The 44,025-nt window shown below is 42.4% G+C and carries 29 protein-coding genes and 1 tRNA gene; 9 read left to right on the top strand and 21 right to left on the bottom strand.

The genetic code is table 11. From position 1 onward, the window contains the following. Positions 1–250: 250 nt before the first annotated feature. From ACM0OY_RS28175 to ACM0OY_RS28155, 5 genes are all read right to left on the bottom strand, one after another. Positions 251–1,765: a trehalase family glycosidase gene (locus ACM0OY_RS28175; protein WP_414572086.1), complete on the bottom strand. Its 1,515-nt coding sequence runs from the start codon at positions 1,763–1,765 to the stop codon at positions 251–253. A gap of 111 nt (positions 1,766–1,876) precedes the next feature. Continuing rightward, complete coding sequence (gene treY / locus ACM0OY_RS28170) at positions 1,877–4,675, bottom strand: malto-oligosyltrehalose synthase (protein ID WP_414572088.1); 2,799 nt, start codon at positions 4,673–4,675, stop codon at positions 1,877–1,879. Positions 4,676–4,803: 128 nt separating this feature from the next. After that, positions 4,804–6,651, bottom strand: a complete 1,848-nt coding sequence (treZ, locus tag ACM0OY_RS28165; RefSeq protein ID WP_414572085.1) for a malto-oligosyltrehalose trehalohydrolase — start codon at positions 6,649–6,651, stop codon at positions 4,804–4,806. Positions 6,652–6,934: 283 nt separating this feature from the next. Continuing rightward, a complete protein-coding gene (locus ACM0OY_RS28160) occupies positions 6,935–7,339 on the bottom strand; it encodes a thiol-disulfide oxidoreductase DCC family protein (RefSeq protein ID WP_414572084.1) in 405 nt (134 codons plus the stop codon). A 207-nt stretch (positions 7,340–7,546) separates the two neighbouring features. After that, positions 7,547–9,478 (bottom strand): protein kinase domain-containing protein, encoded by a 1,932-nt coding sequence (locus ACM0OY_RS28155; protein ID WP_414572083.1) that lies wholly within the window; start codon positions 9,476–9,478, stop codon positions 7,547–7,549. 164 nt (positions 9,479–9,642) lie between these two features. Between ACM0OY_RS28155 and ACM0OY_RS28150 the strand changes: the two genes are divergently transcribed. Beyond that, positions 9,643–10,131: a hypothetical protein gene (locus tag ACM0OY_RS28150; protein WP_414572082.1), complete on the top strand. Its 489-nt coding sequence runs from the start codon at positions 9,643–9,645 to the stop codon at positions 10,129–10,131. Between the two features lie 200 nt (positions 10,132–10,331). Continuing rightward, complete coding sequence (locus ACM0OY_RS28145) at positions 10,332–10,616, top strand: type II toxin-antitoxin system Phd/YefM family antitoxin (protein WP_414572081.1); 285 nt, start codon at positions 10,332–10,334, stop codon at positions 10,614–10,616. A 207-nt stretch (positions 10,617–10,823) separates the two neighbouring features. Here the strand turns inward: ACM0OY_RS28145 and ACM0OY_RS28140 are convergent, their stop codons facing one another. Next, a complete protein-coding gene (locus tag ACM0OY_RS28140) occupies positions 10,824–11,048 on the bottom strand; it encodes a type II toxin-antitoxin system HicB family antitoxin (RefSeq protein ID WP_414572080.1) in 225 nt (74 codons plus the stop codon). Positions 11,049–11,181: 133 nt separating this feature from the next. Here ACM0OY_RS28140 and ACM0OY_RS28135 point away from each other — a divergent pair, with 133 nt between their 5' ends. Further along, a complete protein-coding gene (locus ACM0OY_RS28135) occupies positions 11,182–12,186 on the top strand; it encodes a YgfZ/GcvT domain-containing protein (protein WP_414572079.1) in 1,005 nt (334 codons plus the stop codon). Here the strand turns inward: ACM0OY_RS28135 and ACM0OY_RS28130 are convergent. From ACM0OY_RS28130 to ACM0OY_RS28115, 4 genes are all read right to left on the bottom strand, one after another. Continuing rightward, positions 12,179–13,090, bottom strand: a complete 912-nt coding sequence (locus ACM0OY_RS28130) for a DUF5331 domain-containing protein (protein ID WP_414572078.1) — start codon at positions 13,088–13,090, stop codon at positions 12,179–12,181. The genes ACM0OY_RS28135 and ACM0OY_RS28130 overlap by 8 nt on opposite strands. A gap of 279 nt (positions 13,091–13,369) precedes the next feature. After that, on the bottom strand, positions 13,370–13,696 hold the full coding sequence (locus ACM0OY_RS28125) for a (2Fe-2S) ferredoxin domain-containing protein (protein ID WP_414572077.1): 327 nt from the start codon (positions 13,694–13,696) through the stop codon (positions 13,370–13,372). Between the two features lie 137 nt (positions 13,697–13,833). Then, a complete protein-coding gene (locus ACM0OY_RS28120; protein ID WP_414572076.1) occupies positions 13,834–14,808 on the bottom strand; it encodes a cysteine synthase A in 975 nt (324 codons plus the stop codon). A gap of 457 nt (positions 14,809–15,265) precedes the next feature. After that, entirely contained in the window at positions 15,266–16,018 is a 753-nt protein-coding gene (locus ACM0OY_RS28115) for a glucose 1-dehydrogenase (RefSeq protein WP_414572075.1), read from the bottom strand. A gap of 445 nt (positions 16,019–16,463) precedes the next feature. Here ACM0OY_RS28115 and ACM0OY_RS28110 point away from each other — a divergent pair, with 445 nt between their 5' ends. The 4 genes from ACM0OY_RS28110 (at position 16,464) to ACM0OY_RS28095 (ending at position 22,233) form a co-directional block, all read left to right on the top strand. Further along, positions 16,464–16,790, top strand: coding sequence for a DUF3040 domain-containing protein (locus ACM0OY_RS28110; protein WP_414572074.1), 327 nt, complete (start codon positions 16,464–16,466; stop codon positions 16,788–16,790). A 16-nt stretch (positions 16,791–16,806) separates the two neighbouring features. Continuing rightward, positions 16,807–18,888, top strand: coding sequence for a dynamin family protein (locus ACM0OY_RS28105; RefSeq protein WP_414572073.1), 2,082 nt, complete (start codon positions 16,807–16,809; stop codon positions 18,886–18,888). Positions 18,889–19,142: 254 nt separating this feature from the next. Continuing rightward, the gene (locus tag ACM0OY_RS28100) at positions 19,143–21,431 is read left to right on the top strand and encodes a dynamin family protein (protein WP_414572072.1); all 2,289 of its coding nucleotides are present in this window, start codon (positions 19,143–19,145) and stop codon (positions 21,429–21,431) included. Between the two features lie 133 nt (positions 21,432–21,564). After that, on the top strand, positions 21,565–22,233 hold the full coding sequence (locus ACM0OY_RS28095; protein WP_414572071.1) for a DUF305 domain-containing protein: 669 nt from the start codon (positions 21,565–21,567) through the stop codon (positions 22,231–22,233). Positions 22,234–22,412: 179 nt separating this feature from the next. Here the strand turns inward: ACM0OY_RS28095 and ACM0OY_RS28090 are convergent, their stop codons facing one another. From ACM0OY_RS28090 to ACM0OY_RS28080, 3 genes are all read right to left on the bottom strand, one after another. Further along, positions 22,413–25,418 carry a UPF0182 family protein gene (locus ACM0OY_RS28090; RefSeq protein WP_414572087.1) on the bottom strand — a complete coding sequence of 1,002 codons (3,006 nt, stop codon included), beginning with the start codon at positions 25,416–25,418 and terminating at the stop codon, positions 22,413–22,415. Positions 25,419–25,586: 168 nt separating this feature from the next. Further along, positions 25,587–26,219 carry a pentapeptide repeat-containing protein gene (locus ACM0OY_RS28085; RefSeq protein WP_414572070.1) on the bottom strand — a complete coding sequence of 211 codons (633 nt, stop codon included), beginning with the start codon at positions 26,217–26,219 and terminating at the stop codon, positions 25,587–25,589. A gap of 478 nt (positions 26,220–26,697) precedes the next feature. Then, a complete protein-coding gene (locus ACM0OY_RS28080) occupies positions 26,698–27,372 on the bottom strand; it encodes a cadmium resistance transporter (protein WP_414572069.1) in 675 nt (224 codons plus the stop codon). Between the two features lie 633 nt (positions 27,373–28,005). Between ACM0OY_RS28080 and ACM0OY_RS28075 the strand changes: the two genes are divergently transcribed. Then, on the top strand, positions 28,006–28,446 hold the full coding sequence (locus ACM0OY_RS28075; RefSeq protein ID WP_073641006.1) for a Crp/Fnr family transcriptional regulator: 441 nt from the start codon (positions 28,006–28,008) through the stop codon (positions 28,444–28,446). Positions 28,447–28,736: 290 nt separating this feature from the next. Here the strand turns inward: ACM0OY_RS28075 and ACM0OY_RS28070 are convergent, their stop codons facing one another. From ACM0OY_RS28070 to fbp, 6 genes are all read right to left on the bottom strand, one after another. Next, positions 28,737–30,074: an NAD(P)/FAD-dependent oxidoreductase gene (locus ACM0OY_RS28070; RefSeq protein WP_414572068.1), complete on the bottom strand. Its 1,338-nt coding sequence runs from the start codon at positions 30,072–30,074 to the stop codon at positions 28,737–28,739. Between the two features lie 385 nt (positions 30,075–30,459). Continuing rightward, positions 30,460–31,851, bottom strand: a complete 1,392-nt coding sequence (locus ACM0OY_RS28065) for a cobyrinate a,c-diamide synthase (protein WP_414572067.1) — start codon at positions 31,849–31,851, stop codon at positions 30,460–30,462. Between the two features lie 80 nt (positions 31,852–31,931). Next, entirely contained in the window at positions 31,932–33,299 is a 1,368-nt protein-coding gene (gene opcA, locus ACM0OY_RS28060; RefSeq protein WP_414572066.1) for a glucose-6-phosphate dehydrogenase assembly protein OpcA, read from the bottom strand. 192 nt (positions 33,300–33,491) lie between these two features. Then, positions 33,492–35,021 (bottom strand): glucose-6-phosphate dehydrogenase, encoded by a 1,530-nt coding sequence (gene zwf / locus ACM0OY_RS28055; RefSeq protein ID WP_414572065.1) that lies wholly within the window; start codon positions 35,019–35,021, stop codon positions 33,492–33,494. 196 nt (positions 35,022–35,217) lie between these two features. Continuing rightward, positions 35,218–36,363, bottom strand: coding sequence for a transaldolase (tal, locus tag ACM0OY_RS28050; protein ID WP_414572064.1), 1,146 nt, complete (start codon positions 36,361–36,363; stop codon positions 35,218–35,220). A gap of 279 nt (positions 36,364–36,642) precedes the next feature. Further along, entirely contained in the window at positions 36,643–37,692 is a 1,050-nt protein-coding gene (gene fbp / locus ACM0OY_RS28045) for a class 1 fructose-bisphosphatase (RefSeq protein ID WP_414572063.1), read from the bottom strand. A 279-nt stretch (positions 37,693–37,971) separates the two neighbouring features. Here fbp and ACM0OY_RS28040 point away from each other — a divergent pair. After that, a tRNA-Val gene (locus ACM0OY_RS28040) sits at positions 37,972–38,043 on the top strand. 225 nt (positions 38,044–38,268) lie between these two features. Here the strand turns inward: ACM0OY_RS28040 and ACM0OY_RS28035 are convergent. Both ACM0OY_RS28035 and ACM0OY_RS28030 read right to left on the bottom strand, forming a co-directional pair. Continuing rightward, the gene (locus tag ACM0OY_RS28035) at positions 38,269–41,244 is read right to left on the bottom strand and encodes an RNaseH domain-containing protein (protein ID WP_414572062.1); all 2,976 of its coding nucleotides are present in this window, start codon (positions 41,242–41,244) and stop codon (positions 38,269–38,271) included. Between the two features lie 24 nt (positions 41,245–41,268). Continuing rightward, positions 41,269–43,965: a hypothetical protein gene (locus ACM0OY_RS28030; protein WP_414572061.1), complete on the bottom strand. Its 2,697-nt coding sequence runs from the start codon at positions 43,963–43,965 to the stop codon at positions 41,269–41,271. Positions 43,966–44,025 lie beyond the last annotated feature (60 nt).

The raw sequence follows: 44,025 nt of genomic DNA, 5'->3' as shown, positions 1-44,025 counted from the left end.
AAAGCAGCTTTTGTGACTTGAAAAGCAGCTTTTGTGACTTGAAAAGCAGCTTTTGCGACTCCAAAAGTAGATGTAGCGACTGTCTTAACTTAACGTGAGTTCGATGAACCTCTCCCCAACCCCTCTCCGAGACGGAGAGGGGCTTTAATATCCAGAGTTGGGCACGAAAAATTAGGGTTTTTAAGCCTCTCTTTGCTTCTGTTAGAGGTTTGGAGAGGGGTTATTCGGAATCTGTCGAACTTGCGTTGATTTAAACTTTTCTCCCAGACGCTGCTAAAAGTTCCAGAATGACTCCATTTGTCCAGCCGAAACCAACTTCGTTAGAACTATATCCAAAGCAGATTTCATTGGAAACGTTGGCAGAACAGCGTTGAACATCATATTTCTCAACTAAAGTGTTGTGACGCCCGAATTCCTTAACCACCATAGCGAGGAATTTGTTGGCAATGCGATCGCCTTCCGTATGATATCCATAACGGTGAAGTCCTTGGACAGCTATTAACGTCAGCGGCGCCCAGCCAAAGGGGGCGTCCCACTGGTTCCCGGTAACACGAGTACTGGTAAAAATTCCACCTGGGGCTTCAAACAAAGAAAGATTTTCTACCAGGCGTTCGGCTTGGGATGGGGAAGCAATTCCCAGCCAGAGGGGATAAAATGTCGTGGCAAATTCATAACGGCGGCGTTCGCCACTCTGGAAGTGATAGTCCAGATAAAGCCCCTGTTCTTCATCCCAAAGACACTGGTCGATGCGTTGGCGGCGGATCTCTGCACGTTCGTGCCATTGTTGCACCAGTTCTTCGTTACCGAAAATATCGTTAATTTTCGCTAAATCTTGTTCCATCTGATACAGCAAACTGTTCAGACACACAGGAGCGTAATGGAGGATATCAGCACTGAAGGGGCCAAATCGGTTAGTGATATCAAAACCCGACTCGCGCATGGTACGATCGCCCTTATAAAATAGCCTGGTCAGTTCGTCATTTTCGCGATCGTAGTAAAGACTGACATCATAATCTTCAACCTCAAAGGTTTGGTAGTACTCCTTAACGCGATCGTAGTGGCTTTTTCCCTGTTCATCTCGCTCCGAAAACAAAACTTCTGGTGCAGGGCCTTCGCCAAAAGCATAAAATCTGGATAAACCGGTGGCAGCATTCAAGTGGGGCGGAACTACCCAGTAATAGTAAAACTGTTCTAGTAGGGGTACAGTTGACTTGAGCCACTCTTCATCCTGGGTGTGCTGGAATAGCGCCAAAACCATCATACTAAGAACCGGCGGCTGCGATCGCGACAGCATGTAAGTCCGATTGGAATTGAGGATAGTACCGTAATGCTGCACTTGGTAGAGTAACTGGTCTACCTGACTTTGGGCTAGTTCTAATTCGCCATCGTGCAAAAGTCCCAATACTATAAAGTAGCTGTCCCAACCATACATTTCATTAAAGCGACCACCAGGGACGACATAAGGCCCTGGCAGGTATAATAATCCATGCTCTCGAATTGCTTCGACTTCGCTCGGCAAAGTGCGAATTTGAATTCTTTGCATATCCTGACGAGATAGCGATCGCTCTAACACAGTCTGAACGTTAGGACAATCTTCCGAAGGTGAAATGTAAACAATCCAGGGAGTATCTGATGTGTGGTCTAGCTTACTATCCTTGGCAGATTGCAATAAATGTTCGTGCGATCGCGTTAAGGTTTTCCACGTTTTTTTGATATGGGATTGCACAGCGTCAATCTGTGCGGTGGTGAGTGATGGAGTATTCATAATGTGGACTCGGAATTATTTTTAAACGCAAAGGAACGCCAAGGAAATCGCGGAGTAACGCAGAGTTTTATTTCTCTACGCCTCGGCGATTCTGCGTGAGATTCTATTTTTTTACTCAGCACTACTAACTAATAAAGCAACTGGGAAATGGGCAAGAGCAGAGGCGATGGATAATGTTTGTTTGGTTTGTAAGGGTTGTTCAGTTAAGACATTTTTCCAAGACAAGGAAGTTCCAGAGGGTAATTGTAGGTGGGTATCTTTCCAGACAGACTCGCCCAAGGGATCTTCTCCAGGCTGAATGAGGCGAGTGAAAAAGCGAGGCGCGATGGCGATCGCTGTTTGATTCCCTAATTGTCGGGCAAAGGCAATAATATGATTGGCGTGAGTTCCGTGAATTTCTAACGGCAGATAATCTCCGTCTTGGAATAATGAGAGATAATCTTTTCTGGCTTTGAGTAATTGCGCCGTTAAAAACAATTTAATTCTACCGTCGGTTTTGTGTTTGAGCAACTCCTGAATTAATCCCAGAATATCGGTTTTGATTTGCTCTTTAATGGTGCTTAAATAACTCCGTCGCTGATCAAAATCCACAGGACGGCGATTATCTGGATCGACTAAACTTAATTCCCAAAGTTCCGTTCCCTGATAAAAATCAGGTACGCCAGGTGCGATAGTTTTGAGTAGAGTTTGCGAAAGGGAATTAAACATTCCATAGTAGGCAATTCGCTGTTGAAGAGGATGAAAGGCTTCAAGAAATTGCTCTGAAATTGCAGGATTCAACACTTTTTCCACAAAGGAAGTGCAAGCTTGTTCGTATTCGCTATCAGGTCGCAACCATGCAGTATGCACTTTCGCTTCTCGAATGGCTTTAATCATGTATTCCTTCACTCGTTCTACGAAAGATTCGTGTTCTTCTTCCGCAAAAGGAAATGCACCGATTAGGGTTTGATAGAGAAAATACTCATCATTGCGATCGGGCATGGCAAATCCGTGGCGAACGCTGCGATGTCCTTGATTATGATGACTCCAAATGTTAATTTGTTCTTCCCATTCTTCCGGCAATTCCGACAATACATTTAACCTTGCTCGCACATCTTCGCCGCGTTTGGTGTCGTGGGTAGCTGTGGTGTTCATGGTGTGAGGCCATGTTGCTTGGTGCTTTTGGTTAAAACTGTGGAAGTCACCTACAGAAATGCCAAAATGGCTGGGATTTCCTCCTACTTCATTGAGTGAGATCAGGCGATTGTAAACATATAATGTTGTGTCTTCCACACCCTTGGCCATCAGGGGGCCGCTATACTGCTGCATTCGTAAAACAAAATATATCCACTGTTCCCGTTCTGTTTGGGATAGAGAATTATCAAATTCCAGCAGCATCAATTTTTCAATAAAATTTAACTCATGCTGCAACAAAGGTGTTTGTTCTTTTGCTTGACTAATTACGTCTTGAATGGTGAGTTTATCGCTTTCCCCAATGCCATCGGGAGTAATATAAGTGCGGTAAATTGGGAACACTGTTAAAATTTCCGCGATCGCTCTTTTGAGTCCATTGATGGTAAAGTCATTGCCATAGCGATATTTGCTGGAAATATTCTTTAACAGGATGGCTAAATTATCTATGTCACCTGCTAAATTCTTTTCTAGAATCAGCTGCTTTTTCTCTTTTACCAACGAGGCATAATCTACTTTTGTACTAATAAAAGCATGGTAAATTTTATCAAACCAAAATTCTGTCTCATTGTCACAAAATACACCATTGACATAATTCAAAAAATCGTAGCCAGATGTACCTTGAATTTCCCAATTTTCTGGTAAATCTTCCACTAATTCCAAAATTTTCTCAACGGTGATATAAACATCCCCGGTTTTTTCTTGCAACCTTTCAAGATACTGAATTGGGTTATAAAGTCCATCAATATGGTCAATACGTAAACCGGTAAATTTACCTTCTTCAACTAGCTTTTGAATAAGACTATGAGTGTTATTAAAAACCCGCAGTTCTTCAATTTTGACAGAAATCAGTTCATTGACAGTAAAGAACCGACGATAGTTCATTTCTTCTGCGCCAACTTTCCAGAAAGCGAGACGATAAAACTGGTCATTAAGTAGATCGTCTAGCAGATTAAAACTTTCAGAATTCCCTGGTTCTCCGTTAAAAGTTTTCAGGTTTTCATTAATGAATTCGCGGATTAAATCGTTTGTGTTGTAGAGTTCCCAAACTAATCCTTTGATAAATGCAATTTGGTCTTGTCGCTGTTTACCCGCAACTTCTGAAGGTACATTTTTGAGAATGTAAAGAATCCCCAATAATTTAATAAAATCGGGATGATTTCGCCCTAGCGTGCGCGTCAGTTTGCCAAGATTATAGGTGAGAAATTTTGTGTAAGATTCTAAGCGCAGGGGTAGTTTTAAACTGTAATAATTGACAGTTAAACCGTTTTGTTCGTATTGCAGTTGAATGTGTCCGTTTTCTAAGGATACACCATAGAAATCTCCCAGTAGAGGAGCGAGAATTCGTTGTTGGCGATCGCCAAATGGTACATTCCAAGAAAGGTCGAAGTAATCAGTATAGCTGGAATCTGGTCCGTGTTCCAAGATATCCATTAAATACTCATTTTCGCTGCTATAGGCCATGTGGTTGGGCACAATATCTTGTAACCAACCCATCTCCAGAGATTGTATTTCACTAATTAATGCATCAAAGGACTCATTAGTTCCCAGTTCCGGATTGAGTTGAGTGGGATCTACTATATCGTAGCCGTGCGTGCTACCAGACCGTGCCTTGAAAATCGGCGAAGCATATAAATCAGAAATGCCTAAATCACAGAGATAAGCAGCGATCGCTTTTGCATTTTCAAAGCCAAATTGAGGTGTAAACTGAATTCGATAAGTTGCTCTTGGAATTCGCATACTTGTTTTTCGTGGGTAGTAGGTATTGGGCATTGGGCATCGGGCATTGGGGAAAAATCTCCTCTAGTTTCCCGATTTCCAATGCCCAGAATTATTGAATTTTGAATTTTGAATTGATTTATTTCACCCTACTCTTTTTCATAAAGTACTAAACTAATGGGTTGTAATTTCACTTCTTGTCCCGCAGGCAGATATTCAGGAGCTTGGGAACCAGACCCAGACCATGAGGTGTCTGCTGAATCTAATAGTTTGTGAGCATTATTTTGAATTGGCAGAGTGATTGTTACTGGAGACGAGTTGAAATTCAATACAAATATTAGTTCACTCGTTTCACACCAACGACGGACGATAACTAATTGCTTGTCTTCATCACTAGTCGCTTCGATAAAATTGCGGTCTTGATTGAGAAGTGCTGGGTGGGTTTTGCGTAAATTAATTAATTGACGATACCAATTCCACAAAACTTTGTGGTTACCTTCATGGCGTAATTCCCAGTTGAGTTTAGACTTTAAGAATGTTTCTGCGGATTCAGGATCTGGGGGATCGTCTTCATAGTGAAATGGTTCAAATTCTTCTTTGCGTCCGGCTCGAACTGCTTGAATTAAATCTGTGTCAGAGTGACTAACAAAATATATGAAGGGTGCGGTTTCGCCGTATTCTTCTCCCATGAATAATAACGGCAAATTAGGTGATAGTAAAACAGCGCCAGCTGCTAATTTTAATCCTTCAAAAGAGATCCGCGCTGTGAGGCGTTCTCCTTTCATTTGGTTGCCGATTTGGTCGTGATTTTGGCTACACACTAAAAACTGTGATAAAGGGCGATCGCGGCAAGAAACACCATGATATCGTTTGCGATCGACTGAGTATTTCCAATCATAAACAAAAGTGTCTTGATAAGCTTTTGCTAGATCGGCAAATGTGCCAAAATCCTGATAATATCCTTGGCGATCGCCTGTTAAAAGTGTATGCAATGCATGGTGAAAATCATCGCTCCATTGAGCATCGAGTCCATATCCACCCAATTCTGCCGGACGAATGATTCGCGGATTATTTAAATCGCTTTCCGCAATTAAATGCCGTTTCCATCTTTGCCCTTGTTGTGAAAAATGATGAACTGCTTCCGCTAATTCCCACAAAAAATGCTTCGCACCCAAGTCATAAATTGCTTGAATTGCATCTAACCGCAATGCATCAATATGAAATTCGCCCAACCAATAAATCGCATTTTGGATAAAATAATTTCGCACACCCATGCTCAGGGCATCATCGAAATTCATCGCATTGCCCCATGGGGTTTTATAGGTTCTGGTAAAGTAGGGCGCGAACTGACCCATATAATTACCCTCTGGCCCAAAGTGGTTGTACACCACATCCAGCACAACAGCAATACCGTTTTCGTGGCAAGCATTCACTAGTTGTTTGAGATCCGCTGGACTACCGTAGGAATTTTGTACAGCATAGGGATAAACGCCATCATAGCCCCAGTTACGGTATGCCAAAGCAGGCTCAATATGGGTATCTCCGGGAAACTGGGAAATGGGCATAATTTCAATTGCATTAATTCCCAGTTCTCGTAATTCCGGTAGGCGGGGAATAATGGCGGCAAAAGTGCCTTCAGGGGTGAATGTCCCGACATGAAGTTCATAGAAAATCATCGACTCCACAGGAATTCCAGCCCATCCTTCATCAGTCCACTCAAAGTCCCGATCTATAATTTGAGATGGCCCATGCACGCCTTCGGGTTGATACTGCGACGCCGGGTCAGGAAAGGCGTTTTCCTCATTCAGCACATACTTATAAAGCGTACCCGGATACACGTCATTCACCTTCGTTTGCCAGTATCCCTCTGCTTGAGGTTTGAGCGCAATTACCTGCGCTTGGGGCGTCAAAATTTGCACAGCAACGCTATCTAATGTTGGAGACCAAACTGTAAATTCACACTCTCCGTTACCCAAATAATTAGCACCAATTCTCACGCAGATCCCCCCCTTGAATAATGCTTCCTGCTGGATTTTGGCGTGAAAGTAATTTCATGTTGTTACACGATCTTTACAAACACGCCAAATAGGATCATGGTGGTTATAGCAGACTTTTTACTAGTATCAAAGGGCTGAATTTATGACTACAAAACTCTGTCTAATGATTAATTTTAATGACAATTAGAGGCACAGAGCCAGGGCGAATGGAATTGGCGACTACACAAGCAAAGTCTACATCCGCCTTTTTGCGTGCCCTTTAAGCTAGTAAAACTATCCACTCTTACGGTTTGCAGCTGCCATCAACACAGTATGCGGATTCATAAGTACTAGAACGCTTGCCAAAGATAGTGTAGCGGTTATCGCGGATTTGTTCGTAAAAGCGATCGCCTGCCCACTTCATACCCGGTAACGCCCGATAAGCGTCTACAAATACACTTCCCAACGGCAATAACCGCCCAATTTCTTCTGCTGCATTACTACCTTGCCAACGTCTTTGAGGCTGATTACCATCAATTAAAATCATTCCCTGTTCGCAGTCTAGCGCTGTAATTCCCCACTCTAAAAGTTTCTGCTCATCTTGCATGGGAGTGTATTGAAACAGCTTTCCCTGGTCTAAGGTTTCTAGAAATTGTACTAAGGTAACGCAGAGATTACAATTTCCGTCGTAGATTACGTAGTAAGTCATGGAAATAAAGGTCTGTTTGCAATGATATTTTTAAGCTAACATTTTTTACTATGTTCATTTTATTGTAGGGGCATAACATTGTTGTGCCCCTACTTGGTTTGCCAACCTTAAGGGACTTCCAGTTTAAAAAACATCCCATCGTAGGGGCGCAGCCCCTACAAATGTACAAATAATTTGGGATAATTTACTTTTTGGAAGTCCCTAATATTACAAACTGCCATTAGGAGTTTCTGTAACATTGGGACTCTCTTGAGTAGCAGGTTCCTTAGTATCGGTAACTTCTTTTTGGGGATTCTTCTGATTAACTTGATTGTCTATTTTTTCTAGTGCTTGTTTTGCTAGATTTTCAGCTGCTTGTTTAAATAAAGGTTCTATCTTATTTCGCCAGTATTGAGTGTTAGGCAATTTTTCTGGATGGTTTTTATAATCTAAAACTTTATCCCATTGGCCAGATTCTAGTGCTTGATTAATATCATTAAATAATGCGTCTGCTTTAGCCCAATCATCTTGCCATTGAGCGATGACTTTACCTGTTTCTTGGATATCAGAAGCAGCACTTGTCGGAAGTGATTTTAAAAGTGCGATCGCTCCAACTAAATCTCCCGAATCATACTTATTTTTTGCCTGTTCTAAAATCTTGGCACTGTTGTCGCTAGGTTGCGATCGCTCTGATTTCAGAGTACCAGCAGTTGACGCTTTTGATTTTTCTGCTGATGAAGTTACTACATCTTTAGACTTTGATTTGGGCTGGGGAATCGGTCGAGTAGTAATTAAAGTACTATCATCTATCGTCTTAGTTGCAATGCGTTTTTCCCGCAGGCAAGAAGTCCATTCTCCTTTATTAGCTATCACAGCCGGGTGTGCCCAAGCCAAACTTCCAGATTTGAGTTTAATTTCTATCCAACCTCGTTTTGTCTGCTTGCCAGTCACCTCGAAGCTGGTATTATTACCAACAGTTTGCACTATATTACCAGAATTGATCGAACTAGGTTCAGAACGGATATTAGAATTTCCCACAACCACAGCCGAGCATTTGTTTGCTAAAGCGGTATCATTACCTGTAAAGTTAGCAGCTAAATTTTTTACATTGGGATATACATTTGCTACCAAGGCAGCAGCACCACCCGCTAACAATATGCCAATTAATATTGGCCATGGGTCGGATTTGCTAGAGTTCTGACGCACGGGTCTGGGGGGGACATGATTTGCTGGTGCAACTGCCAGAGTTTGCTGGCGAGATACTGCTTCGGGTCGGGGTTTAGTTGCTTGGTAACTGGAATTTTTGACAGATTCTTGAGGTGCGGAAAGTGCAGCTACAGGATTAATTGCGTTTTTACATGCTTGCAGTGCTTCTGTGGCGCTTTGGTAGCGGTCTTTGAAGTGATAGCGCACCATCTTTGTCAACACTGCCGCCAGTCGATGGTTCACGGTTACCGAATGCCGCCAGATGATTTCCCCTGTTTCCGGGTCTTCTTGTAATTCTGTTGCCTGCAATCCTGTTAATGCTTGAATAGCAATGATCCCAAGGGAATAAATATCACTGTTGGGGCGGGGTTTACCTTGCCCTTGTTCTGTGGGCATATAGCCAGGAGTGCCGATAACCACTGTGGCAGAAGCTTGCCCGCCAACTGTTACCATTTGGGTACGCAGTTGCTTTACTGCCCCAAAGTCTACTAAAACTAACTTATTATCTGAGGCGCGACGGATAATATTATCTGGTTTGATGTCACGGTGAATCACGCCTTGCTTGTGGACAAATTCTAGAATGCCCAGAATCTCCTGCAACAGTTGAACTACTTGGCTTTCAGTCCAACGCTTACCAGGTAGAAGTTCCTCGACTAGGGTGTGTCCTTCAATATATTCTTGTACTAAATAGAATTCTTGGTTTTCGTCAAAGTAAGCCAGTAGTCTGGGTATCCGGTCATGGTTGCCCAGCTTTTCTAAGGTTTCGGCTTCGCTGTTGAACAGACGCTTAGCAGTAGCAAAAACTCTGGGGTCAGTTCCGGGTTTGAGGTGCTTGACAACGCAAATAGGGTTACCTGGCCGCCTAGTATCTTCGGCAATGTAGGTTTGACCAAATCCTCCCGTAGCGAGGACTCGAATTATTTGGTAACGATGGTCTAGTAACTTGCCTATCATATTCTCTCCCCAGAGTTATCACCTAATTTTTGGGCTAGTAATAAATATCTCCAAATTTTCTTCAATGAAATCCGCTATCTTGAAAAAAGATTTAGATTAAAAACGCAGCTTTTTAATAAACGCAGACTGTTTATTTCTCTGTTTAGTGCCCCTGTTTATTACCAATGCCACCTAAAATAACAAACTCAGTTGCATGGCAGCAGGCTGAAATCCTCATGCAACCTGCTTTCATTCGCGTTATCGACAATATCCGCAAACAGCTTGATGAGTCTTCTTGGACGGGAACTTACCATGATGTCCTGATTTGGCCGCCTAACACCACTGATGAAATCAAAGCATTGGTGACTCAACTGTTGCAAGCAATGGAAACTGCAACGCCCGAAGAAGCGGATGATATCAGACGGACTCTGGCTCGTCTGCCGATGCCCCATCCAGGATATCATTTACTTTTGCAGCGTCAACAGCAACAAGCAAGTATCGATTTGTGGGAGTTGTGTTATCAAGTGTGTTTTATTGAATACAACCCACAAGAGGAAGCGGCTAATATTGATACTAGTTTAATTGATGAACTTGGCGAAGTGGATTGGCTGCGTTTGGATGCTAAGGCAAAGGAGTTAGTTGAAGAGGCGTTTGCTAGTTTACCCGAAGTGTAACAAATAAAATTGCCCTCAGAATAAACTTCTGGGGCTACACAAAGAAATATACTTCCCCTTCAGAAACACCAAGGGCAAACGTGGGTTAAACAAGTAAGGGGATCGCGTTTTCTTCAAGCAGCACGATCTTCAATCATTAGGACGTAAAAGCTTTATAGTTAACTTAAATTAAAGCTCAATAAATGACTTAAGAACTAAAAATGCCTAACCAAATAAACTACACCGAAGCGTGCAATAATTTTGACAAAATTTATGAAGAGGCAATTAACAGCCGTGAACCTGTAGTTGTGAATCGTGAAGGTGCTGAAAGTGTATCTATAATTCCGACTGCGGAACTTAATAGCATTATAGAAACAGCATATTTGTTTCAATCACCTGAAAATGTAGCACGACTTCTAGATGCTTTACAACGTGTTAAGGCTAAGACTAATCAACCGCAGTCTATAGACGAACTCCGAAAGAATTTTGGGCTTGATAAAGAATAGTCAATAAATTTAATCCCTTCGGATAATTTAGAACCAGAAGCCTTTTCTCAAGCTGAAGTTTCTCAAGATGATAATTCAGAACGCGACCTCGTTTTTGACCGGAGATTTCTGGAAGACCTTACCTACTGGATAGAAACAAATAGAAAAACTGCACTCCGCGTTTTATTAACTTCCTCAAAGCCATTTGCCTCCAATTTTCGCTTCACCTCACGATAAGGTAATGGCTTCAGCGGCATTTATGTTTACCTCAAGTGTCTTAATTTGGGGAATAATTGTAGCTACTGGTGGTTCAAAATGCAGCGCCAAAGCTTCGCCAAGATTTGCTAATGCCTCAGCTTCGCTCTCTCCTTGGCTAGCAATATCAACCTCCAAGGACTGTGCCACAAACCAGTTACCCTCTTGCCATACACTTGCAGTAAAAGTTCGTTTCATTAGTTTTTATTGTTGGGCACTTTATTTGGATTTGATTATAGGCTAAAAGAAAACCTCAGGTGCATTGAAGCCGCAAGCCCTTATTTGCTAAGATTTCCAGTGCGATAACATTCAAACAGGGCAACTCGTCATCATGCCAACATCTACAATTGACAATCGAGACGCAGCTGCTATCCAAGCTGCTAGAGTTGGGGTTGCAATATATGATCGCACCTCCTGGGGACGCATCAAAGTGGCTGGCGATGACCGACTCCGCTTTTTACATAACCAAAGTACTAATGATTTCCTCGCACTCAAGCCAGGACAAGGTTGTGATACGGTTTTCGTCACTTCCACAGCCAGAACAATTGATTTAGTAACCGCCTACGTCAGAGAAGATGCGGTGATTCTGCTCGTTTCGCCTAACCGCCGCCAGTTTCTCATGGAATGGCTGGATAAATATATTTTCTTTGCCGATAAGGTGGAATTAGCTGATATCACACAATATACCAATACCCTCAGCCTCATCGGCCCGGAAAGCGACGCTGTAATCGAAAAGTTGGGTATTGGCGAACTCATCGGACAACCTTACGGTAGTCACCAAGTATATACTATTGCTGCTGCCCAGGGAGTGCGAATTGCTGTAGGTAGTGGATTAGGCATTACCGGATACACTTTAACTTTTCCCTATACTGACAAAGCAACAGTCTGGGACAAACTCTTAGAAGCTGGGGCGGTAGAGATGAGCGATCGCGCTTGGGATGTGTTGCGAATCTTACAAGGACGCCCCGCCCCAGATGCAGAACTCACCGATGATTACAATCCACTGGAAGCTGGTTTATGGCAAACAATTTCTTTTGACAAAGGTTGCTATATTGGGCAAGAAACCATTGCTCGGCTAAACACTTATAAAGGTGTAAAACAGCACTTATTTGGTGTCAAACTCAGTGGTAATGCGGGAGTAGGCAGTGTGATCGCCCTCGGAGATGAAAAGGTCGGCAAACTTACCAGTTATACAGAAACTCCTGATGGTTATTTTGGATTAGGTTATATCCGCACCAAAGCTGGTGGTGTGGGCTTGAAAGTTAAAGTTTCAGAAACTGAGGGTGAAATAGTAGACATCCCATTTGTTTCTCACGAATACCCGGAGTTCAAATAAAAATATTTTCTTCTCGCTCGCATCTGGTACCTTGGCAGAATTCATCTACCCAAGAAGCTACACTACGGGCATTGGTGCTTTGTATTACATCAATTTTGGTTTTAACGTCTTGCGATGGTGTATTAAGATACTGAGTATATTGAGTAACTTCGGTACTAATTGCTAGCGATCGCACTGGTTTATCCATAGTAATTGCTAGCGATCGCACTGGTTTGCTGTGACTAGAAACTTCAGCAGTCAATGGCACAGATGGCATAGTTTTGGCTTTGCTGTTTACCTGGGAAGCAATTGTCAGCGTTCCTCCTGAAGGTAAGCGATCGACAAGCAATTTTACTGGTTTATCTTCCTTGAGTAAATCGGAGTCTGGCTTGACTGAATGTAACGCTTTGACAGAACGATTGGGAGGAATTTTAGTCAGAACTGCAACTAATGTCCCAGGTTTGTGTATAGGATCTAGTTCGGTGCTATCTGTAAATGATGTTACAGTTTGCTGTAAGTGTGGCAAATCTGAATGTATCGTCTTGACAGGAGAATCAGGCACAACCTTGGTGGCAGTTAACACCAATGGAACAGCTTTGTTTTCGTGAGAAAGTTTATCTTGTAATGGCTGACTTTCAACTTGGTTTTCTGATTTTATTAAACGTAACTCTTCATCAGGATTGAAGTTGAGGCCTAAAGCAGCAATTATTTTGTCCGGATTGTTATTTAAATCCAAGATAAAAGCAAGTATCTCATCAAACTGCGGTTCCAAAACAGACAGCGTTGCCAAAATAAAACCAGACGAAGGACGCCGCAGACCATCGTAAGTAGACCAAACTCGCATTTTAACCAGCCAAGAACTATTTTGCTCGTAGTAACTCAGCCACTTCTGTTTTAAGGATTGACGCAGTTGCTGGATATTCATCGAATGCCTCACTTAGGTCAAACAATTTTGGATTTTGGACTTTCCTGCGGAACGCTACGCGTAGCTTGCTTCTCCGTAGGAGTACGGCTATGCTCAGTCGAACGATTACGATTTTAGATTTTGGATTTTCGATTCGCTCTACCGATAACATAGATAGGGCTTGAGTCCTAAAAGATACTCGATAGCGTTAACGACGCAAGAGCATATGACTTGCTAACATTGTGCTCTCGGCAATCTAAAATCTAAAATTGGCACTTAACAAGAGTGCAGACTTGATTTTTAGGAATGAAATCGATGATAGAGCATCTGTTTGACTCTTTGACCACCTAACAAATGCTGTTCTACCAGTAGAGATACTTCATCAGGTCGAATGCCGCTATACCAGACTACATCGGGTAATATTAGCACCATCGGCCCATTGCCACATTGTCCCAAACAGCTGCTAGCTGTTACTGTTACGCCCGGAATTGGCAAAGTCGTAAAAGCCGCTAAGACTTTAGCAGCGCCTTGCTTTTTACAAGTGCGATTTTGACAAACTCGCACACATTTAGAAAAAGAGGGTTGGTCGATTGTGGGAAAGTTTGATGGTTGAGTAATGTTTGTCATTAGTCATTTGTCCTTGGTCATTTGTCATTAAGTCAAAAAATCAACGCCCAATGCCCAATACTTCTCTACGAGACGCTACGCGAACTTGGACTGAGTGGAGTCGAATTACCTCAGTACAAGTGCCCAATGTCCCATGACTAATCTATTGAGAGTCCTTTTGAGGCTAACCATTCGGGGTTGAATATCCGCGATTGATACCGAGAACCGCTGTCACATAAAATGGTGACGATGGTATGTCCCGGGCCTAACTGTTTCGCTATGGCAACAGCCGCCCCAACATTAATACCCGTTGAACCGCCCATTAATAAGCCATCTTTTCTGAGAAGTTGGTAAACTACTCTCAAAGCTTCTTTGTCATCGATTTGGATGGCGTCATCAGCAGGTGCGCCTTCCATGTTAGCTGTGACACGACCATTACCGATACCTTCGGTGATGGAATTTCCTTCCATTTTGATTTCGCCAGTTTTGACATAGCTATAAAGTCCACTACCCAGCGGGTCGGCAACAACGCATTTAATGGCTGGATTTTGTTCTTTCAAGTACAATGCCACACCAGCATAAGTACCAGCAGTACCAGTTGCAGCTGTCCATGCATCTATTTTACCATCTGTCTGCGTCCAAATTTCTGGTCCTGTGGTTTCGTAGTGGGCGCGGCGGTTGGCTAAATTATCAAACTGATTTGCCCAAATGGCGTTTTCTAATTCAGCGGCTACTCTACCAGATAATTTGACATAGTTGTTGGGGTCTTTGTAGGGTACAGCCGGGACGCGACGGACTTCTGCTCCCAAGGCTGTCAGTGCGTCTATCTTTTCTTGTGATTGAGTATCAGGGATAATAATTAGGCATTTGTAGCCTTTGGCGTTGCAAATATGCGCTAGTCCAATGCCAGTATTACCAGCGGTTCCTTCGACAACGGTACCACCGGGTTTGAGTAAACCTTTCTCTTCTGCGTCTTGGATGATGTAAAGTGCGGCGCGGTCTTTGACGGAACCGCCAGGATTGAGGAATTCTGCTTTACCAAGGATTTCGCACCCTGTTTCTTCACTGAAGCTGTTCAAGCGAATCAGAGGTGTGTTGCCAATAGCGCCGACGAAGCCATTTTTAATGTCCATTTTGACTGTACCCGTGTTTTCTTCTATAAAAATTTTGGCTTATAGCGGTGGCATGATTGACATCTGATTTGCCTAAAATCCAATGATGCATACACCGGAGGGGTTGCCAAAGGCATCGCCTATTTCTATTTTTAAAACAAGTGAATAGAAATGTAACGGTTTATTGTCAAAAATTTTTACCACACCTAACTCTGATTCAAAATAAACTCTGGTACTGAGCGATCGCTACTTACTGCAAATTGGCTATAAATTTATCACGCTACTGATTATTATTTGATATTTAAGCTTTCCATTCTAGAATTTACACATTGACAAATTACACACAAAATGCATTTAGGGTATCAATAAAAAACAGGCGATGGCTACGCTTCCTACATGGATGCTAAGCAAGGAAGTCTATTGAGCTAAGGGAAACGCGCCGAATGAATCGCACGCTTGTCGTAGACATCGCGCTGATTCAAATTTGTGCTAAGCCGCCATCCACGAACAGTTCGATGCCGGTGATATAGCTGCTGTCATCTGATGCGAGAAACAACACGGCTTTGGCAATCTCATCAGGAGTGCCCATTCTGCCCAACGGCACATTAGCTAGCAAGTCAGTTTTTGGGTCTCCATCTGGTTCTGCTGCGGATGCCAACAAATCTTTGAGACCTGGTGTATCGGTGACACCAGGACTGACGACATTGACGCGAATCTTGCGATCCTTAAGATCTACCGTCCAAGTGCGTGCGAATGACCGTACCGCAGCCTTGGTGGCGCTGTAGACGCTGTTAGCCTCGAAGCCTTTGGAGGCAACAATCGAAGCATTAAGAATGATCGAACCCCCATCTTGAAATAGCGGTAACGCCTTCTGCACTGTGAACAACAGCCCCTTGACGTTGATGTTAAATATCTTATCGAAGTGTTCCTCGGTGATTGCTCCTAAAGGAGCATATTCAGCAGCACCAGCATTGGCGAAGAGGACATCGATGCGACCATACTGCTGTTTGATGGTAGCGTACAAGCGATCAAGATCGGCGAGATTGGAGACATCTCCCTGAACAGGGGTGATGTTTTCTCCGATCTCTTTGACTGCAACATCAAGTTCGGTTTGACGACGACCCGTAATAATCACATGGGCGCCTTCAGCGGCGAACCGCTTTGCTGTCGCAAGTCCAATACCACTGTTACCACCTGTAACAACTGCGATTTTTCCTTCTAGTTTTTTCATAACTGTGCCGCCTGCGATTTGTGAGTTTGGAAGCTTTAATTAATCTGCTTTGATATTTCTTGAAATTGATTCTGCTCAATGCGTAAGTCACGATTCACCTGACAAAACTCAAGTCTGTGATTTGCATTGAGGGGGAAAATTGCCCAACTAAAGGGGATAAAAGTACAATGGTTTCCTCCAGGTTTTGCTGTCTACCCAACTGACTTGTATTTCTTATTTTCACGCAAGTCATTGTTTTAGTAAGATGGGAATTTTCGTTTTCACTAAAAATTTCCGGAAAGCGAGTACGTTTTATGGGATCTAACTCCAGCTTAAATTTAGCAGGTAATGAAGGTTAAAATAGTAAATTTACTGGAGTTATTAAATATTGCTGTAAGTTAATATACAAAAATATTGGCGACTTAATGCTGAGATTATTTAATTGTTTGAGATGGGGTGGACAGCGATGACATCTGAAAGCGACGGTCATAAAGAACTTGAACAACGAGAACGTATATTACGAGAACGAGAAGTTGAATTGCGACTTCGAGAAATGGAAGCTAAAATTCATACTGCTGATGCACCTTTTCATCAAACTGTTAAGCATCAGCCAGAAAATTCTCCCAAACCTTGGATGAAAAATCTAATTCTTGGTGGAAAGTTGTTTGCTCTTGGTGTGGTAGCGTTAGTTGCAGTGAGAATAGCCTCAGTCCTTGCTGGGTTTATTATTGTTGCTGCACTTGGGTGGATGTCTTACAAATTATTTTTTGAATCCAAAAAAACCAATTCTTAATTTAGGTGTAACTATTATGAGCGATCAAGTAGCAACTGACAGATTTATCAAAGATTTAGAACGTGTTGCTCAAGTGCGATCGGAAATTTCTGTGTGTTTGAGTCAACTTGTTGAAATTATTAATAAAGCTGAATTAGCTGGAGACTCTTCATCAGGAAAACTCAGTTTAGACCGAGATATTGATGATATTACAGTAGCTAGTAAAAATCTCCGCAAAGGCGTATTTCGCCTTTTAGTCTTGGGCGATATGAAACGGGGAAAAAGTACGTTTCTGAATGCCTTAATTGGAGAAAATTTATTACCAAGTGATGTTAACCCTTGTACCGCAGTGTTAACGGTTTTACGCTATGGCCCAGAAAAGAAAGTTACTATTCATTTTAATGACGGTAAAAGTCCACAAGAGTTAGATTTTCAAAGTTTTAAACATAAATATACCATCGACCCAGCTGAAGCGAAAAAATTAGAACAGGAGAAAAAGCAAGCCTTTCCTGATGTTGATTATGCAGTAGTCGAATATCCTTTAACGTTACTAGAAAAAGGAATTGAAATTGTTGATAGTCCAGGATTAAATGATACAGAAACACGAAACGAATTATCTTTGAGTTATGTGAATAATTGCCATGCAATTTTATTTGTGATGAGAGCTTCTCAACCTTGTACCTTGGGTGAACGGCGATATTTAGAAAATTACATTAAAGGTAGAGGATTGACAGTTTTCTTCTTAGTTAATGCTTGGGATCAACTGCGGGAATCATTGATAGATCCTGATGATGAAGAGGAGTTAAAAGCATCTGAAGACAGATTGCGGCAAGTATTTAAAGCGAATTTAGCAGAGTATTGTTACGTAGATGGGCAGAATATTTATGACGAACGTGTATTTGAGCTTTCGTCAATTCAAGCACTCAGAAGGCGGCTGAAGAATCCCCAAGCTGATTTAGACGGCACTGGCTTTCCTAAATTTATGGGGTCACTGAATACTTTTCTTACCAGAGAAAGAGCGATCGCAGAACTCCGTCAAATCAGAACCTTATCTAGGCAAGCTGTTAATCACATCCTCGAAGCTGTTGCCAGAAGAGTACCATTACTCGACCAAGATGTAAATGAATTGAAAAAAAGAATTGATTCAGTGGAACCAGAGTTTAATAAACTCACAACAATTCGAGATCAATTCCAAAAAGAAATTCTCAACACCAGAGATACTCAAGCAAGAACAATTTCTGAATCCTTCCGCAGCTATGTTTTAAACTTAGGTAATACCTTTGAAAACGATTTTTTGCGTTATCAACCAGAATTAAATTTGTTTGATTTTCTGAGTAGCGGAAAACGGGAAGCTTTTAACGCCGCACTGCAAAAAGCCTTTGAACAATATATCACTGACAAATCTGCTGCTTGGACATTAACTGCTGAAAAAGATATCAATGCAGCTTTTAAAGAACTTTCTCGCAGTGCTGCACAATATGGCGCATCTTACAGTCAAGTAACAGACCAAATCACCGAAAAAATCACCGGGCAAAACATCAAAGTAAATGCCACTATAGCTAGTGAAGATGATAACTCCCCCGCTTGGGCAAAATGGGCAATGGGATTGTTATCGCTGTCTAAGGGAAATCTTGCTGGTGTTGCACTAGCTGGAAGTGGATTTGATTGGAAAAATATCTTGTTAAATTACTTCACTGTAATTGGTATTGGTGGGATAATTACAGCGGTGACTGGTGTTTTTCTCGGGCCTATTGGATTTGCACTGCTAGGTTTGGGAGTAGGCTTTTTACAAGCAGATCAAGCGCGTAAAGAGTTAGTAAAAACGGCTAAAAAAGAGTTAGTTAAACACCTCCCCCAAGTAGCGCAAGAGCAATCTCAAGTTGTATACGATGCGGTGAAAGAGTGTTTTGATGCTTACGAACGAGAAGTGAGCAAGCGGATTAACGATGATATTGTCTCTCGTAAATCTGAATTAGATAATTTAGTTAAGCAAAAAGAAACCCGCGAAATTAATCGTGAAAGTGAGTTTAAAAGGTTAAAAACGTTACAAGAAGATGTAATAGCTCAGCTGCAAAAAATTGAGGCGGCCTATAGCAATTTGTTAGCTTACTATAGCTAAAGTATGGCAATCCTCAATCATTGCTAATAAAGACAGGACTTACGCAAAATTATGAAAAAACGAACCACAAAGGACACAAAGAACACAAAGAAATAAGAGTTTCAGAGAGTTTTTGCGTAAGTCCTAAAAGAGTAGAACCACAGATAAACTAATAAATGTTTATCTGTGGTTCGTAATATGCTCACGCAAAGAGGAGTAATAGAGAATAAAGTATTTTCCTCAAAATATATTTTGAAATCTGGAATGAAGTAACTATGCAACAACAGTATGAAAAATTAGTGGATTATCTCAAATCTGCATCTACGCTATTAAACTTAGAACGGAAATTGCAACTCCATCAAGATGTAACTTCTATTTGTAATTATCTAATTAATCCTAGCTTTCGTGTTGGGGTATTTGGCCCTTTTAATCATGGCAAATCTACCTTACTAAATGCGATGTTAGGGAATCGCACATTACCCATTGATTTAATCCCTACTACAGGTGCAGCGATTACTGTTAAGTATGGTTCTGATGTGCGGACTCGTATCATGTTGGTAGATGGTACAGAAATTTACCGCAGTGGGACGGAAATTTTACAGCAATTTGCTATTCTTGATGGTAATAGACAGATGCGAAAAGATGTAGCATCTGTAGAAGTTTTTTGTCCCCATCCCTTTTTGGAAACAGGTGTAGAATTTCTGGATTTACCAGGAACTAATGATAGAGAAGAACAAGATAATTTAGTACGAGAAAAACTTTTAAGTGTAGATCTAGTTGTACAATTATTAGATGCACGGAAGTTAATGACTTTGGGTGAGCGGGAAAATTTGCGAGATTGGCTATTAGACCGTGGAATTAAAACAGTTATTTTTGTTGCCAATTTTCTTAATTTACTCGAACCTGAAGAACAAAAACAAGTCCAAAATCGCCTGCTATTTGTCGCGGAAAGTTTTCGAGCCGAATTACCTCCAGGTTTTAGTAATTTATATCGTGTTGATGCTTTACCCGCCTTACGAGCTAGATTAAAAGGGGATGTCGCAGCAGCTAATAGTAGCGGTTTGGTGGCCTTTGAAACGGCTTTGCAAAATATTGTGGGGATTTTACAACAAAATCGTGGTAGTGTACGTTTGCCAAGAGTAGAAGCGATCGCTACTCAAATTCAACAATCATTAAAAGCCAAAATTGACCCCATCGCTCATGAAGTAAAATCACTTGTTGATAAACAAAATGCCAAAATTGAAATCAAAGAAAAAGCTGCTAACTTAATTAAACAAGGCTTCGCTAGTAGTATTTCGGAATTGCGTGAGTGGTTAATTTTACCCAAACTACTGGCAAAATATCAAGCTGACGCCGCAGTTTCATTAGCAGAAAATAACTTTAAATCATGGCAAACAAATAGTCTGAAAAAAGATTTAAATCAATTACAACTAGCAACAGCGAAATGGCTTTATCAAGCTTACGAGTTTTTTCAAGCAGAAAGACCAGAAGATTTATTCATTCCTTTCCCTAGCGAACCCCAAATCACATTACCTCCCAAGCCAACTAATAACAATGATTTGAGCGAAACTGGTTCCATCGCAGTTGGTGGCGGTATTGGTTGGTTGTTGGGTGGTCCTGTGGGCGCTGCTGTCGTTGGGAGTATTTCCTATATGTTAAATAAGAATATTCAACAACAAGAAGAAAAATCAGCCAGTGAATCTTATCATCAGCAAGTTGCCAAACTTTGTATAGCTGCAACAGAAGATTATTTGTCTCATTTTAGCAGTCAAGGATTATCAATTTTGGCTGGATATGAACAGAAAGCCGAAAAAGTAATTTACTTGGAAATCAGTCAAGAACCGTTAGAAATTACTAATAAACGTAAAGATTTACAGCCGTTACAAAATATTTTTAATGAACTGCTGCGAGAGTTAGAAAAGGTAAAAATTCCTGTTAATTATCAACCTTATCAAGAAATTCCAAAATCCAAAACTATAAATAATCGATATTCGCCACAAGCAGAGAAAGTTAAAAGTTATCCCCAAGCAGAGGAGAATACTACTAAAAATACCCAGACGAAAACTTCTGCTTCTCCACGTGCAGAACAAGTAGCACAAGAGAATACTGCCAAAACTACCCAGAAAGAAGTAGAATTTTCTCGTCAACAAGTTTCTCCACCACCACAAACTCCTCCTTCTCCACGTCCAGAAGAAGTAGAAGCAAAATTTCATAATTGGGAACTTGATGAGGAAATAGCGCGAATGAAAGCAGAAATGCGTAGCCCTAAGGCTGGTCGTCAGACATCGCCTGGTTCTCAAACTAACAAACAGCAAAATACAACTCAAAATAATAAAGCACCAAATCCCTCAAAAACCCAGACACAAAAAGATAAAATTACTCAAGCCTACAGCATTTTAGGATTGCAACCTAATGCTTCTTTAAGTGAGGTTAAGCAAGCTTATCGAACTTTAGTAAAAAAATGGCATCCAGATTTATTTGTGGGTAAGCCGCAACAACAAAAACAAGCAGAAGAGAAAATGCACTTGGTGAATGAAGCTTACACAATTTTGACTGATAATTAAAACAAAGAATTCACAATGGGCTACGCCCCGCTGCGCTAACAGGAATCAAATTTTTGAGATTTCATCCTAATTTCATTTCTGGCTGCAAAGTTAGGAAGTAAATATAGAATTAGGAAACTGTTAGATGAAACTTATGCAGCTGCTATCTTTGAGGAAAAGTCTTTTAGCGTTAAGCTTTGTGGCGATCGCTTCAGCAAGTGGGTTACTCACAGCCTGTTCCAATGCTGCTTCCCAAACCCAAGCGCCAAACGCAACTCCTACCAATGCTAGCGACAACCATATGAATCACAGCATGGGAATGGATTTAGGCCCAGCCGATGCTGACTTTGATTTACGGTTCATCGATGCAATGACACCGCACCATCAAGGGGCTTTGGAAATGGCGAATGTTGCACAGCGAAAATCCAAACGTCCTGAAATCAAAAAACTAGCAGACAATATCATCAAATCGCAAAACCAAGAAATTACCCAAATGAAGCAGTGGCGACAAGCTTGGTATCCTAACGTGGGAAATAAACCAATGGCTTATCACAGTCAAATGGGTCACATGATGGAGATGTCATCCGAGCAAATGGAAGCGATGATGATGAGTCAGGATTTAGGTGCCGCTGATGCTGAATTTGATCTGCGCTTTATCAATGCGATGATTCCTCACCATGAAGGGGCTGTAAAAATGGCACAAGACGCCTTAGCTAAATCTAAGCGCCCCCAAATCAAGCAATTAGCTCAAGAAATTATCAAAGCACAAGATACGGAAATTAAACAAATGCAGCAATGGCGAAAAACTTGGTACAACCAGTAATAACAATTCAAAATTCAAAATTCAAAATTCAAAATTCAAAATTTAGAAAGCCAGGTGTCATAAGGGTTCTTGACTTTGAATCTGTTGCTGAATTTTGGAAAATTGGTATAATTTAGCCTGGTAAATGGGGAGCAGAGGGGCACAGAAGAAGCTACAGTAAGTCTTTGCCCTTGTGCTCCTCACTGACTTGGCAGGCTTGCTTCTTCCACTGGACGGATAATGGGCGCAGGTGGTGTGACTTCTGGTTGAAAGATTCCTTGTAATGCTTGTTCTAATGTTTGCGCCATGACAATCCGGTTTTCGTAAGCCACAACTACTCGCACTAAAGTTGGCAAGCTATTCTGTGTAGCTTCTAGATAAATTGGCTCGACGTACAACAGCGATTGTTCAATGGGAATTATTAGTAAATTTCCTTGAATGGCTCTCGAACCTTGGCGATTCCACAGGGAAATTTGCTGGGAAATTACTGGATCTTGGTTAATTCGCGCCTCGATTTGCTCTGGGCCGTAAATTAGTCTTTCTTTAGGAAATACATATAACAATAATTTGCCGTAATTCACACTATCCGATCGCGCCGCCAACCAAGCAATTAAATTAGTCCGCTGTCTGGGAGTGTAGGGGAGGAGTAGGATAAATTCTTCAAAAGGTACGGTGGGTAAACTGGTAATCAAATAATACGGCTCTACTGGGCGGGCTTCGCTGCCGTAGATTTCGTTAGGAATCTGCCACTGGTCTTCCCGATTGTAAAATACTTGGGGGTCGGTCATGTGGTAGGTCATCAACCGCTCAGATTGAATTTTAAACAAGTCCTCAGGATAGCGGATATGATTGCGGAGCGTGATGGGCATGGCGCTGAGCGGTTTGAAGGTGTTGGGAAATATCCTTGACCAAGTGGCAATAATCGGATCTTTGGGATCGGCAATATAAAAGTTAACGATGCCGTGGTAGGCATCAACCACTACCTTCACAGAGTTACGGATATAATTAACACCGTCGCTGGCGGTGTCTGAGTAAGGATAGCGATCGCTTGTTGTGTAGGCATCCAAAATCCAGTAAAGATAATGTTCGTCATCTGGGTAGTCTGGATTGGTATTGTTAGGATTTGCATCAGCAGTGACCAGATAAGGGTCACTGTCAAATTGCAAAAAAGGTGCGATCGCTTGAATTCTTTGCTTGATATTCCGCCGCAATAGCACTTTTGTGTCTGGCAAAAAGTCCCGCGTAAACACCATCTGCCAATCTTTCAAATACATGGCAAATAGCCCGCGACGCCATGCTGAACCAATTTTAATGCCGCCCCTTCCATCATAGGAGTTATAAACATTATCACTACCGCTGGGATAGTCCAATTCTCTAACTCTTGTGCCAGTCATTACATAGTTATTAGTGATTTCACCAAAATAAATTCGGGGTTCTCCAATGGGAATACTTTCACGAATGCCTTGACTGGAAGTTGCCAGAGCGCTACTATCACCGCTAATATCTTTGACAAAATATTCTGGTAGCCCGCCCGCCCCCACTGTATTCACTGGGCTAACAGTAAACCCGAAACCGTGGGTATAAATTAGATGGCGGTTAACCCAGGTTTGAGCTTGTTGTGGTACGGCGCGGTAGTCTAATTCTCGTGCAGCAATTAATACCTGACGCCGTTCTGCGGCTTCAACTACTTCTTGTTTAGGGGCTGATTCCGGGGCAGATGGTCGGTCTGAACTTTCCTTTGTTTTCAAACTATAGCGATCGATATCGGCATCGGGGAAGCGATAATATGGGCGAATTTGTTGTAGCTGACGGTTGGTTTCTAACAGTGGTCGCTGATCCCAAAGGCGGATGTTGCGAATTGTCAAGTCATTTTTTTGAAGATCTGCTTGAGTTAATTTTCCTTGGGGGTTGAAGGTTCTAGCATCGATCGCCTCTAAATCGAATGCTTGGCGAGTTAAGGCAATGGTACGCTGAATGTAAGGTTGCTCTCTTTGCAATTCATTGGGTAGGACAATTAAATTTTGCACCACAGCAGGAAGAACAACGTCAGCGGCTGCAACTACTACTAAATAAACGCCTAATCCGTAAAACACCAAGCGGCGATATTGAGATTTGGGTTTCCAGAACAACGTTCGGCAAAGTAAGTAAAAAGCGATGCCAAGAGCCACGACGCACAAGACTGTGTAAGTTGGTAACTCAACTGTGACATCGGTGTAGCTGGCGCCATAACTGACTCCACGGCTAGAATACACGAGTTCATAGCGACTCAGCCAATAACTTAGAGCCACTATCAACATGAACAACCCACCCATACCGTATAAATGGCGCTGCTGCTGGGAGGAAAAACCAGGGAAAATTCCCTGACTCAAACTGTCTGCTGACAGAAGATAAGTGAGGGCGACGGCAACAAAGCCATACAAAAATAATCCCATCAGCCAGAGTTCCAGCAGTTCCCAAAATGGTAAGGAAAATATGTAGAAGCTGATATCCTGACCAAATAAAGGCTCAGTGCTGTTGAAAGTAGTAGGGTGGAAATATTGCAGTACCTTTGCCCAGTTTTGGAATAGTATCAACCCAAAAACGGCACTCAAAAAAATTGCGATCCCTGTGAGTAAAAATCCTGGAAAAATTAAAATGGCGATCGCTCCGCCGACAATTAAGCCAAGATGCCAAATTTGAGAGACAATCTGGTTTAAGAGTTGCCAGATTTTCTCTGGTCGGAATAGGGCGGGAATCGGTAAAGTAGTCCGATTAACTGGAGAATGCCAGTAAGCAAGAGCAATTTCACCATAATGAACCACCATTAACCCTGTCAACAAGCTGAGTATCAAAGCTAGGGGTAACAGCCAGCGTAATTTTAATGGTTTTAGGCCTTGCGCCTCAGGTTTCAAAAGGCGATCGCGTCTTGCATAATCAGCACTAAGAAAGTTTTTTAATTCACTGTTAAATCCAACTTCCTCAATCTTCAAAGACCGGGGATGCTTCAGCCGTTGTGCTAGAGCCAGGTTTACTAGTAGATAGGCAGCACTGACACTAGCTACCACTACCCACAAAGTACCACGAGTCACTAGCCTCAATAGAAATACTTGGAGGTAGCCGACTTCCTGAAACCAAAGAATTTCTGCTCCCAGGCGGGAACCGAAATCCAGGAGTAGCCATAACCCCAAGAAGACGATGAATAGTCTAAAACTCCATTTCCAGAACATTCCCTGGCAGCCAATGTAGTACTTTATCATCATTCTAGTGTTCACAAAAGACTATGAAGCAACAATCCCACCGACTTTAGCCGATGGGATGATCGAGACTTTGATTTAATTTTGGCGATGGAAGTAGCATCAGCGGGTTTATTTGACGCTGTAGCTACGCACCTTTCGTTACTGAGCTATAAATCCTTCGGGTCTGATGGCGTCTTGTAAATCAACTCCCATCAGGTTTGCTCCTTGGATGTTTGCATTTGTGAGATTTGTCTTTTCTAAGTCTGCGTTCTGTAAGTTTGCCGCTTGTAGGTTTGCTCCCAGCAGGTTAGCCTTTTCTAGGTCTGCATCAAATAGGTTTGCTCCTAGCAAATTTGCACCTGCGATGTTTGCTTTGCCTAAATCTGCACCTTGCAAGTTTGCACCTTGTAAGTTTGTTTGCTGTAAGTTCGCTCTTTCAAAATCTGCTTTTTGTAAGTTCGCACCTTGCAAATTTGCTGCTTGCAGGTTTGCATCCTTGAGAACTGCGCCAGTCAAGTTACACCCGACACATTCTTTAGTTGTTAGTAAACGTCTAACGTTTGCTGCTACAGATTCCACTGGTGCTACAACTGGAGATATTACTGGAGTTGGTTCCAATACTGGTGATACAGATGGAGGTGTTACTGGTGCTGATTCTAAAGCTGGTTCTGATGGTGTTATTGTTTGAGCTTTAGCACTGGGCTGATCGAATAGTGAAAATGTTGCTACAACTACTACAAATAGGGCAGTTACGAGCCATTGGGTTAGTTTTTTGGAATTTAGTTTATTCATTGTTTGCTTCCTGTGATAAGTTGCAGTGTTAGATTTGCTTTTGTAAGAGCGATCAATAATGTGCTTTATGTTCACTGTAGATAAGTTGATTGATAAGAGCAAATATTATTTTGATTTAAAAGCATAAATTCAAGTAATTATAGCCGTAGTCACACAGGTTAGGACATTTTGAAAGCATGGAAGCTAGGAATAGTAATACTTTTACCTCCTGCCTGCTGCCTCCTGCCTTCTGCCTCCTGCTATAAAAAAGCTTTTGGCGGGGGAAGCGGATTAGAGACAAGCAGCCATCAAGAGTTTTGAGCAGTTCATTGCGTAGAGGTCTAAGCTAATCTTCATTCATTTTTCCAGAGTGATTCGCTTGTAGTAAGCGGCTCCAGCCCTGGTTTTATACAACTTAAATGCTCATTAGCTTAGCAGCTTGTCGTCAGACATCGCACCCCAAAGTAGTAAGTTTATCACCGTGGCGATCGCCTTATAGCTAATTGCCAAGCATTGCCAGACTAGGTAAGAGTCGATAGCTTTCACTTTTAATCAAAATAGACAGTCCCAGCCAAATTAAGACAAAGGGGAAGACTTTCCGACCATAGCGAGTTAAAACAGGTGTCATCAGAGGATTACGGGTCAATTTGTAAGACAACAAGCACCATGCCCCAACAGACAAATAACAAGCACACAAAATTACGCCCAAACTTGGAAGATTGCTACTAGCGAACAATGGTACATAAATCCCGATGTTATTTCCACCATTGGCAATGGTAACTGCTGAAACACGGTAGGTTTGCGGGTCGCGGATGATTGCCAATAATGATTTCTTCTGGCGTCCAGATTTGGTAGGAGAGGGCAAGTTAACTGACACATCTTGTACTGTATCTCCGTCATCTCCTCGACTCATGAAATTACTGATACCAATGGTGATGGGAAGTAAACCTAGTAAACCAATCCAGGTACTAGGAATAATCAAACCACCGAAGAAACCAGGGAGGCTAGCAAAGACTAATACAGTGAATCCCACAAATTCACCGATAATAATATGCTTGGCGTGAAAGGTGCGGTTGACTTTTCCAAAGAAAGCTGTCAAATATAAATTGTCGTCAAATGTGGTTGCAAAAGCTACAGAGAACCCAATAATTACTGTACTGATTAGCCAACTCATGGTCATTACTCACAATGATTCAATGCTGTTTGTCCTAAATCCTGACTCTGCATCTCGATGTGATGGCAGTTGAGGATATTTTGTAACTGTTCTTCCTAGCAACCACCAATAGAGGTTCGCCAGTCAGCAGCCAATTGCCCAATTTTTAGAAGCGATGCCTACGGCGGTAAACTACGCGTCCAATCAAATTGGTGATTTTTCTCAGCAAGGTACCTTGGGAGTTCATGCAGTCAATATTATGACTTTTGACCGAATAAGAGCAAATACTCTTGTTTTTTAAAATGATAAATTAAAGTGATTAATAACTTGGCCAAGAAGAATTTAGTCAGCTCTTGGCAAGCCAAAGATTTACCGACTGATAAATTAATAAATATGAATTATTAATTATGAATTGTGAATTAAATTAAAGATGGTTTTCGTTAGATGCTAAAGAGATTTCTACCGATTCACTATGGGATATTCTTGGCAACTAGCGATGGACATCGGTTAATATGACTAATCGCCCTGTGACTTGATACGAAATTCCGGTTGTAAATGCGTTGATAGGGATGTACAGCTAGCTGTACGCCCCTACATTGATTCTTTGATTGCTCTGAATTCTGAATTCTGAATTCTTATTTTTAACTTGTAATTATGCTAACTAGTGTTGACCGTCTATTATTTGTCCGGCGAGTCCCGATTTTTAAGGAATTGCGGGATGATTTTATTGTGCGGCTGACTTCAGTGATGAATGAACTGTCATTTCCAGCTAATTACACGATTTTTAGGCAAGGAGAAGAAGGGCGATCGCTCTACATTGTAGTATCAGGTAGAGTTAAAGTTCATATTGGGAATAAACAGCTGGCAGAGGTAGAACAGGGAAAATACTTTGGTGAGATGGCAGTATTTGATACTCAACCCCGTTCCGCCAGCGCAACCACTTTGGAACCTTGTGAATTTTTAGAACTGACGCAAGAGCAATTATATGATGCGATCGAAGAAACTCCAGATATTGCGGTGAATATCATTCGTGAGTTATCGCGGCTAATTCGCAGATTGAATGACGATATGAATATGACTTCTTTGCCAAGTTAATCATCAAGTCACGTCGCTTAGCTCCGAATTCAAAATTCAAAATTAAAGACACCCACAAGAGGACTTTTCAAACATCCTCTAAAAGACTGCTGAATTCTGAATTCTGATATCAATTCTCTATGAAGATGCACCTAATTATTTTGAGACATAGCGAACTATCTTTAGAAAACCTCTGCGTCGGCAGTCGCTCATGGGGGAAACCCCCTACGTACCCGTCGCTGCCTCACCTTTGCGTTAAAAAAAAGTTAGGATTTGGCGCAGCTTCACAAATAAACGGTATGAATTATCTTTTAACTAGACACAACATGACTGCTATTGCTAACAGTTTTTGCTTCTACAAAAGCTTCTCGACCTGTAATTAATCTAGAGCGACGATTACGAGTGATATAATTCCATGCCCACTGAAATACTACTAATAATTTAGTGTCAAACTCGATTAAAAAGTAGATGTGAACTAATAGCCAAAATACCCAAGCAAGGAAACCTTGGAGTTTGATGAAGCCTAAATCTACAACAGCTAAATTTTGCCCAATCATCGCCAAACTACCTACGTCGTTGTAATGAAATTGTGGCAAAGTATGACCTTTAAGCCGTTTTTGAATAAGTCTAGCTACATACTCTCCTTGTTGTTTGGCTACGGGTGCAACACCAGCTAAGGGTTTACCATTTTGATGGGAGAAGTTGCCTAAATCTCCGACTACAAAAATGTTTTTATAATCCCTAATAGTCAAGTCTGGTTCTACAATCACCCGTCCGGCGTGATCGCACTCTACACCTGTACGTTCTGCTAGGACTTGTCCCATTGGGGAAGCTTTTACACCTGCTGCCCATAATATAGTTTTTGAGGGAATTTCTTGCACTTCACCGCCTTGCTTGAAAGTAACGATGTCATTTTCAATATTTGTCACCCTGGTGTTAGTTTGGATAGCCACACCCAATTTTTGCAAAGATTCTGCTGCTACTTGGGATAACTGTGGCGCAATATGTGGGAGGATGCGATCGCCCCCTTGCAATAGCAAAATTTTTGTTTCTGAGGTGTCGATGCTGCGGAAATCTTCTTTGAGAGTTTTGTGTGCCAACTCGGCGATCGCGCCTGCTAATTCTACACCAGTCGGGCCACCCCCTACAATCACAAAAGTTAACCAAGCCCTACGTGCTTCGGGATCGGTTTCTTTTTCCGCTGCTTCAAATGCGCCAAATATCCGGCGACGCATTTCTATCGCATCTTCAACAGTTTTCAAGCCAGGAGCAAATTTTTGCCAGTTATCTTTACCAAAATAGGAATGATTCGCACCTGTGGCGACAATTAATGTATCGTAATGTATGACATTATCATCCAGAATAACTTTTTGTGCTTTTGGATCGATATCATTTACTTCTCCCAGCAACACTTGTGTATTCTTGCTTTTGCTGAACACAGCTCGCAATGGTGAGGAAATGTCACCAGGTGATAACGTACCTGTGGCAACTTGATATAAAAGCGGCTGAAAAAGGTGAAAGTTACGTTTATCGATCAGAGTAACATTTACATTCGCCTTTGCAAGATGTTTTGCTGTATATAGTCCACCAAAGCCACCACCAATGATTACAACCTTATGTGGTACATTATTCTCAAGTGAAACGGCCATAAGAATTATTTCCTTGTGTTAAGAGTTTTGTAACGATTCTTAACAAAGATGTAACAGCATTACGATAAAGGTTGCCGTTTATTTAGAACATTTGAAAAAATCATAAAAGTAGCCAAAGTTAGCAATGAGTTGCTTATCCTTTTGTGATTTGGTTATTTCTGTTAGTAATACCAATTTGAAAAAACAATGGGATAGATAGATTGGGTAGGGGCAGAAGGCTTTGCGACCCTACAGATTTTTGATGTGTCGCAAAGATTTTTTTAATTGGTATATTTATAGCAGGAGGCAGAAGGCAGGAGGCAGCAGGCAGGAGGTAAAAGTATTACTATTCCTAGCTTCCATGCTTTCAAAATGTCCTAACCTGTGTGACTACGGCTATACTTGCTTAAATCCACGTTTTTGAAGATGCAAATTTCAGACATTCTTTAAGAAAAGATTGCGGAATTTCTAGGCTTTGACCCCAATGCAAATGCACATAAGAAGCGTGAACATTTACAGGCAAACCCCATCCCTCACATCCCATATTTTCCTCGCAATCATAGCGATAAGTTTCAAATAGGGGCTGACTGGGAGTTAAAGTTAAATGAGAACGATGAAACTCATGTCCGTAAACAGTTTGACCTGCTTTCACTAACAGATTATCTTGCAAAGCTACAGCACGACGATAACCCAAGGTTAAACGTCCACCCATCAGTGCAGATGTTGGTAAAACTCCTGCCATCGGCCAAGATTTACCCTCAAAATCGATAATTTGCTCACACAAATACATCAATCCTCCACACTCGGCAATCGTCGGCATTCCTTGAAGAATTGCTGTTTTCACCGCATTACGAGCGCTGATATTTTCTGCTAATTGCTGGGCAAAAACTTCGGGAAAACCGCCCCCAAAATATATTCCCTGCACATCTTTTGGTAGTCCGGCATCTATTAGAGGACTCCAGTAAACCAGTTCTGCACCTAGTTGTTGTAGTAAATCAAGATTGTCTTGGTAGTAGAAATTAAAAGCGCGATCGCGGGCAATAGCAATCCTGACTGGGAATGTAGTTTTAGTTTCCCGCAGAGTGTGAGAGACAGGTAAAGGTTTAGATTTTAACAAAGGTAATAAGCGTTGCCAATCGAAGCAGGTGTCTCCTAAATCGGCGAGGCGATTGATTAAAGCATTCAATTGGGGAAGTTCGGCTGTGGGTACTAAACCCAAATGGCGATCGGGAATTGTAATATTATCTTGACGCCGCAGCACGCCGAGAATCGGTAATTGTAGGGGTTCTAGGGAATCTTTGAGGAGAGAGAGATGGCGATCGCTACCCACTCGATTAAGCACCACACCAGCCATTTTAATTCGAGGATCAAAACATTGGTAGCCGTGGGCGATCGCAGCTACAGAACCAGACAAACGGCTACAATCAATCACCAACACCACAGGTAAATCTAACAGCCGCGCCATGTGTGCCGTACTCGCAAAGTCTGTTGATTTTTGCTTTTTTTGCCCATGGCCAATTCCATCAAATAGCCCCATTACCCCTTCTACTAGGGAATATTCAGTTAGTTGACTATGATGGGCAAAACATTGCTGAACGTAAGCTTCTGATGTCAAGGCTGGATCTAAATTGCGACATGGGCGACCCGTGACGTAAGTATGAAACATCGGATCGATGTAATCTGGGCCGACTTTGAAAGATTGTACAGGGCGATCGCGACGACATAAAGATGCTAAAAGGGTGAGCGTGACTGTTGTCTTGCCCACCCCACTACGTTCTCCAGCAATGATTACAGACATGGAACACTTAGGAGTTAAGAGTCAGAAGTTATGAATTATAACTCCTAACTCTTGTACAGACGTAATTAATCGCGTCTGTTTTAACTCGCAATCTTAAAACTTTTCGCTATCACTCCTAGACTTTCTTCAAAAAGTGACTCGCGGCCCCAGCGTTGCACCTGCTGACTCAGCAATGCTTCGGCCTTTTGTTCCGAGAGTGAACTGACTTGTTGAAACAGACCCGCGGCTTGGGCACCACCGTGTGTTTCCATGCGCATACAACCACCTGTTTCTGAGCAGATGACTGTACCGCAGTCTGCTTTGGGATTTGTGGAACTCAGGCGGATAGCAATCAAGTCGCCAACAATCTCACCCACATCAGCAACTGGAACACCGGCTAACTCGGCTTCTACTTGTCTTTGGTCTTGGGCAAGGAAACGAATACGAGTGATGTCGTAATCTCCACTTTCCTGTTGATAGGAAACTGGCTGCCATTCTAGACGACTTGCTAGCCAACCCAAAAACAGCAATCCTTGTGCGGGGTTACCTTTTTCGTAATCAATTGTTATTCTATCAACCTCTTTGAGAGCAGCCCGACGGTGGGGTGGGTCGTAAGCCTCAGCTGTCAATTCCTGCCATGCTGAGAGGCGACGCCAGTTTAAGTCAGCCAGAGGAACACCAGTTTCCACCAATTCTTCTAGGCGGAGTAAGTCACTTTCTGGCTCGTTAAAGCGGCAAGAATCGACAATCACGTTATTGCAGACTGCTGCCAGCCGTTTGAATAAAGTGTTGTTGGGGTCTGGTGTTGCCTTCCACCAAAGAAATTTTGGCAAGCCACCAATCAACAATGCTGGAATCATCCCCCCTATGCGTTCCAAGGCAGCAGCTGTGCCACTGAGAGTTATATATTCGCAGCAGATCAGTGTACTTGAGGATTGCTTTTGAATGGGGCAATAGGCAGAAACTTGAGCCTTGACGCCTTCATCTTCTCCAGTAATGGGAAACAGGGCAATAATCCGGCAGGGGTTACGGAGAGCGATTTCATCAGCTATCCTGGGGCTTGGCGCATTTAAGTTATAGGAAACAGAACCATTATCCCCGCCAGCCCCATTTCCCTGACGTTTGCTGAATTCTTCTCGCAATATAGCCAGGGTTTCAGGTGTTGCAATTCCTGTTTCCGGCAGCGCATATTTTATTTGTACTTGGCGCAGGGCGGCTTCCATCTGAGGCCCTAAAATTCCATCCAGGGGCCCGTTGTAAAATCCTAAAGTAGCTAAAAGATACTGAGTTTCTTCTGGTTCGTAAACCACTAAAGTAAATGTCGTGGCGCGAGTAGCAGCAGGAAGTCCACCATCTTCGCCTGTAATGCCATAACTTTGCCAGATTTGATTAAGTTCCGCTTCTATTTCTGTGAGTGAAATATCCTTCGGAGCTTGAAGTGAAAAAATAGTAGGAGCTTGGGGAGCCATAATAGTTGTGAGTGGTCAGCTTTGTTTTTTGGATAAGTTAAAAGTTAGTTAGGAGTTAGGAGTTGGAAATTAATAGTTAGGAGTTAGAAGTTGGAAGTTAAAAGCTAACAATTGTTAACTCATAATTCTTAATTCATAACTCATAACTCATAACTTTTAACTTCTAACTCATAACTCTTAACTCCTAAGTTTTTACAATCTGCGCCAGCGACGGCCATCCTGGTTAATTAATAATTCTGCTTGGGCTGGTTCCCAAGTACCGGCTTCGTACTCAGGAATGGAGGTTGGGTCTGTAGGTGCATCCCAAACTGAAAGGGCTGGAGTTACTACTTGCCAAGCTGCTTCTACTTCGTCGGCGCGGGTGAATAATGTTTGGTCGCCCATCATACAATCAAGGAAGAGGCGATCGTAGGCATCGGAAGTTGCTTGGATACCAAAGGAGCCATAACTAAAATCCATGTCCACGGAACGGGTGCGGAATTCTGCCCCGGGCATTTTCACATCAAAGCGGAGGGAAATTCCTTCATTCGGTTGAATCCGCATTGCCAAAATATTGGCGTTTCTCTGTTGCGCGGCGGATTGAAACATCCGAGAAGGAACGTCGCGGAAGTGGATGGAAATCTCACTGACTTTTTTTGGCATCCGCTTACCAGTACGCAGGTAGAAGGGAACACCCTGCCAGCGCCAGTTATCAACTAAAAACTTCATGGCTACGTAGGTGGGTGTCGTGGATTTGGCATCGACACCTGGTTCTTCCCTATACCCTGGTACTGGTTGACCTTTCATCCAGCCGGCACTATATTGACCGCGCACTGCGGAACGTGAAAGATTGTGGACATCAGCTAAACGTGTAGCTTGGAGTGCCTTAACTTTTTCAGTACGGATGCTGTCGGCATCCATTGAGTTGGGTGCCTCCATCGCTGTTAGGCAGTAAAGTTGCATTAAATGGTTTTGCAACATATCCCGTAGTGCGCCGGCGCTTTCATAATAGCCAGCGCGGTCTTCCACGCCCACAGTTTCTGCTACAGTAATTTGCACGTGGTCAACAAATTGACGATTCCACAATGGTTCAAAAATCGCATTGGCAAAGCGAAATACCAGCAAATTCTGGACTGTTTCTTTACCCAAGTAGTGGTCGATACGATAAACTTGGTTTTCTTTGCAAAATTTCTGTACCACTTGGTTGAGACTTTGGGCTGAAGCCAAGTCACGACCAAAGGGTTTTTCAATTACCAGACGATGTTTGTAGGCATCTTCTAGCATTCCGGCAGTTCCTAGCTGCCTAATTGCTTCGGGAAAGAATGCCGGGGCAACGGAGAGGTAAAACATCCGATTGCCTCGTGTGCCGCGCTTTTCGTCTAATTCAGTTAATAAATTTTTCAGTTTTTGGTAGCTTTCCGGTTTGTCTATATCCCCAGGACAGTAGAACAGACCTTGAGAGAAGTCTTGCCAGAGTTCACCCAAATCAACATCGGGATGTGCCTCTTCCATACCTTTCTGCATCTGTTCGCGGAAGTATTCATGGCTCCACTCCCGACGCGCCACACCGACGATGGTAGTTTCAGGTGGTATGCGCCGTTCTCGCCGCAATTTGTAAAGTGCTGGTACTAGTTTGCGCCAGGTAAGGTCACCGGAAGCGCCAAAGATAACTATAATTTGGGGTTCGGGCATCCCTTGTTGTTGCAGACCAACGCGCAAGGGATTTTCTAGCAGACTGACCATAGGAATTTGGGATTTTAGATTTTGGATTTTGGGTTGAGTATGGGGCATGGGGCATGGGGCATGGGGCATAGGGCATGAGGCATGGGGCATGGGGCATGGGGGAGAATGAAATAATTACCTCTTTCCCCTCTGTTCCCTGCTCCCTACCCCATCATCTCCCTCATCTCCCTACTCCCTACTCCCCATTCCCCAGCCCCTACACTGGTGACAATACCTTGATCTTTTCTTCTAAAGAGTTCATCAAGGACTGGAAGGGTTGGATGAACTTGTCAATACCTTCAGTTAAGAGTTCATCCATTACGGTATCGAGATCGATGTTGATATCGGGATCTTTGAGGTTTTCGATCAGGTTGTAAGCTTCTTGTACGCCTGTTTCTAAGCGATCGCCTACTTTACAATGATCAGCACAAGCTTTGATAGTGCCTGGTGGTAGGGTGTTCACCGTATCTCGCCCAATCAACTCATCGACATACATCACGTCGCTGTAGCTGGGGTTTTTGGTGCTGGTGCTAGCCCACAGTAGCCGCTGTACTTTGGCTCCTTTTGCTGCCAAGGCTTGCCAACGTTCGCTTTTGATGATTTTCTTGTATTCTTGGTAGGCAATCTTGGCGTTGGCGATCGCTACTTTTCCTTGAACAGCCTTCAGCTTCGCTTCCACGGCAATATCATCAACACCTTTTTTCAACTTAGCATCTATTTTGGCGTCAATGTTGTTATCAATCCGACTGAGGAAGAAGCTGGCAACTGAAGCAATTTTGCTGATGTCTTTACCAACGCTAGCCCGTTTTTCTAAACCCCGAATATATGCCCAAGCTGTGTTTATGTAGCTTTCCACAGAAAACAGCAATGTGATGTTAACATTCATGCCTTCGGCGATCGCCTGTTCTACTGCTGGCAAACCAGCCTCAGTACCGGGAATTTTAATCATCAGATTTTCCCGTCCAATTTCTTGGAAATACCGTCTGGCTTCGGCTATTGTTGCTTGGGTATCGTGGGCAATGGTGGGTGGTACTTCGATGCTTACATAACCATCAAGGAAATTTGAGGCTTGATAAACAGGGCGTAAAATATCACACGCACTACGAATATCTGCAAAAATCAGCGATTCGTAAATTTTGTATGTTGGTAAGCCAGCGCGAACTCCGGCTTCTATATCGGCATCGTAAATGACATTGCCAGCGATCGCTTTTTCAAAGATCGCTGGGTTGGAGGTTATTCCACAAATTCCTTGATTTTCAACCAAGTCTTGGAGTTCGCCTGATTGAATAATGTCACGGCTCAAATTATCCATCCAGATACTTTGACCGTATTGCTTAATTTCTAGTAGATGATTGGTTGACATAACCTAGTTTTTCACTCCTGTATGATGTTTCCTAGTGAAGTTGGCATCCATCAATTTTTCAAACAGCTATCAGTTAACATCTGTTAGTTATTAAGTGTTGATTATTGATGGTGACTCTTTGAATTGTGCCGTTGCCAATCACTTATCGCATCGACCAGCTGAGATAATCCTTAATTGATTTTCAAGAACTGCTATTATGCATTCCCAATCCTAAATCACCATGATTAACCTTTAATTAATGAAATCTAAATGCATCCTTGGCCTTTTTCTCATCCTCATCTAATGACCGTTTTGAATAAAAGACTCCACTTTCGCCACATCTTCTTTACTACCAATAATTAAAGGTGTGCGCTGATGCAATTTTTTTGGTACTACATCTAAGATATCAACTAGTCCTGTAGTGGCACGACCGCCTGCTTGTTCAATCAAAAAAGCTAGAGGAGCAGTTTCATAAAGCAAGCGCAATTTACCTTCTGGTTTTTGAATTGTGCCTGGGTAGAGAAATACGCCGCCTTGAACTAAAATTCTATGGATGTCACTCACCATTGCCCCGCTATATCGAGCGGTATAGCCTTCTGTGCGGTGAACGTAGCGGATGTATTCTCGAATTGATTCTTCCCATTGCCAGAAGTTACCCTCATTGACGCTGTAAATAGAACCGTGGTTGGGAATGCGGATATTTTCTTCTGTGAGAATAAATTCGCCTAAGCTGGGGTCGAGGACAAAGGAATGAACGCCCTTACCTATACTATAAACCAGCATTGTGCTAGGCCCATATAAGATGTATCCGGCAGCAATTTGCTTACGTCCGTTGGCCAGGAGGTCAGTTGCTTGGCGATCGCTATCATTGCCTTCTTGTTGGCGAATAGCGAAAATGGAACCTAAGCTGAGATTGTTATCGGTGTTGGATGAGCCATCAATTGGGTCATACAGCAGGGTATAGCGCCCAATGGGGCAATTTTCGGGAATGTAATAAGGATTGTCCATTTCCTCAGAAGCCAAGCGACAAACCAAGCCGCTTTGCTTAAATACTGAGATAAAAACATCGTTGGCATAAACATCCATTTTTTTGACGGATTCACCTTGGACATTCACTTCCCCAGTAAATCCGAGAACGCCTTCCATTAAACCAGCCCGACTCATGCGACGAGCAATTAGTTTGCCAGCCAGGGCAATACGATTCATCAGCGCACTCAAATCTTGTGCATCTGCCGAAAAACTTTGAAGTTGCTGTAGAACGTGACGCGATAGAGTTGTACAATCACGATCTAAAGCTTTGTCTGTAGCGTCGTTGAGAGACAAATCTAAAGATTCTGGCGCTTGAGTCATTTTTGTGTTCTCCGTAACCACTAGCTGTTAGTTGGGTCATATGTCGCAACTTTATGGTCGCTGCTTCTATCTTAGAAAGGTAATTTGAGAAGTTAGATGCGACTTTAGATAAACTAAAGAAATGAAGCTTCCGTGACTCTCGTGGCTAGTGTTGAGGTGTTGGGGGGAGCGATGTCTACGACGGGCTACGCCTACGCAATCTGAATTTGATCAATTATTCTCTGATAACTAAAGCTACAAGTTATATTTTGTCAAACCTATGATATGATGATGAATCTTGGGCGATTAGCACAGGGGTAGCGCACATCCTTCACACGGATGGGGTCACTGGTTCAAATCCAGTATCGCCCATTTAATAAGCAGCAAAAGTTTCACCTAACTCGCTTCGACAACAAGCATTTGTTTTCCAAAACGGTCAATTTATACCTGGGATTTTCAAAACTCTTCCGTCAAAGTTTTACAAGGACTGCGTACCACAGTAGAATTTGGTTGTGTTCTTTAGTTAAATACGCATATCGACGTATTTGCCTATTTAAAGCGATATATCGAATTTCCTGATAGATAATAAACATTGATTCATACTTCTACACCAAGGATGCACAAGTGATCCCGTATTAGTTGTTTGCCTAGATGCATTGGATATGGCGAAAGAATATTACCCATAGACCATGCTGGTGAAAATCGTAGGTAGTGTGGGACTCGGCAAAGCGCTTTTAGGCTTTCTTCTGTTTTTTGAAAATCTGGATGAACGAAAAAGGGTAAGATTTCTAGCATCTGCTGGTGCTTAAATGAAATATTTGCACCGTATTCGTCATCTTGAGAGTCAAGCATGTAAAGTTCGCGTACTGTTGGTGTATCTTGTGCTTTTTGTGTTTTTGGTAATCTTCCAATAGAAAAGTAATGTAGTAACTCAGGTATAGAGGTATCGTAAAAGCCGCTTAAATGAATCAAATCTCGTGCCGGAGAATTCTCATTCCAAGCTTTTCGATTAGTGATATATTGGGTTGTTTCGTCGCCAGTGCGGAAGCGAATTATTCCAAGCAAGTTCCTGAGTTTGTTATGGTCACGAGGATATATACAAGCATGACCTGGAACGTGTTGGAAGTCTAAGACATCTCGGTTTGCAAGGAGATATTCATTTTTTAGTTGGAACCAAGCTTGACCTCCATTTTCTTCACCACGTTCGTTACGCCATACATCGGCTTCAATTAAGACAAGAGTCGGATGATCGCCTACTTGTGTTACTACATCCGCTGCAAATTTTGCTAATTCTATTCCTTTTAACTGAACTGTTTTAAAAGAATTGCGATCGCACCGTACTCTTGAGAAAATCTGTCCCAGTTCAATCCCCGCCTGTGCATAAGGAATCCAATAGTTGCGATCGGGGAATAACACATCAACTGCACCATTTGCCCGCAGACGAACAGCTAAGGCATAGTGAATATTATCTTGTCCTTGAGTGGCTTTTCGGCGACAAAGGGCAATTACATCTAGATTTTGGGCGATTTCTTTGGGTATTCCTGCCCGTTCATAGACTTCTGAGGGCAGTCCATAGAGTGCCCCAACTTGGCGTAGGGTTACATCCAGTACAGCACTTAGAATACGTCCTTCCGTCTTCTTGCTGTAAGATAGCGATGTATCTGTGCTTTCATCTTCTTTAGCAGATGATTTTGGTCTTATAACTGTTTGCACCATTTGGGAACCGATTTTTTCTAACACACAAGCTTCACGAACTACTCTATAGATGCTTTGTTTAGGATGAACTCCCTTCTTTTTTGTTTGTCCAATCTCAACGATCGCAAAACAGTAAGGCTTAGTAGTAGAGTCAATTGAAGCAATAACCTTATGTTTCAAAAAGTTGCGCCATGCATCGAGTTTCATTTGATGCTGCTTGCGAATCTGTTTGTCAAACTCTTGACCATCTTTAGGTGCAAGTCCGGCTGTGTCGAGTGGTTTCAAGAGATTTGGATTATCAATCCACACAGATGATACTTTGATATGCTCTGGAAAATCTTCTCCTTCATTGAGCAGGAAAGCATCACGTAATGTCTGGTAAGTTACATCATAGGTATCTCGTTCGAGCCACAGAATAAAAAGATGTGTGGGTTTTCGTTGCAATGCCCGCTCAATAGCATCAGCAATGATCGTTTGTCTTTCTTGACGACGGTTATTTACACGTTGCTTAATTTCTTTTTCAGTCAGCTTTTCTTTTTGTTGTTTTGTAAAACTTGGAGGTTGAGAAATATATTCGTAATCACGCATCGCCAAGGGTGTTTTTTGGCCAGATGGAGCAGGAATATCAGATTGCATTGGATCATCAGGTATCAAAACACCGTTTAAAAGTTCTAATACTTGAGCAACAATATCACCGCGTTCCTGTAAACTAAATCCTGGTTTAATACTATGTCCTCTTTTATGGTTTTCATGTTCATACTTGTATCCTTCAGCATGAACTAAATAATATTCATCTCTATTCCAGTTAGGATGATTATCTAAATTGCCGTATCTAGAAGGGTTACTACGAATGTTATCGGTTGTTTCAATGGGACGCGCTTTGAATGCAGCTAACAGATTTGGTAATTGAAATTTCCACAGATTACTATCTTCTCTTCCATTGTTCTCAATGGTAAGACGTATCAAAGTCGAATCTACTTCGTAACCAGATAAACGTTCCTCATTCATTCCCATCAGTACAGAGATATCACGACCATAATTCATTTCAATTAATGGCTCATGAGCATATCGTTGGCAACTTAAATGCAAAAAAATCCACGGTTGAAGCTTGCCATTTTGGTTGAATCGCCCTGCTTGAGTCTGAACGCGAAAATCCAAGCGATAGACAAAATAACCTTCCCTTTCGTTGCCATAGTCATCTGTGTACAGTGCCGGAAACGGTTGACTGACTAAGAATAGTCCAGTACGACCTGAGCCATCGCCTTGTACCTTGCGCCACTGGATTTCTTGCTCTCTTTGCCCGGAGCGAATAATACATTTTTTTTCATGCAGCAATGTTGCTAAGAAACTAGGAATAGCTTGGTATCCCAGTCCTTTTTCAGCATTGATGTTTTGAATGAGCGTTTTTGGAGTAATAGGTTGCCAATTCCAATTAGTAGGAATTATGGTCATATTTTCAAGGAAGCGATCGCAAACACTATTCACCTGATCTGCTTTACCCTTACCATCAAATTGCTTTGCCCACTCCTGCGCCCAAATCATCACTAACTCATGTATTTGCTCAGGAGTTGGAACTCGCAACAGATTTTCAAGCGTTCCTACAGCTAAAGCTCGATAATCACCCGTATCAAAGTATTCAAAACCATGTGTCAATGTTGATGCACAGGCAAGCAATCCATTGTTTAACTGTCGATATGGTATCCAGACCTTTTTCTTGCGATTAGGTGAGAGAACTTCTTCTATACTGTTACGAAAGTCCGCAACAATTTCTGCAAATGGAAACTCAAGTACCGCAATTTCCAAATCTGTAAGAGCATTTTCTGCAAGATTCATTCTGGCAGGTAAGAGAATAGGAGGTTGCACGTCTTTTTTAGGCATTATGAATTCCTTTATACAAAAAATTTACCAATACAGGTCTTCAATTCTTTCCAATGCATCGGCTAGAGGCTTGTAAAGCGCATTTCCCACCGTGTTTTCCTCGCTGGCGTAGTCGCAGATTCGTAGAAGCATAGCAACCAGAAGACTTGTCTCTTCTGTATCTAGTTCAGATAATTCTGGATCAGCTATCTTCGCAGCACTCTTGGGGGCCCAAGCTGCATCTACAAAATAACCACGAAAGGGGACACCTCCACGCAAAAGACGACCAACGGCTTGAATAACTAACCCAGCTGTGGTTGCAGCGAGGTCGAACCGTGGAAAAGCAAGTAATTCCTGATTATCGCGCAGGGTTTTATAGTAAGAACGTTGCTCAACCGATCGCCAGTAACGCGCCGCTAGTTGGCGCACCTTTTCTGCACGTTGTACAATTCCGTCTCCTTGTTGCCATGCGAGAAAGTCTGCTTTATCCGCCCAGTCTAAAGCGCGACGGTTCATTTCTTGGGCGATCGCCTGTGTATCATGTGGGTGTGGATATGGACGAGTCAGAAAGTAAATAGCACCAAATGCGGCTTTACCGTTGGCATTCAAAATATTGAAACCACGCCCGATCGCATTCATAGGAGCAACAAGAATCTCTCCCTTAATTTGCCCAAAAGTTTCAATATCTGCACGATTGAGCGCACCCTTATCAGGTGGTTTGACAAATTTCGTTAGCTCATCAAAGTTATCTTCCGTGTATGTCTCTATATTGTCAGGGACTAGGTGATAAACAACGTCCTGCTTACTAGACCAGCAATTGCGAATTTCGTTTGCTGCCCAACGAGCTTGATCGTAGGAGTTGACGAGTAGAAGAAGGCGATCGCGATCCTTCCAGTGGTTACTTAAATCATTTTCTCCAAGGCGCTTTAATTCTCTGAGTTCTTGTCCTAGATGACCTGTACCGTTAGTACCAACGAGCGATCGCGCTATTTCCTGAAACAAGCCCATTTTCTGCCGTTCAGGGCTACCAGAAATGCGGAGGGGTTTTTTCTTTTGATTGAATTGGGGAAGAAATTTGAAATGACTTTGAGCGATCGCCTCTCTCGCCCCCTGTTCTGGCATTAAAACACCTTGCGGATTACCAACATGAAAGCTGGTAGAATTTGGTAAGTAGGATGTTCCAGAAAGTGCCAGCACATTGGGGCCACGTTGACCGTTAAAATCTGTTAATAAACGATGAAAGTTTAAAATGTAGCAGCGTCCAATATTGGTGTAGGCAAACAACGTCAGCGCATTATTGCTCCCATATCTGGATCTTTTATCGTCATCATTTCCTCTGGAGTAATAAGTGCCAAACTGCCGTCCTGTGGGAGGCAATGGCAAAATATTCAACATTGCAGCAGGCATCCGACGATGGGGTGATTCATCGTTGATTGATTGGGGTCGGTTGTGCCATTCATAGAAGACAATTCGAGTGTGCCGATCTAAAAGAGCGATCGTCAGCGCAAATTGGAGGCGGTAAGCCAACGTTTCAACAGTATCTACATCTGGCTCATCCCCGTTCGGTGAACGTCCCTTTTGTTGAGAACTTTGATTGCGATTCTCCAATTCTGTTCGTAGTTGCGCTAAACACTGTTCTGTATTTGGGAAAAATTCGATAATCCAGGCTCTGCAATCTCTGTAGATATTCTCATCTGAAGCACTTTCTCCAGTACTATTGATTTCTTGCATAAGACGCGCCAGACGAAAAACTGGATCTCGGTTTGGGTTAGATGAAGGCTGCATCCGCAAGGGATCATCCTCGTTAAGCAGGTCATCAAAATAACGCACAATTGGCTCAACAAGTTGAGCATTTGCTCTTGAAACTGCCTCAGATGTATCAGAAGGTTCAAATTCTTCCAATCCAGCAAGACGACGCGCAAATTTGAACAGAAGGGAGTTAGGTGTAAAGTAACCTCGTTTGATCCAATTACGGAGAACTTGATGTCCAACCTGTTTATCGAGTAGGGTTAGTGTTGCTGTAATTGCTTTTTGTGCATCACGTTCTGCACCAGTCCATCGTTGTGTTGATGGGGGCATAACACGGTTAGTTTTTGAGAATTGTTCAGTTTTCACGCCAATATCATCAAAAACGCCGCTATTACCACCGTCAGTCAGAACCACCTCCTCAGCATAAGTGTCATCAAACCACTTGATTATTGTTTCTATTTCATCAAAGACCACAAAATCTGATTGTTCGTTGACGAGTTCACCGATTTTGATCGGGCGCAACTCTAAATGACGCGGTAATCCTGCCATTGCCATCGCGCCAGGAGTTGTAATCCAAACACGAGCATTTGGCATATCACGATAAACCTGTTGGGATGGGCATTTATCAAAGAATAGACACAAATAGGATGAACCGAGGTTTTTACGTCGCTTGCTGCGATCGCTTTTAGGCATTTTTTTGAGAGTATGACAGGGTTCAGTTCCCGGTTTGAGTGCTTTGTTACCTAAGAATTGTCTAACAAAATCCTTATTGATCTGACCTTGGAGAGGACAAGCTGTACCTAGCCAACGCTCACCCCAGTGAGGCTGTCCGCGTTGTCGATGTTCTTGATAATCTTTTGAAGCAGAGAAACTTTGAAGGTGTGCATCGCGTTTACTGCGGCCTAAAATTGGCACTGCTACTGGATCATCATTCTCTGGATCGTTACAAAACCACCAGTTAATTTGGTTCGCTAATTTAATCGCTGATTGCACATCACTAACCCCGGATTTCTCACAAACTCAGAAAAAACCGGAGCGTAAAACTGATAAAAT

Origin of the sequence: Nostoc sp. CCY 9925 (assembly GCF_963920935.1) — a bacterium.
GTDB lineage: Bacteria > Cyanobacteriota > Cyanobacteriia > Cyanobacteriales > Nostocaceae > Nostoc.
This window is presented reverse-complemented; position numbering and strand designations above follow the sequence as displayed.

What these genes read in the sequence shown, in the direction of transcription:
- opcA (WP_414572066.1), bottom strand. Translation starts at nt 33,299, where the DNA reads ATGGCTCCCCAAGCTCCTACTATTTTTTCACTTCAAGCTCCGAAGGAT.
- ACM0OY_RS28105 (WP_414572073.1), top strand. Translation starts at nt 16,807, where the DNA reads ATGAGCGATCAAGTAGCAACTGACAGATTTATCAAAGATTTAGAACGT.
- treY (WP_414572088.1), bottom strand. Translation starts at nt 4,675, where the DNA reads ATGCGAATTCCAAGAGCAACTTATCGAATTCAGTTTACACCTCAATTT.
- ACM0OY_RS28140 (WP_414572080.1), bottom strand. Translation starts at nt 11,048, where the DNA reads ATGAAACGAACTTTTACTGCAAGTGTATGGCAAGAGGGTAACTGGTTT.
- ACM0OY_RS28095 (WP_414572071.1), top strand. Translation starts at nt 21,565, where the DNA reads ATGCAGCTGCTATCTTTGAGGAAAAGTCTTTTAGCGTTAAGCTTTGTG.
- ACM0OY_RS28150 (WP_414572082.1), top strand. Translation starts at nt 9,643, where the DNA reads ATGCCACCTAAAATAACAAACTCAGTTGCATGGCAGCAGGCTGAAATC.
- ACM0OY_RS28120 (WP_414572076.1), bottom strand. Translation starts at nt 14,808, where the DNA reads ATGGACATTAAAAATGGCTTCGTCGGCGCTATTGGCAACACACCTCTG.
- ACM0OY_RS28035 (WP_414572062.1), bottom strand. Translation starts at nt 41,244, where the DNA reads ATGCCTAAAAAAGACGTGCAACCTCCTATTCTCTTACCTGCCAGAATG.
- ACM0OY_RS28075 (WP_073641006.1), top strand. Translation starts at nt 28,006, where the DNA reads ATGCTAACTAGTGTTGACCGTCTATTATTTGTCCGGCGAGTCCCGATT.
- ACM0OY_RS28085 (WP_414572070.1), bottom strand. Translation starts at nt 26,219, where the DNA reads ATGAATAAACTAAATTCCAAAAAACTAACCCAATGGCTCGTAACTGCC.
- ACM0OY_RS28090 (WP_414572087.1), bottom strand. Translation starts at nt 25,418, where the DNA reads ATGTTCTGGAAATGGAGTTTTAGACTATTCATCGTCTTCTTGGGGTTA.
- ACM0OY_RS28100 (WP_414572072.1), top strand. Translation starts at nt 19,143, where the DNA reads ATGCAACAACAGTATGAAAAATTAGTGGATTATCTCAAATCTGCATCT.
- ACM0OY_RS28160 (WP_414572084.1), bottom strand. Translation starts at nt 7,339, where the DNA reads ATGACTTACTACGTAATCTACGACGGAAATTGTAATCTCTGCGTTACC.
- ACM0OY_RS28110 (WP_414572074.1), top strand. Translation starts at nt 16,464, where the DNA reads ATGACATCTGAAAGCGACGGTCATAAAGAACTTGAACAACGAGAACGT.
- ACM0OY_RS28070 (WP_414572068.1), bottom strand. Translation starts at nt 30,074, where the DNA reads ATGGCCGTTTCACTTGAGAATAATGTACCACATAAGGTTGTAATCATT.
- tal (WP_414572064.1), bottom strand. Translation starts at nt 36,363, where the DNA reads ATGTCAACCAATCATCTACTAGAAATTAAGCAATACGGTCAAAGTATC.
- ACM0OY_RS28080 (WP_414572069.1), bottom strand. Translation starts at nt 27,372, where the DNA reads ATGAGTTGGCTAATCAGTACAGTAATTATTGGGTTCTCTGTAGCTTTT.
- ACM0OY_RS28125 (WP_414572077.1), bottom strand. Translation starts at nt 13,696, where the DNA reads ATGACAAACATTACTCAACCATCAAACTTTCCCACAATCGACCAACCC.
- ACM0OY_RS28155 (WP_414572083.1), bottom strand. Translation starts at nt 9,478, where the DNA reads ATGATAGGCAAGTTACTAGACCATCGTTACCAAATAATTCGAGTCCTC.
- ACM0OY_RS28065 (WP_414572067.1), bottom strand. Translation starts at nt 31,851, where the DNA reads ATGTCTGTAATCATTGCTGGAGAACGTAGTGGGGTGGGCAAGACAACA.
- ACM0OY_RS28175 (WP_414572086.1), bottom strand. Translation starts at nt 1,765, where the DNA reads ATGAATACTCCATCACTCACCACCGCACAGATTGACGCTGTGCAATCC.
- ACM0OY_RS28115 (WP_414572075.1), bottom strand. Translation starts at nt 16,018, where the DNA reads ATGAAAAAACTAGAAGGAAAAATCGCAGTTGTTACAGGTGGTAACAGT.
- ACM0OY_RS28135 (WP_414572079.1), top strand. Translation starts at nt 11,182, where the DNA reads ATGCCAACATCTACAATTGACAATCGAGACGCAGCTGCTATCCAAGCT.
- fbp (WP_414572063.1), bottom strand. Translation starts at nt 37,692, where the DNA reads ATGACTCAAGCGCCAGAATCTTTAGATTTGTCTCTCAACGACGCTACA.
- ACM0OY_RS28130 (WP_414572078.1), bottom strand. Translation starts at nt 13,090, where the DNA reads ATGAATATCCAGCAACTGCGTCAATCCTTAAAACAGAAGTGGCTGAGT.
- ACM0OY_RS28145 (WP_414572081.1), top strand. Translation starts at nt 10,332, where the DNA reads ATGCCTAACCAAATAAACTACACCGAAGCGTGCAATAATTTTGACAAA.
- zwf (WP_414572065.1), bottom strand. Translation starts at nt 35,021, where the DNA reads ATGGTCAGTCTGCTAGAAAATCCCTTGCGCGTTGGTCTGCAACAACAA.